The organism is Streptomyces flaveus (assembly GCF_014647675.1).
Classification (GTDB): domain Bacteria; phylum Actinomycetota; class Actinomycetes; order Streptomycetales; family Streptomycetaceae; genus Streptomyces; species Streptomyces flaveus.
In genome coordinates, this window is the sequence record NZ_BMPQ01000044.1 from 1 (window position 1) to 56,647 (window position 56,647).

Consider the following 56,647-nt stretch of genomic DNA (forward strand, 5'->3'; position numbering starts at 1 on the left):
TCAGTAAACCGACGCATCTCTTGTAGAACAAGCCCAAGATTATTGAGAGCGCGAGATTGGACAATTCTATTACCGGCGATTCCTGATTGTTCGACGGCCATTTGAATTACGACAATGGCTTCATTCGGCATTCTCGATTTACGCAGGATTATTCCAAGATTGATCGCAACCTCGGTAGCTGCCGTCACATTTCCCAGCGAGTCAAAAATCTCAAGAGCGCGGACGAAAGCATCACGCGCGACGTCAAGGCGGTTTTCTCTCGTCGCAGCAACACCGAGATTATAGTAAGCGACCCCGGACTCGACCCCTTGTTGAGCGGACTTTACCGCATCCAACAAGGCTCGCATTTTCATTGCGGATGCACCCTCATTGGCTTCCCTGTCTCCACCGCCTCCCACGCTATTCGTCACTCTTCTCACCGCCCTTCGAGTTGCGGAGATTCATCATCCACTCCAGGCCAACTTCAGGAGTCATCACAAATTCGACGTCCCCTGTATTCGGATTAACGCGGGCTATGACAGGGAGTGACTCACTGCGGATATACGAGGGGCTCGATTCGACCGCCATGGCTAGGGTGGGTTCAGAGTCCACGCGGGTACCCGGCACGGGCGGTAGCGGGGCAAGCTCGTCTCGCGCAAGGATCCAGAGACGCTTAAATTCGTGAGCATCTCCTCTGAGCTGCACGACGATCTTCTCTAACACGATCCAGGACGGACAGCTCGCGCCTCTCAATGCCTTGGCAACTGTGGTGTGGCTATAGCCGATCGCCTTGCCAATGACCCGCGTAGTGGGCTCCCCAGCTTCGCGGTGCAGGCGGCGAAGCTTTGCGGAGAGATCGGCCAGGGCCTTCGACACCGCCCCCCCGATCTGACGTCCGCTGGAAAGTTCTGTAAACCTGTTGGAACCCAGCGTAGGCCGTTGGGAAGGATCGGTTGCCTTCTTGGAATGAAACACCAGGTCAACGGTCTGCTGATGCATGCTCGAAGAGTCAACTACGAGCTGCGGAGGGCACGGTGTCTCAAGGAACGACGCGTTGGTCGGTGGGAGAAGAGGTCGGCTTCTGGACCATGATCCTTTCGTTGATCGCTACAGTCGTCATCGCTGTGAGTGGTGCAGTGACCGGCAGCATGGCGCTGCTGGCTTGCACCGCGCCCTGTGGAGCCCTGACCGCTGCTGGGCTGACCGTGTGGTTGCACTTCAGGCGCGAGCGCCGGGAAGCCGGGTCCGCATAGTTGGCGTCCGTCTCAGTTTCCGTCTCGTTCAGCGCCGTTCAGGCAAGGATGAAGGCGGAGGCCGCTCGCACGGCTGGACGGCCATGAACGCAGGTGAACGTCCCTGCCCGCGCCCCAACACATTTGGAAAGCGCGTTGGGGGCACCCCCTCGCGAGTTCGAATCTCGTATCCTCCGCAGTCGCTTGAACAGGCGAACCGAAGAGCCGGGCCGCAGCTGCGGCCCGGCTCTTCGGTGTGTGTCGGTTGCAGTTTTGGATGCGTTTACAAGTGGCATCAACCTGCACTGCGGAGGGCCTACGGGACCTGGCGGTAGATGTCGCGGCGGTTGCCGACGGCCAGGACCCACACGATCAACTGACCGTCCTCAACGGTGTAGACGACGCGGTAGTCGCCGACCCTGAGTCGCCAGCGGGCACTGTGCCCCTGGAGGGCCTTGATGTCGAACGACGCGGTGTCTTCCGCATCCATCGCCTTCTGGAGTTCGGCGAGGCGGTGCAGAATCCGCAGGGCGTCCGGGCGCGGGATCTTGAGCATGCCGCGCTGGGCGTGCGGGGTGAAGCGCGTGACGTGGCCCATGGGGTCAGCCCTGCTGAGCGCGCAGCAAGGCGGCCATCTCTTCGAGCGAGACCGACCCCTCCGTGCCCTCGGACTCGGCTTCGTCGGCCAGCTTGTTGAGCCACGCCTCCTCGGCGTTCTCCGCGATCTCACGCAGGCGCTGGTACTCCTGGATGTCGATCACGACCGCTTCCTGCTTGCCACGCCGAGTGATGATCGTCGGGGTTTCCTCCCGGCGAGCGCGATCGATGACGTCGGCGAGGTGGCTGCGGACATCGGCCATGGATTCGATCACCGGATCACTCATGTCACAAATGTAGCAGATGTACATGAGGTCCGGCGTCTGGAATGCCATGGCGACATCGATCTCCGCGACAGCCCCATCCGGGAGCGGCAGGCGCCGCACCACCTTCAGCGCGCTGGCGAGACAGCAGTACACGCCGTATCAGCGGCCGGGGTTTTCGGTGTGCGCTCGTCTCGACGACGTCAGCACCGGAGCACCAGATGAACGCCGTCAAATGCCGGTTCCCGGCAACAAGAAGGGCGCGGAGAGTGCGCGTATCGCCCGTGTCTTGTTCTGCCGTCAGCATCGAAGAATGCTCGCGTGACTCTGGCGAAGACTGACAGCCCGCTCCCAAGGAACCGTGCGGTGACCCGGGCCGCCGCAGTGATCGGCTCCGTGGGCGTGCTGGTGGCGGCGTGGCTGTTGCTGGTCAGCATGAACGGTGCGCTCGATGACGAGCGGGCCTTCAGGGCCGCGGTCGGCTGTGCGTCCGGCAGTGGCGAGGCGGATCGCCGTGACGGCGACTGTCTGTGGACTGTCGCGGCGCGCATCGAGCGGACCGAGGAGGAAACGGGACGGAAGACGTCCTCGTACTGGCTGTACGTCACCGAGGCCGACGGGACGTCCAGCCGTACCCGTATCACGGGCAGCGCGCAGGAGCACCCGGTCGCGCGGGCGCAAGCGCGCGTGGAGGTCACGTACTGGCGGGGGCAGATCCGGTACGTCGACTTCGATTCCGGGCGGCGGTACACGACCGCGGACCCGCGCGGTGACTACAAGCTCTTCTGCGCCTGGGGCCTCGCTGTCGGTTTCCACGGGCTGCTCTACCTCTGGCTCTGGTATTGGAACGCCCGGCTTTCCGCCGGCCCGCCCAGGACCGCCGGATGGCAGGCCGGTGTCCCGGTCGCGGGTGGGTTCTGCCTCACCGCAGTTGGGGCGTTCGCGCCGTGGCCCACCGACAGTCCCGCGGCGGCATTCCGGCTCGTCGGGGTGTGTGCCCTGGTGGTCGTGGCCGCCTGTTCGGTGGCTGCGCTGGTTCTGTGGTGGCGCCGACGCGGCGACGACACCGTTGCCGTGACGCCGGTTGTGCCTGCCGCGGAGCAGGTCTTCCCGGGCCGGATCCTGGGCGAGATCCCGTATGCATCCGGCACATCTCGCAAGGGATATCTGGTGGCCGGCCCCGCCCGTCTGGCGGCGACCCCTGACCGGACAGGCGCCGCCGACCGCCGGCAGGTGCCGCCCACCCTGACTCCGATCCGCGTCCGCCCGCCCTACTGGACGGATCCGGCACGTACCGGAAACGCCCTGCGGTCCCTGGTCCTGGAGTGTGAGGACGACGGCGTACGGGTGCTCATCGTCACCCGCGGAAAGCACATGCCCTGGGTCCTGGGAGCCCTTCAGCCAGCACCCTGCGCGAACAGTTCCGGACGTCGGAACACGGACGTCCCCTGACCTGGAACAGCAGACCTGCAACAGCTGACCTGGAACAGTCCCCGAACGGGCAGGAGTTCGACGCATCGCACTACGATCACCGCCCATGGACTGGCTGGAGCGCACCGCGAAGCTGAGGCAGTGGAGCAGAAGCGGGGCACGCGCTCCCCACAAGCCATTGCTGTTCCTGTACGCCCTCGGCCGGTTCCAGCAGTCCGGTGACGGTGAGCTGCAGTACAGCGCGGTGGAGAAGGACCTGCGGCAACTGCTGGCCGAGTACGGTCCGCCCAACAAGACGACGCCGGCCTATCCGTTCCACCACCTGGTGAGCGACGGGGTGTGGGAGGTGCGTACCGATCGCGGACCGGGCAGCCCTGGCATCGGGGTGCGGGAGCTGCGAGCCACGGGTGCCGCCGGGCGGCTGGTGCCGGAACTGCGGGTGGCGCTGAGACGGGAGCCGTCGCTGCTCGGCCGGATGGCGCGGGTCCTGCTCGACCTGAACTTCCCGCCCTCGCTCCACGGCGAACTGTGCGAGTCCGTCGGCCTGGAGCTGGAGCCGGCGGAGACCGAACAGCTTGCGACTGTGCGGAGGCGGCGGGATCCGCGTATGCGGGAGTTGGTCCTGACGGCGTACGAGTACCAGTGCGCCTTCTGCGGCTACGACGGCAGGATCGGAGCGGTTCCGGTCGGGCTGGAGGCCGCGCATGTGCGCTGGTGGGCGTTCGACGGCCCGGACGACGTCGACAACGGACTGTGCCTGTGCTCGCTGCACCACAAGCTCTTCGACAAGGGCGTCTTCGGCATAGGCGACGGCCACCACATTCTGGTCTCGCAGCAGTTCGTCGGCCGCAGTCCCGCCGCCCGCGAGCACGTCATCGCGCTCGCGGGCCGCCCGCTCATCGGCCCTCAGCCGGGCGCCCGCCCCATAGCGGCGGCCCACCGTTCCTGGCACACGAGCCAGGTCTTCCACGGCAGCCCGCGGCCCGTCACAGCGGCCTGAGCGTGGTCTGTTGTATGGCGACGACGGAGGTAACGGTGACCTGCCCCTGGCCGTACGCGGCGACCGTGCCCTACGGAATCTGGCGGTAGACGTCGCGGCGGTTGCCGACGGCCAGGACCCAGACGATCAGCTGACCGTCCTCGACGGTGTAGACGACACGGTAGTCGCCGACCCGGAGCCGCCAACGGGAGCTGTGCCCCTGAAGAGCCTTGATGTCGAACGCCGCCGTGTCGCCCCCGTCCATCGCCTTCTGGAGCTCGGTGAGGCGATACATGATCCGCAGGGCGTCCGGACGCGAGATCTTGAGCATGTCCCGCTGTGCGTGTGGCGTGAAGCGCGTGACGTATCCCATGGGGGCATCAGCCCTGATGAGCGCGCAGCAAGGCGGCCATCTCTTCGAGCGAGACCGCCCCCTCCGTGCCCTCGGACTCGGCTTCGTCGGCCAGTTGGTTGAGCCACGCCTCTTCGGCGTTCTCCGCGATCTCGCGCAGGCGCTGGTACTCCTGGATGTCGATCACGACGGCTTCCTGCTTGCCGCGCCGGGTGATGATCGTCGGGGTTTCTTCCCGACGGGCGCGATCGATGACGTCGGCGAGGTGGGCGCGGACATCGGCCATGGATTCGACGACTGGATCACTCATGTCATGAATGTAGCAGATGTACATGAAGGTGGTGGTCCACCGTCTCGCTCGGTCCCAGGCCCGCCGTCCGCGTCCACGGTGATGCGCCCGGTCCGTCGCTCCGCGCGCAGCACGGCGCGGGCGTCCGCGAGGCATTCCTCGTCCGTCTCCACTCCGGAGGCCGTCAGGACCTGGAGCAGCCGGGTCCGCCATACGTCGGGGTCCGTCTCGTAGGCGTCCAGCACCCGTACGCCGTAGCCGCCGCCCACCCCCACGCCGTTGCCGCCGCTCCCGGCCAGCCGTCGGCGGACCGTCTCTCTCAGCGCGGCGTAGAGATCGTGGACGGCTCCGCGCCCGGAGTCCGTGAGTCCGGGCGCCGCCCCTGCGGCCAACGCAGTCGCCACCAGCTCCACTTCGGTCACTGAGACCCCCTTCAGTTGTGCGGGTTGTGCGATGTCGTGTCCGTCACCATGGCCGGGGGTGCTGCAATGCTGATGAATTTCCGGTGATGTACGGGAGCGGAGGCTTCGCGGTGGACGGGGGAACTGGGGGAAATCCTCAGCGGCTTCGGATCGAGGTGCTCGGGCCGTTACGGGCCTGGCGCGGCGTAACGCCCCTGGATCTGGGGCCTCTCAAGCGGCAGGCCGTACTGGCCGCTGTGCTGCTCCGGCAAGGGGCCGTGGCCAGCCATGACCAGCTGCTCGACTCGGTGTGGGGGTCACAGCCGCCCGCATCCGGTCACAAGGTGCTGGCCAGTCACGTCAACCCGCTGCGCAGGGCACTCGACGCCGAGGGCACCCGGCATACGGACTCGGTGATCCGCAGCGGCAAGGGCTGGTACCGCTTCGTCGCCGACGACGTCCGGCTCGATGTGGCGGACCTGACCGAGCGGGGCGACGAGGCGCTGCGTACCAAGGCGTTCGGCGACCTGGCCACGGCGACGGACCAGTTGTCCGGAGCGCTCGCGCTGTTCCGGGGCGAGCCCTTGGCCAACCTGCCGGGACCGTTCGCGCAGGCCGAGCGGGAGCGGCTGCTGGAGCGGCGGCGAACGCTCCGGCTGGAGAGGCTCGAGTCGCTGGTCCTGCTCGGCCGGTTCGCCGACGCCCTGGACGACCTCGCCGCGCGGTCCGCGTCCGATCCGTATGACGAGTCGCTGCTGGCCTTGCGTATGCGGGCTCTGTACGGCTGCGAACGTCAGGCCGAAGCGCTCAACGCCTACCAGGACATGCGCGTACGCCTGCGTGACGAACTCGGAGTCGATCCCGGTGAGGAGCTCCGCCGGGTGTACGAGGCGGTGCTGCGCCAGGACGACGCCGGCCTCCTCGCTCCGGCGGTGCCTTCCGCGCAGACGCTCTCCCAGCTCGTCCTCCGCGATGATCCGGCAGCAGCCGCGCCGTCGACGCGAGCGGGGTCACCGGGGCGGTCCGGCCACCCGCCACGCGACAGCGCGCCGCCCGCACCGCCCCCACCGGCCGAACTGCCCCACGATGCCGCGGGATTCGCCGGTCGTACCGAGGAACTCGCCAGGCTGCACGCGTTGCTCCCGCCCGAGCCCGGCCCAGGACCGGCGAACACGGTGGTCATCTCCGCCATCGGCGGTGCCGCCGGCATCGGCAAGACCGCGCTGGCGGTGCACTGGGCACACCAGGTGCGCGACCGCTTCCCTGACGGCCAGCTGTACGTGAACCTGCACGGCTTCGACCACGACCGGCAGCCGCTCAAGCCCGGCGAAGCCCTCGAGCTGCTGTTGCGCGGCCTGGGACTCGCGGCATCGGAGATCCCCGCGAACGACGAGGCGCAGGCCCGCGTGTACCGGACCATGCTGGCCGAACGGCGCCTGCTCGTCCTGCTCGACAACGCGGCCTCGGCGGAGCAGGTCCGGCCACTGCTCCCGGGCAGTCCGTCCTGCTGCGTCGTCGTCACCAGCCGTAACCGGCTCGGCGATCTCGTCGCCCGCGACGGTGCGCACGCCCTGCCGTTGGACCTCCTCCAGCCGGCCGAGGCCCGCGCCCTGCTGAGCGAGGCCCTCGGCACGGACCGGCTGTCCGCCGAACCGCAGGCGGTCGGCGAACTGACCCGACTGTGCGGCAGCCTTCCGCTGGCGCTGCGCGTGGCCGCGGCCCGGCTGGCGGGCGATCCGGGCCTGCGCCTTGCCGACCTGGTCACCGAGATGACCGAGGGCAACCGGCTTCAGGCGCTGGAGCCGGACGGTGAGGACAACTCCCCCTTGCGTACGGCCTTTTCCGCGTCGTATCGCGTTCTCGCCCCTGCCGCGCGTCGGCTGTTCCGCCTGCTCGGCCTGTTTCCCGGGCCAGAGTTCACCGCCGAGGTCGCGGCGGCCCTCCTGGGCGTACCACTGCCGCAAGCCCGACGGCTGCTCGGTGCGTTGGCCGCCGCCCACCTGGTCGAACCGGTGACGGTGGGCCGTTATCGGTTCCATGATCTTCTTCGGGAGTACGCGCGGGAGTGTGCGGAGGTGGAGGAGACGGCGGCGGATCGTGACGTCGCGTTGGAATGTGTTCTGATCTGGTACTTGCATGCCACTCGGGCCGCCGCGGGGACTTGGCTCTTCCCGGAGTTGCCCCCCAGCCTCCGCCCCGAGGGCTGTCAGCCGGGCATGCCATCCGCCGCCGGAACCGAACAGTGGCTGGAGGCGGAGCGGGCGAATCTGCTCGCCGTCATCAGCCATGCCGGCCACCGTGGTCCTCGCCCTGTCGCCTGGCACCTGACTGCCGCGCTGTTCGGCTACTTCTGGCTCAATCTGCCCCGGGCGACCTGGCAGGCCACCGCACAGACGGCGCTGGACGCGGCCACGGCCGAAGGTGACCTGTTCGGTCAGGCAGCCATGCACAGCAGCCTCGGACTGCTCCAGTCGGACCGGGGGCGCGCCAGGCAGGCGATGGAACATCACACACGCGTACTGGAAATCAGTCGGGAGCTCGGATGGGCGACGGGCAGGGCAGCAGCTCTCGGCGGCCTGGGCCAGGCGGAATGGAGCATGGCGCGCCTCGACAGCGCGCGCGAGCGTGTCATCACCGGCCTGCGGATCACCCGTGAAGCCGGAAATCGCCACCTTGAAGCGTTGGGGTTGGTCGTCCTCGGTGTGACCTGCCGGGATCTGGGCCGACTGCGCGAGGCTGCCGATCAGCTCGAACTGGCCATCAGTCGAAATGAAGAGATCGGCTGGAACGACAACAGCCTGGCTCTGCAGATTCTGGGCGGGGTGTACTGGGAACTCGGCCGTCTGGCTGAAGGCCTTGACGCCCTCGGTCCTCAAGTAACCGCTGACGAGATGGCCAGACACCGCAATGACCGCGCCATGATGCTCGACGCCGTCGCGAAGATCAATATCGAGCTCGGCCTCCACGCCGAGGCGCTGGAACAGGCCGAGCGCGCCTTTGCCATGGTCAGAGACAGGGGACGGCGCTGGATTCAGGCCGGCATCCTCAACACGGTCGCCGCCGCCCACCGAGAACTGGCACATTTCGACCGATCGGTTCGGGCCGGAAGGCAGGCTCTCGCCCTGGCCCGCGAGGCGAGATACAGACGCACCGAGGCGGACAGCATCCTCGGGCTGTCCCGCACGCACCAGCAGTTCGGCCGCCACGAGGATGCCCGCATTCATGCCGAGCAAGCGCTGAGCCTGGCACGCGAGTACCGCTTCCGCGTGGTGGAGGGCCAGGCCCTGACCGTCCTCTGCGGCACAGCGGCGTCCGAATCGGCGTACGCCACAGCCGTCGCCCTCGGCCGTGAAGCACTGGCCATACACCGTGAGACCGGCCACCGGCTCGGCGAAGCCCGCACCCTCGTGGCACTCGCCCGCGCCCTCCACAAGACCGACGAGACCGACGGCGCTGCTGCTGAACTCATGAGGCAGCAGGCGCTGGACATCTTCGCGGACGTGGGCGTTCCGGCGGAGGCGTACAAAGACCTCGATTGGTGACGTTTGCAGACCGGCGCCCGGTGCTCCGGCCCGCTCTCGTAGCATGAGCGCCGTGACAGCCCGTGCACAGCTCCACCGCGCGCCATCGCCACTGAAGTGGTGGCCGACGCTGCTGGTGCTCGGGCTACTGGCCGGGCTGTTCGGCATGCATGGCCTCGCCCCAAGTGGGGCGACTGCCGTTGGCGGCCATCACTCCCGCGCCACTACGCATGCGGACAGGGCGATGGCGACCCCGAGTACCGAATCCGTCTGCCATGGCGACGGCCAAGGCAACGGTCATGCGCAGCATGCCGATCCGACGTGCGCCTCGGGCGCCGTCGGCGCGGGACCGGCTCTTCCCGTACTGATGCCCGACCCGGCCGGTCAGGCTGGGCCGTCAGTCGGCAGCCTTCGGTCAGTGGCTGCCGAACCAGAAGGCGGTCGCGCGCCTCCCTCACTTGCCGAGCTGCAACTTCTGCGGATCTAGGACAAGGCCTGGCCGTATCCGTCGCTGCCGCATGTGTCGCGGCCGTCGGGCGTACGGCCCTCAGCCATGTCCCGCGCCATCGGCGCACTCTTCCTCGCGACACCGCAGGAGTTCACGCATGACCAACACCCGTTCTCGCATGACCAACACCCGTTCCCTCGTCCGTCGTGCCGCGCTCGCCGCGACGGCCGTGGCCGCCGCCTTCGTCCTCGCCGCATGCGGCAGCGACGACGGCTCCGACACCGGCTCCGGCTCCGGCGCGCAGCCGTCGGCCTCGGCAGGGGCCGAGAACACCGCCGGCGCCCCCGCCGACGCCCACAACGACCAGGACGTGTCCTTCGCGCAGGGCATGATCCCTCACCACCAGCAGGCCATTGAGATGGCCGGGATGGCCGCCGATCAGGCGTCCTCCGCCGAGGTCAAGGACCTGGCGTCCCGCATCGAGAAGGCCCAGGACCCGGAGATCAAGACGATGACCGGGTGGCTGAAGTCCTGGGGCGAGGACGTGCCCTCCGCCATGCCCGGCATGGACCACTCGGCCCACGGCGGCATGCCCGGGATGATGGACCAGAAGGACATGGACGAGCTGATGAAGGCGTCCGGCAAGGACTTCGACACGAAGTTCCTAACCCTGATGGTCGAGCATCACGAGGGCGCCGTGGAGATGGCCACCACCGAGAAGGAAAAGGGCCGGTACGGGGCGGCCACGAAGATGGCCGACGACATCATCACCGCTCAGAACGCCGAGATCGATGAGATGAACAAGCTCCTCGGCAAGGGCTAAGGACTGACGACACCCGCGCGGGGGCTCTGGCCTGCGTCATCGCAGGCCAGAGCCCCTGGTGTAGCTGTCCTGAGCAGAACTCGACTCCCAGGAGGCGGGGTGTCCGGTCTTGCCCTGCGCCCGGTTCGACGCCTGGGCCACATACCCCCTAGGGGTATAGCTTGGTGACTGTGAGGACGGCCTTGGTACGGGCCGCACTGGACGGAAATCGGGAATGGGGACGAAGGCCATGGACCACAGCACTCATCACACCGACACCACGCACGACCACGACCACACGGCAACGCACCCCGGCACTCACGCGCGAGCCTCCTGGCCCATGGCAGTGAAGGCCACGCTGCACTGCCTGACCGGATGCGCCATCGGCGAGATCCTCGGCATGGTCATCGGCACCGCGCTGCTGTGGGGCAACGTGCCCACCATGATCCTGGCGATCGCGCTGGCGTTCCTCTTCGGCTACTCGTTCACGCTGTTCGCGGTTCTTCGGGTCGGCCTGGACCTCAAGTCCGCGATCAAGGTCGCGCTGGCCGCCGACACCGTCTCGATCGCGGTGATGGAGTTCGTCGACAACGCCATCATCGCCCTCACGCCGGGCGCGATGGACGCCCACCTGTCCGACGGGCTGTTCTGGTCGGCACTGCTGGGCGGGTTCGGAGTCGCGTTCCTGGTCACCACCCCGATCAACAAGTGGATGATCGGCCGCGGCAAGGGCCACGCCGTCGTACATGCCCACCACTGAGCACCCGCATCGAGTGCTCCGGACCATGCCGCAACAACCCAGTTCGCTGATCTGGGGGTTCGGTATTTCGTGCGTGATGATGGCGATCTGGCGGGTAAGTACCAAAAAGGATTGAATATCGGGGTGTGTGGTGCGCTCTCGAGTGCCGCGGCGACACGTGCCCTGAGCCGTGAGGATCTCAGCGCGGTCGAGAACGCGACGAGAGCGAGATGAGCGACCATGGAGCGGCGTGCCGTCGACGACCAGGAAGCGCGTTCCGTCGGGAAGGTCGTAGGTGAGGCGCTCACCGCACGCGCCAACGTCGACGAACACGGCACCGTGACCGGGTGGAGCGAGGGTGCCGAGTACCTGCTCGGGTATGTGTCGGCGCAGATCCTGGGCCGGCCGGCGGCCTCACTCCTCGCCGAGGAGCCCACGACGAGCGACCTCCCGGCCTTCTCGGAACTGCCGAGGTGGCATGGCACGCTCGGTCTCCGGCACCGCGACGGCCACCGCCTGGAGGCGAGGGTCCTGGCGCATCACAGGACGCCGGACGACGGGACCCGCGACTGGCTCCTGGTCTCCACCGTGACCGGGGCGCAGCCCCATCGTGACGACGAGGCGCTTGTGAGGCGGGGTCTGCTCGACTCCCCGTGCTGCGCGACCTCGGTGTATGACACGGACCTGCGCTTCCGCCGGTCCAGCCGGTCCGGGCAGGACTCCCTGGGCCTGAGCGACGACGACATGCGTGGGCTGCGGATGACGGACGTGCTCGCCGACCCGGTGGGGGAGGAAGTCGAGCGGCGGATGCGGCGGGCTCTGGAAACCGGCGAGACGCAGTACATGGAGAACCACGCGCGCGCCCCCGGCGAGACCCGTGAGCACGCCTGGTCGGTCCACTTCTACCGCCTGGAGGACCCGGACGGCCGCGTCCTGGGCGTGGCGTCCACCGGGCACGACATGACCGAGCAGTACTGGGCCCGCAAGCGCCTCCAGCTGATCGCCGAGGCCAGTACCCGTATCGGCAGCACGCTCGATGTGACGCGGACGGCGGAGGAGCTGGCGGACGTGGCGGTTCCAGGACTCGCCGACTTCATCAGCGTCGATCTCCTGGCGTCCCTCGACGGCCTGCCCGAGCAGCCCCCGGAAGCGCTGATGGCGGGCGGCCGTCTCGCGCTGCGGCGCATCGCCCACCAATCCGTGTATCCGGGAAGCCCCGAGGCGGTCATCGCGCCGGGCGAGGTGGACGAGTACCCGGAGGGCTCCCCTCCGGCGGAGAGTCTGCGGTCGGGACGCGCCGTGCTGTACCAGGTGACCGAGCCGGCGATCGCCGACTGGGTGGCCGAGGATCCGCTCCGGTCCTCCCGGATCCGCGAGTTCGGCTTCCACTCGATGATGACCGTGCCTCTGACGGCACGCGAAGCCACGCTGGGCGTCGTCGTCTTCGCTCGTCACCGGCACCCCGACCCGTTCCAGGAGGACGACCTGGTGCTGGCCGAGGAACTGGCGGCCCGGGCGGCGGTCTGCATCGACAACGCCCGCCGCTATACCCGCGAGCGCAGCACGGCGGTAACCCTGCAGCGCAGCCTGTTGCCGCAGCGGCTGCCGGAGCAGACCGCGGTGGATGTCGCCTTCCGCTACCTCCCGGCCGGTGCCCGGGCAGGGGTGGGCGGAGACTGGTTCGACGTGATTCCGCTGTCCGGAGCCAGGGTGGCGCTGGTCGTGGGCGACGTCGTGGGCCACGGCATCCACGCCGCCGCGACCATGGGACGGCTGCGTACGGCCGTACGGACACTCGCCGACATCGATCTGTCCCCGGACGAACTGCTCACTCACCTCGACGATCTGGTGGGCCGCCTGGCCTTGGAGGCGGAGGGCGTGGAGCGGACCGCCGGGAACGCCCGAGAAGGGGAGACCACGGGAGACGTCGGGGCGACCTGTCTCTACGCTGTGTACGACCCCGTCTCCCGCCGTTGCACACTGGCCCGGGCCGGGCATCCGCTCCCGGTCGTGGTGAGCCCGGACGGCACCGCGGAACTGCTCGCCGTTCCGGCGGGACCCCCGCTGGGCCTGGGCGGACTGCCCTTCGAGGCGATGGAGACGGAACTGCCGGAGGGCAGCCTGCTCACCCTCTACACCGACGGCCTCATCGAGTCCCGCGACTACGACATCGACGACGGTGTCTCCCGGCTGCGGCGGGTCCTCGCCGGTCCCGCGGTCTCCCTGGACGTGCTGTGCGACACGGTGCTCGCCACATTGCTCCCCGATCGGCCCGCCGATGACGTGGCCCTCCTCGTCGCTCGCACCCGGGCACTCAAGGCCGACCGGGTCGCCACCTGGGAGGTGGCCCCGGATCCCGCCACCGTCGCCGACGCCCGCAAGAACGCCGCCGATCAGCTGGCGGTATGGGGCCTGACTGATGCGGCCTTCGTGACCGAGCTGATCGTCAGCGAACTGGTCACCAACGCCATACGGCACGCCGAGCCGCCCATCCAGCTGCGTCTCATCCACGACCGGAGTCTCATCTGTGAGGTCTCGGACGCCAGCAGTACGGCACCCCACATGCGCCGCGCCCGCACCTACGACGAGGGCGGCCGAGGCCTGCTCCTGGTCGCTCAGCTGACCCAGCGCTGGGGCACCCGTCACACCACCAAGGGCAAGACGATCTGGGCGGAACAGAGCGTCGAGTACAGCTGACGCCTGCCTGCGGTAACTCCACGCGACTACGCGATGCGGCACCTACGGGTGAGGAGAACGCCGATGCGAGCCCGCGAGCACTGCCGACGCGAGCCCGCGAGCACTGTGGAAGGCCGCGAGGCCCGCGACGTCCGCGACCGGAAGCGCGACCAGCCACACACAACCCGCACCCGCCAAACGTCACCCCAACCCACCACCCCCGTAGGCAGCCCGCCCACCCGCCGCAGGCAGCCCGTTAGGCTGACCCCGTGAAGCTCCTCGTCATCGGCAGCGGTGCCCGCGAACACGCCCTGTGCCGCTCCCTCTCCCTCGACCCCGACGTCACCGCCCTGCATTGCGCTCCTGGCAATGCGGGTATCGCCGAGGTGGCCGAGCTGCACCAGGTCGACGCGCTCGACGGCAAGGCCGTGGCCGCGCTGGCCACGAAACTCGGCGCCGATCTGGTGGTCGTAGGCCCGGAGGCACCGCTCGTTGCGGGGGTCGCCGACGCCGTGCGCGAGGCGGGCATCCCTGCGTTCGGCCCCTCCAAGGAGGCCGCTCAGCTCGAGGGCTCCAAGGCCTTCGCCAAGGAGGTGATGGCGGCCGCGGGCGTCCCGACCGCCCGCTCCTACGTCTGTACGACTCCCGAGGAGGTCGACGAGGCGCTCGACGCCTTCGGCACCCCGTACGTCGTGAAGGACGACGGCCTCGCGGCCGGCAAGGGCGTCGTCGTGACCGGCGACCTGGAGAAGGCGACGGCACACGCCAACGCCTGCGACCGCGTGGTCATCGAGGAGTTCCTCGACGGTCCCGAGGTCTCCCTCTTCGCGATCACGGACGGCACCACCGTCGTCCCGTTGCAGCCCGCCCAGGACTTCAAGCGGGCCCTGGACGGAGACGAGGGTCCCAACACCGGCGGCATGGGCGCGTACTCCCCCCTCCCGTGGGCGGAAACCGACCTGGTCGAGGAGGTCATGAACACCGTCCTCCAGCCGACCGTCGACGAGCTGCGCCGCCGCGGCACCCCCTTCTCCGGCCTCCTCTATGCGGGCCTGGCGATCACCAGCAGGGGCGTACGGGTCATCGAGTTCAACGCCCGTTTCGGCGACCCCGAGACCCAGGTCGTCCTGGCCCGCCTGAAGACCCCGCTCGCGGGCGTCCTCCTGGCCGCCGCGCAGGGCACCCTCGCCGACTTCCCGGATCTGCGCTGGAGCGAGGACGCGGCCGTCACCGTCGTCATCGCCTCGCACAACTACCCCGCCACCCCGCGCACCGGCGACCCCATCGAGGGCCTCGACGAGGTGGCCGCACAGGACGCCCCGTATGCGTACGTCCTGCATGCCGGCACCAGGCGCGAAGGCGACGCGATCGTCAGCGCGGGGGGCCGCGTGCTCTCCGTCACGGCGAGCGGTACGGACCTGGCCAGGGCCCGCGAACGCGCATACGCGGCCGTCGACCGCATCCGCCTCGACGGCTCGCATCACCGCACGGACATCGCGGCCAAGGCGGCGGCCGGATCGTAACCCTCCTTCACACCCTTCCCGTCAGGCCTTTCTCACCCCTCCCGTCAGCCACCTCTCCCCAAAGCCATTCCATCGAGTGGCCGATCCCTTATCCGGCTGACGTGGGCCGGAGCCCCAACTAGGGTGCGGCGCAAGCGTTCCGGCACTTGGCCCACCGGCATTGCGATGTCAGTCCCGGGTGCCACAGTGGGGGAGTGAGCAACGCCATGGACGTCCGCCGGCAGTGGCTGGGTATGCACGTGCCGGGCGGGCAGTAGGGGGTGACACCGGTCGTGTCCGGTATGGGTGTGGAGGGGGGCGTGCAGAGCGCGCGCTCCCGGGCTCTCGCCGTGCTGCGTATCCGCAGCAGGGCGCTGGCCGTCGCCCTGCTGCCCACGGCCGTCGCCGTCGTCCTGCTCGTCGCCGGTGCCATGGACCATGTCGACGGCGCGGGCTGGCGGCTCGCGAGCTGGATCCTGGCCGCCGTCGCGCTCCTGGCCCTCCTCGCCGCCGCGGGTATCGCCCTGGTCGTCGCCCGCTCCCGGCCCGCCGTGAGCCCCACGGTCCCGATCCCGGAGGAGTCCGCGCCCGATCTGTACCGCATGGTGCGGGATCTGGCCGAGCGTCTGGAGGTGCCCGCGCCCTCCGCGATAGCGCTCACCCCGGACTGCGACAGCTGGCTGGAGGACCGCACCCACCCGGCCCACGGCCCACCCCGGCCGGAGCCCCGGGACGAGATAGCAGACGTACGCGGCCTCCAGCCCCGTACGCCCGCCGCGCCCGTCCTCGTCATCGGCTCGCCCTTCCTGTGGTGGATGCGCGTCGCTGAGCTGCGCGCGGTCCTCGCACCGGTCGTCGCGGGTACGGGACCGTCGGCGCATCCCGACATAGCCGCGGCCCGCCGTTTTGTACGGGGCCTGGACGCGGCGGTGGCGGTGACGTCCGTCCGCACGCGTGGACCCGTCGCCCATGTGGCCCTCGCCGGCGTCGGCTGGGTCGCGCGTCTGCTCCTGCGCAGTTGCCGCGGCCATGCGGCGGAGATGGAGCGGGGCGTGGCGGCGGCGGCAGCCGACCGTGCACAGGCTGTGGACTACGGTCTGCGGATCGTCGCGCAGGAGCAGGTGGGGCTCGCGTATGCGGGCTGGGACCGGCTGCTGACCCGCGTCGCGCTGCCTGCCTGGCGCATGGGCCGCTGGCCGTCCCGCCTGGACGCGGGTGTCGTCGCGGCCCTCACCGAGCTGTCCCGCCGCGACCGCCTCGCCGAAGGTTTCGCCTCCCGACTGGGCGAACGCCCGGCCTGCGACCTCCTCGAAGAGCCCGGCGTGATCGACGAGGCCGCCTCCCTCCTCGCCGCCCGCCTCTTCCACGGCGGCCCCGCCGAGCCCGGCCCCGACTGGGCACCGGTGGACTGGGCCGAGTACCCCGACGAGGTCGTCGACCGCAAATGGCGTACGGACGCGGCGCGGCTCCACCGCGTGCTGGACGCGCAGGGCGTCAGCCACTCCTCCGATCCGACGGCCCTGGCCCCCGGCGGACCGACACTGGCACGGGTGATGGACCACCTCACGGGAGCGAGGGCCTCCGGCGGTTCGGGAGGCGGGGAACGGGACGACGGGGGCGGTGATACGGCACGGGCCCCCCAGGAGACGGCCCCAGCCGAACCGGCCGCCCCGCCGGGCGCTCCGCGCGACGCCCCCGATTCCAACGCAGCCCGAGCCGCCCCCTCGCCGCATACGCCCCCCAAGTCCCCTGACGAGTCCCATGCGGCGCATGCGTACGAGGACGACGACGGAGGCGCCGTCGCCAACGCGCGAACCGCCGCGCTGGCAGCAGGCCTCAGCGCGGAGCTCGCCCGCGAGGAGACAGCCGCGCCGGCGATACGTACCGCGCCGCCGCCGACCGGCGGCCCCGCCGGCCAGGGCGGCCCGGACGCCGCCCTCTGGGACGACGGAACGCTGCCGCTCTTCCCCCTCCAACAGCCGCCGACCGCGCGCGAACTCCTCACCGACCACGTCACGGCGATGGTCTGCTGCGCCGCGATGGACACGGCCGGCGCGACTCCCGGCCTCGACTGGCTGGACGGCCCCTCCCTCCTCATCAACGGCGAACGCTCCGCCGACCTCACCCCCCGAGTCCTCACCCTCATAGAGGAGGGCGACCCCACACCCCTCCGGGACTGGCTCCTCCACGTCGGCATCCGCGCGGAGAAGCCGGTTCGACTGGTCTGAGTTCGTTGTCGACGCGGGTGCCTCCGGCGGTTGGGCGGGGCGCCTACCGGGTGGGTGGGTTCGGTTCACTGGCGAGTGCGGGTTGTTTGTGGCTGGTCGCGCAGTTCCCCGCGCCCCTTAGGTCCGTGGTGGGTGCGGGGCCGCGGGCCGGTGCGTCAGCCCGTCGCAGGGCGGGCATACGGCCCTGGCCTGGTACAAGGCCCTGGTTCTCCGAGACAGAACCTAAGCGACGGGCATACGACGCACCGGCCCACGACCCCTCCCGCCGGAGGGAAGCCGCGGGTCGTTGGGAGTGCGGGCTTTCCCGGGGCCTGGGCTTGTTCGGGGCGCCGGGGTCTTCGGGGCGCGGGTAGCCGCAGGCTTTTCAGGGGCGCGGGGAGCTGCGCGACCAGCCACAACGTACCCGCAGCCGCGACACGACGTGTCACCCCACCCCTCGTGGGGTCTGGGGCACAGCCCCGAGGACAGGAGATAACAACGAAACGTAACCACCCGCCTCCGTAATGTGATGTGCTGATACCGCGTCATTCGCGTAGCAAGGGCTTACGGGGGCACGAGGGAGGGGACAACGCATGGGCTCGGAGCACATCCGTCGCTGGGAATCGGGCGCGCTGGCGCACGCCGTGACGGACCCCTTCGGACAGGGCCCCGTCCCCTGGCTGCGCGGCAGCGAGCACTACTTCGACGACACCGGCCAGGTAGTCCCCTGGTACGTGGACGTGGACCCCACCCCGCCCGCCGCCCCCCACGCCACAACCCGGACAGCGACCCGTACGCCCCGGATCCCCACCCCCCGAACCGCCGGAGGCCCCCGCTCGGCCGACGACGTCCACCGCCAGATCAAGGGCTTCACCTCCACCGGCGCCGCAGCGCCGGGCGAGGCCATCGACTTCCACATCACCGTCGACCCGCCCCAGCAGTTCAGCGTGGACATCTACCGCATCGGCCACTACGCGGGCGTAGGCGCCAGCAAGATCACCACCAGCCCCCGCCTCCCCGGCATCGTCCAGCAACCCCCGCTCACCGCCGACCGCACGGTCTCCTGCCACCACTGGTGGCTCTCCTGGCGCCTCCAGATCCCGAGCTACTGGAGCATCGGCGCATACGTCGCCGTCCTCACCACCGTCGACGGCTACCGCTCCCACGTCCCCTTCACGGTCCGCGACACCCACCCCGCCGACCTGCTGCTTCTGCTCCCGGACGTCACCTGGCAGGCGTACAACCTGTACCCGGAGGACGGCCGCACCGGCGCGAGCCTCTACCACGCCTGGGACGAGAACGGCCGACTGCTCGGCGAGGCGGACGCCGCGACGACGGTCTCGTTCGACCGCCCGTACGCGGGCGCGGGCCTGCCGCTGCACGTCGGCCACGCGTACGACTTCATCCGCTGGGCGGAGCGCTACGGCTACGACCTCGCCTACGCCGACGCCCGTGACCTGCACGCAGGCCGCGTCGACCCCACCCGCTACCGCGGCCTGGTCTTCCCCGGCCACGACGAGTACTGGTCGGTGCCGATGCGCCGCACCACCGAACTCGCCCGCGAACACGGCACCTCGCTCGTCTTCCTCTCCGCCAACACCATGTACTGGCAGGCGGAGCTGAGCCCCTCCCCGTCCGGTGTCCCCGACCGTCTCCTCACCTGCCGAAAACGCCGCGGCCCCGGAAAACCGGTCCTCTGGCGCGACGTCGACCGCCCGGAGCAGGAACTCCTGGGCATTCAGTACGCGGGCCGGGTCCCCGAACCGCACCCCATGGTCGTCCGCAACGCCGACCACTGGCTGTGGGAGGCCACCGGCGCACACGAGGGCGACGAGCTGAAGGGGCTGGTCGCAGGCGAGGCCGACCGCTACTTCCCGCGCACCCCGCTCCCCGAACACCAGCGCCGTATCCTCCTGTCCCACTCCCCGTACCGCGACGCCGAGGGCGCCCTCCGCCACCAGGAGACGTCCCTGTACCGCGCCCCCTCCGGCGCCCTGGTCTTCGCGTCCGGCACCTTCGCCTGGTCCCCGGCCCTGGACCGCCCCGGCCACGTCGACGAGCGCATCCAGCGAGCCACGGCCAACCTCCTGGACCGCATCTGCAAACGCGACTGACCCCTCGCCACAAGTCCCGGCACCCGCTCCCGACGAGCCCCGACGCGAAATGCACCCCCCCGCATACGGGAGAATCGACCCACTTGTACGTCACCGCGGGGAGGAACCGTGTCCGGATTCGTCGAAAAGCCCGAGCCGATCGAGGTCCCGGGCCTGGTGCATCTGCACACCGGCAAGGTGCGCGAGCTGTACCAGAACGAGGCCGGCGACCTCGTGATGGTCGCCAGCGACCGCATCTCCGCCTACGACTGGGTGCTCCCCACCGAGATCCCCGACAAGGGCCGCATCCTCACCCAGCTCTCCCTGTGGTGGTTCGACCAGATCGCCGACCTGGTCCCCCACCACATCCTGAGCACCGACCTTCCGCCCGGCGCCCCCGCCGACTGGCAGGACCGCACCGTCGTCTGCAAGTCCCTGCAGATGATCCCCGTCGAGTGCGTCGCCCGCGGCTATCTCACGGGCTCCGGCCTCGCCGAGTACAACGAGACCCGCACCGTCTGCGGCCTCGCCCTCCCCGAGGGCCTGTCCGACGGCTCGGAACTGCCCGCGCCGATCTTCACACCCGCGACGAAGGCGGAGGTCGGCGAGCACGACGAGAACGTCTCGTACGAGGAGGTCGCCCGCCAGGTCGGCGCGGAGACCGCGGCCCAGCTGCGCCAGGCGACCCTCGCCGTCTACAGCCGAGGCCGCGACATCGCGCGCGACCGCGGGATCATCCTCGCGGACACGAAGTTCGAGTTCGGCTTCGACGGCGAGAGCCTCGTCATCGCCGACGAGGTGCTGACCCCGGACTCCTCCCGCTTCTGGCCCGCCGACCAGTGGCAGCCGGGGCGCCCGCAGCCCTCGTACGACAAGCAGTTCGTGCGCGACTGGCTGACCTCCGCCGAGTCCGGCTGGGACCGCAAGAGCGAGCAGCCCCCGCCGCCCCTGCCCGAGCAGGTCGTGGATGCGACCCGCGCCAAGTACGTGGAGGCGTACGAGCACCTGACCGGCACGAGCTGGTCGTAAAACGAGCCGTAAGAACTAAGAACGAGAAAGCCCCCGGTCGCGATGACCGGGGGCTTTCTCTTTTCCTCTGAGCGGACGACCAGGTTCGAACTGGCGACCTCAACCTTGGCAAGGTTGCGCTCTACCAACTGAGCTACGTCCGCACTGCGCCGTGGCGCGACAGCCACTATACCCAACCTCGCTCACGTGCGAGCCGTACCGCCGTGTGCCGGTTTTCGGCTCCGAGCTTCGAGGCGGCCGACGACAGATAGTTCCGCACCGTCCCCTGCGACAGCGCGGCCCGCTCCGCGATCTCCGCGACGGGCGCCCCGTCGGCCGCGTACTCCAGCACCTCGGCCTCGCGCTCGGTCAACGGCGAATCCCCGGCGGCGATCGCGTCGGCGGCCAACTCCGGATCGACATAACGGTTCCCGGCATGCACCGTACGGATGATCTCCGCGAGCCGCTGCGCACTGACCGTCTTCGGGACGAACCCGCGCGCGCCTGCCCCAAGCGCCCGCTTCAAGTGCCCCGGCCGCCCGTGACTCGTCACGATCAGCACCCGGCACGCGGGCAGCTCGGCCCGCAACGATGTGGCCACCTTCACACCGTCCGCGCCGGGCATCTGAAGATCCAGTACGGCTACGTCGGGCGCGTGAGCCCGAGCCATCGCCAGGGCCTCCGGACCGGTCGCCGCCTCCGCCACCACGAGTAGATCGTCCTCCAGCGCAAGCAGCGCGGCCAGCGCCCCACGGATGAGGTGCTCGTCATCGGCGAGCAGCAGCCGGATGGGGCGTACGGACGTCATGAAGTGACCTCTTCGCTCAAGGGACGCGGAACGGACGACGGCGAGGAAGACGAGGACGGTGAGGAAGACGAGGAAGGCGACGAAGGCAGCGGAATCTCGGCCACGAGCCGGAAGAGATCACCGTCGACCGGCCCCGCCTCCAACGTCCCGCCCACCGCCGACAGCCGCTCCCGCAGCCCGGCAAGACCGGACCCGCCGTCCTTGCGCGGACCCGGCACCCCGCCCGACTCCACCCCGTCGTTCTCCACGGTCAGCACAACGCGAGACCCCACCACGTCCAGCGACACAGAACACCGCCTCGCGTCCCCGTGCCGCAGCACATTCGTGGTCGCCTCCCGTACGACCCAGCCCAGCGCCGCCTGCACCGCCGCGGGCAGCCCCGCCGCGGTACCGGTCACCGCGCACTCGACCCCGGCCGCGGTCAACACACCCTGCGCGCCTGCGAGTTCGGTGCCGAGCTCGGCCTCGCGATACCCGCGCACGACTTCCCGCACCTCCCTCTGCGACTCCTGCGCTATCCGCTGCACCTCGATCATCTGCTCCACGGCTTCGGGCCGTTCGCGTCGCGCGAGTTGCACGGCGAGTTCGCTCTTCAGGGCGATCACCGCGAGGTTGCGGCCCATCACGTCGTGCAGGTCACGCCCGAAACGCAGCCGTTCCTCGGCGACGGCGAGGCGGGTGCGGGTCTCGCGGGCCACGTCGAGCTCGTATACGGCGTTGAGCAGCCACACCGAGAAGATGTAGGTGAGGGTGAGACACACACCGGCGACCAGCACCGCGACAGCCGTCGCCAGCACGGTGGCTCCGGGAGCCCCGATCGCGAACGCCACGACCCCGGCACCCGCGGCGAAGCCGCCCACGAGCGCCGCCACGCGCCGCCGGTCGCGCACCCCGAGCGTCATATTGCAGACCCCGAAGGTCAGCACCACCACAGCTAACGAGTCCGCCAAGATGTGGGTGTCCTCACCACCCGGCCCGTGCTCGGAGACGACGAGCCCGCCAATCCCGAGCAGCGCGCTGACGGCACCGAGCGCCCAGACCAGACGTATGGGCTGCTCACGACGGCCCCGCGTCCAGTCGAGCGCCCGGGACGCGGTCACCGCACCCAGCAGGGCATGCCCGCACACCAGCGGCAGGACCACCCAGAGAGCGTGCGACACCCCCACCTGCCCGAAGGCCGGCAGCCCGACCCCGGCCACCTCCACCAACACGAAGAAGTGGAAGGACCAGCGGGTGTACGTCTCGACCTTCGCCGGCGTGCTCTTCCCGTGCCACCAAGCCCTCGGCCCGCGCATACCCGCCCCCATCTCTCTGCCGTCCCCGTCGCTCAGCGTCGCGGCTCCCAGCGGAACCACCGCCGTACAGCAAACACCGCGAGCGCGGTCCAGGCCACCGCCAACGCGACGGTGCCCAGGGCGTCGTACGCGGAGAGGCTCCCGCTCCAGCCGCCGCGCAGCAGCGTGATCATCGGTGACAGCGGCAGCAGTTCGCAGATGGAGGCGAGGCGGTCGGGCATGAGCTCCAGCGGGACGGAGACGCCCGAGCCCAGCAGCGACACGAACATGAACGGCAGGCTCGTCACCTGGGCGCTCTCGCTGGTCTTGCTGAAGCTCGCGGTGACCGCGCCCGCCGCGGCGCACAACACGATCCCCAACAGCAGCCCGACGACGGCGAGATGAGGCGCTTCGGGCATCCCGACATCGAGGAGCACGGTGCAGCCGATCGCCAGCAGCACACACTGCGCGAGCCCGAGGAACACGGCCGGCAACGCTGCCCCGACGAGAATCTCCTCGTCCCGCAGTTCGCCGGTACGCAGCCGCTTGAGGACGAGCTCCTCACGGCGAGCCACATAGGTCGCGGTCAGGGCCGTGTACACGGCGAAGAGCAGTGAGAAACCGAAAGCGGCGGGCAGCATCACCTCGCCCGCTGTGAGTCCCACCTCCTTCAGTTCCGACTCGTCGAAGGCCGAGCTCACGCTGATCGGCAGCACCAACGGTATGAACGCGGCCGTGAAGAGCGTGCCCTTGCTCCGCCCCAGCAACGTCATCTCGGCCCGCGCGAGCGAGACCATCCGCCCCGCCCTGGTCACGGTCGTACGCCCCGCCGCCGACGTCTCCGCCACAGTCCCCGTACTCATGCCACGCTCTCCTTCTCCGAGTTCTCCGCAGCGGTCCCCGAATCCGTCGCCGACACCTCACGAGCGATCCGCAGAAACGCCTCCTCCAGCGACCCCGACCGCACGTCGAGCCTTCGCAGCTCGACCCCGGTCCGCTCGGCCCACACCAGGAGCCCGGTGGTGGCGCGTTGCAGCTCGTTCGTACGCAGCCGGATCATCCGCCCCTCGATCTCGTGCCCGGTGACGCCAAGTTCGGGAAGCGGCGGCAGATCACCGGGGAAGAAGCCCTCGGGCAGCTCGAAGGAGATCCGGGACGGCTGGGAGGCGGTCACCTCGGCCGGAGTCCCCGAGACCGCGATCCGCCCGGCATGCAGAATCGCGAGCCGGTCGGCGAGCCCCTCCGCCTCCTCCAGATAGTGCGTGGTCAGCAGCACCGTCGTACCCGCCGCGCGCAACTCGCGCACCAACTCCCAGGTCTCCTGGCGCCCCTCGGCATCGAGCCCGGTCGTCGGCTCGTCCAGGAACAGAACCTCGGGCCGGCCCAGCAGCGCGAGCGCCAGGTCCAGGCGCCGCTTCTCACCCCCGGACAACTGCTTCACCCGTACACCGGCCCGCCGCGCCAGGCCGACCAGCGTCAGCGCCTCCCCCTCCGGCCGCGCCCCGCTCGTACAGCCCGCCCACATCCGTACGGTCTCCGCGACGGTCAGCTCGGACGGAAAGCCGCCCTCCTGGAGCATGACGCCGATACGCGGGCGCACCGCGGCGCGCTCCGTGTACGGGTCGTGGCCGAGGACCCGCACCTGTCCACCGGCCGGCGGCGCGAGTCCCTCGAGCAGCTCGACGGTGGAGGTCTTGCCCGCACCGTTGGTACCGAGCAGCGCGAACAGCTCCCCGCGGCCGACGTCGAAGGTCACCCCCCGGACCGCCTCGAACTCTCCCCCGTACACGCGTCGCAGATCAGTGACCTCAATCACGTGCTCGTTCGTCTTCATGAGACCAGCCTCCCCGCCGTCGGCCGACCGCGGCAGTGCACCCTGTCATCGCTGCACATGACAAATGTCAGAAACCCCGAGACGAGCCCACAGGAGGCGGGCGCAACAGATAGGCGCACGAAAAAGACCCCGGTCACGAGGACCAGGGCCTTTCTTCTGGAGCGGACGACCAGGTTCGAACTGGCGACCTCAACCTTGGCAAGGTTGCGCTCTACCAACTGAGCTACGTCCGCATTGCCTCCGACCGGCTCTCACCGATCGGCGCGAACACCACCTTACCTGATCCAAAAGGATGCCCGGTAAGGGATGCAGAGCGGGTGACAGGAATTGCACACTGCGCCTTCCCCCTGGAAGGGGGATGTTCTACTACTGAACTACACCCGCGTAACTCCGGGAGCTGGGACCTTTCGGCCTTGCCCCTCGGCGTGCTCCAGACTCTAACTGACCAGCGGGGGTGCTGCGCAAGTCGGTTGCCTCCAGGGTCCACCGGGGGACCCTGGGCAACGAACCGAACCGAGCTCCCCGGCCGGAGGCCGGACCCTCATTGAGCCGCCGTGAACGCCTCGTACACCTTCTTCGGGATCCGCCCCCGCGCAGGCACGTCCATCTTGTTGGACTGCGCCCAGGCCCGGACGGCCGCCGGGGCCGGGGCCACCGCCGTCTGTGTGTAGGCCTTGCCGGAGCGCGACCGCTTGCGGCCGGCCTCCACGAACGGCTCGAGCGCCTTGCGCAGTTGCTTGGCGTTGGCTTGATTGAGGTCGATCTCGTACGACTTGCCGTCCAGACCGAAGGCGATCGTTTCCGCCGCTTCCGAGCCGTCGATGTCGTCGAAGAGAGTGACTACGACACGCTGCGCCACGAATATCGGTCCCTTCATGCGGCACCTCCACGGCGACGTGCGATGACGTGGGGAGATGCCGACTGGTCGGCTGATTTATAGAGATTGGGGGCGACTGGGCAAAGTATCGGCTATTGCCAATTCATTTGTACAGTGCTTGGCATTGCAATGTGAAGCTCGACTTAATCGGTCCGCGTGTCCCACCGCAATAGGGTTCCGGATGTTGATCCGGATCTTTCCCTGGATTTTCCGTGAAGGAGGCCCGTCGATGCGGAATCGTGATGGCCGTCACGTAGATTCCTACCAATCTACTCGCGTAGAAATCTGAGCCGGGTAGTCTGAAGGAACCTGCTCAGCACCACACACCGGGAGTGCCAGTGGCACGCGTCGTAGTCGACGTCATGCTCAAGCCGGAGATCCTCGACCCCCAGGGCCAGGCGGTGCAGCGTGCACTGCCGCGCCTCGGTTTCCAGGGCATCTCCGACGTACGTCAGGGAAAGCGCTTCGAGCTCGAGGTGGACGGGCCGGTCGACGACACCGCGCTGGCCCGCATCCATGAACTCGCCGAATCCTTCCTCGCCAACACCGTGATCGAGGACTTCACCGTCAAGGTGGAGGAAGTGAAGGCGGAGGCGGGAAAGTGACCGCTCGTATTGGCGTCGTCACCTTTCCTGGCAGCCTCGACGACCGGGACACGCAGCGTGCGATCCGGCTCGCGGGTGCCGAGCCCGTGGCGCTGTGGCACAAGGACAAGGACCTCAAGCAGGTCGACGCCGTGGTGTTGTGCGGTGGTTTCTCCTACGGCGACTATCTGCGTGCCGGTGCCATCGCGCGCTTCTCGCCGGTGATGGAGACGATCATTGAGCAGGCGAAATCGGGAATGCCGGTTCTCGGCATCTGCAACGGTTTCCAGATCCTCACCGAGGCCCATCTCCTCCCCGGCGGGATGCTCGGAAACGATCACCTTCACTTCATCTGCCGTGACCAGAAGCTGCGGGTGGAGAACGCGAACACGGCCTGGACCGTCGACTACGACGCGGGCCAGGAGATCAACATCCCGCTGAAGAACATGGACGGGCGGTACGTCGCCGACGAGCGCACCCTCGACATGCTGGAGGCGGAGGGCCGGGTCGCCTTCCGCTACCTGGACTTCAATCCCAACGGCAGCCTCCGGGACATCGCCGGCATCACGAACGAGGCGGGCAACGTCGTAGGCCTGATGCCGCACCCGGAGCACGCCGTGGAGCCCCTCATCGGGACCGGCCGCACCGACGGCCTCCCCTTCTTCACCTCGATCCTCAAGAAGCTGGTCAACGTATGAGCCGCACTCCTCTGGACACGGTCGAGCACGCGGCCGCGACCCCGGACGTCGAGCTGCCCTGGGCCGAACTGGGCCTGAAGAAGGACGAGTACGAGCGCGTCGTGGAGATCCTCGGCCGCCGGCCCACCGGTGCCGAGCTCGCCATGTACTCGGTCATGTGGTCCGAGCACTGCTCGTACAAGTCCTCCAAGGTCCATCTCCGTCAGTTCGGCGAGAAGGCCCCGCAGAGCGACGCGCTGCTGGTCGGTATCGGCGAGAACGCCGGCGTCGTCGACGTCGGTCAGGGTTACGCGGTCACCTTCAAGGTCGAGTCGCACAACCACCCCTCGTACGTGGAGCCCTATCAGGGTGCGGCCACGGGCGTCGGCGGCATCGTGCGCGACATCATCGCGATGGGTGCGCGGCCGGTCGCCGTGGTCGACCCCCTTCGCTTCGGTGCGGCGGACCACCCCGACACCAAGCGCGTACTGCCCGGTGTCGTCGCCGGCATCGGCGGCTACGGCAACTGCCTGGGCCTGCCGAACATCGGCGGCGAGGTCGTCTTCGACGCCTGTTACCAGGGCAACCCGCTGGTCAACGCCGGTGCCATCGGCGTCATGCGGCACGAGGACATCCACCTTGCGAAGGCGTCCGGCCCGGGCAACAAGGTCATCCTGTACGGGGCCCGTACGGGCGGCGACGGCATCGGCGGCGCATCCATCCTCGCCTCCGAGACCTTCGACGACGCCAAGCCCTCGAAGCGTCCCGCCGTCCAGGTCGGTGACCCCTTCCAGGAGAAGCTCCTCATCGAGTGCACCCTGGAAGCCTTCGCCGAGAAGCTGGTCGTCGGCATCCAGGACCTGGGGGCGGCGGGCCTGTCCTGCGCGACGTCCGAGCTGGCGTCCAACGGTTCCGGCGGCATGCGCGTGACCCTGGATGACGTACCGCTGCGTGACTCGACCCTCTCGCCCGAGGAAATCCTCATGAGCGAGTCGCAGGAACGCATGTGCGCGGTCGTGGAGCCGGAGAAGGTCGACCGGTTCCTGGAGATCTGCGACAAGTGGGACGTCATCGCGACCGTCATCGGTGAGGTGACGGACGGCGACCGGCTCGAGATCTACTGGCACGGCGGCAAGATCGTCGACGTCGACCCGCGCACGGTCGCGCACGAGGGCCCGGTCTATGAGCGCCCGTACGCCCGCCCGTCCTGGCAGGACGCCCTCCAGGCGGACGACGCCAACAAGCTTGCGCGACCGGCCACTTCGGAGGAGCTGAAGGACCAGGTCCTGAAGCTGGTGGCCTCCCCCAACCAGGCCTCCAAGTCCTGGATCACCTCCCAGTACGACCACTTCGTGCAGGGCAACACGGTGCTGGCGCAGCCCGAGGACTCGGGCATGATCCGTATCGACGAGGCGTCGGGGCTCGGCGTCGCGATCGCCACGGACGGCAACGGGCGGTACGCGAAGCTCGACCCGTACGCGGGTGCGCAGTTGGCGCTCTCGGAGGCGTACCGCAATGTCGCCACCACCGGCGCCAAGCCGCTCGCCGTCTCCGACTGCCTGAACTTCGGCTCGCCCGAAGACCCGGCGGTGATGTGGCAGTTCGCGGAGGCCATCCGCGGACTGGCCGACGCCTGCCAGCAGTTGGGCACTCCGGTGACGGGCGGCAACGTCTCGCTCTACAACCAGACGGGCGAGGCGGCCATCCATCCGACGCCGGTCGTGGCCGTGCTCGGTGTGATCGACGATGTCGCCCGCCGCACGCCGGTCGCCTTCCAGGAGGAGGGGCAGCTGCTCTACCTCCTCGGCGACACGCGTGAGGAGTTCGGGGGCTCGGCCTGGTCGCAGGTCGTCCACGACCACCTCGGTGGCCTGCCCCCGAAGGTCGACCTGGAGCGCGAGCGGCTGCTGGCCGAGATCCTGATCTCCGCCTCCCGCGACGGCATGATCGACTCCGCGCACGACCTGTCCGACGGCGGTCTGATCCAGGCGGTCGTCGAGTCGGCGCTGCTGGGCGGTCTCGGCGCGCGCCTGATCGTCCCGGACGGGCTGGACGCGTTCACCTTCCTCCTCTCGGAGTCGGCGGGGCGTGCGGTCGTCGCCGTACCGCGCTCGGAGGAGCTCCGCTTCAACGACATGTGCGGCGCGCGGGGTTTGCCCGTTACCCGCATCGGTGTCGTGGACGGTGACGTGGTCGAGGTCCAGGGCGAGTTCACGCTCACGCTGGCCGAGCTGCGCGAGGCGCACGAGGGCACGATCCCGGCGATTCTGGCCTGATATCCCGTACGCCCCTGAAGGCCCCGCCCGAACTCCACTGAGTCCGGCCGGGGCCTTCGGCATGTGCGGGAACCAGCTTGCACGTAATTACGTAGTTCCGTAATCTCGGGGGAGTGGAACTGGAACAACGCGTTGCCGACCTCGAACGCCGGCTGGCCGCACTGGAAGCCGCGGACCGGCCCGCTCCCCGCCTCGGCGAGGGCGACTTCTGGGCCTTGGAAGGGCTGAAGGAGCAGCTCAGCGAGCTGGGGGCGGCCGATGGCGGCGTCCTGTTCACCGGTGCGGTACGGCTGCCGACCGGGGAGCAGTACGCCTGGCAGCGCGGCACGTTGACCGAGGCGCTGCTCGACGGCGACTGGACCGACACCGCCGAGGCGTTCGCGGCGCTCGGCCACCCGGTCCGGCTGCGGCTGCTCCGCGAGATCCTCGGCGGCCGCCGCACCGCGGCCGAACTCACCGAGCTGGACGAGGTCGGCACGACCGGCCAGATCTACCACCACCTGCGCCAACTGACCGGCGCGGGCTGGCTGCACACCACCGGGCGGGGGCGGTACGAGGTGCCGCCTGGTCGGGTCGTACCGCTGCTGGTGGCGCTGTCGACGGCCCGGCCGTAAGACCGACGACCAAGGGGGAACGATGTCTGCACGCAAGCTCGCCATGCACGCGTTTCGCGGGCTGATCCTGGCCTTCTTCGGCCTGGTTACCGCACACATCCTGTTCGACTTCGGCTATCCGAGGTGGTGGAATTTCCTGCCGCTGGTCCTCGCGTACGTCCTCATCACCGTGGTGAACCGGTCGGGCGGCGGCACCCCGGACGACAAGCGCGTGATCCGGGAACCCGTCGAGGTCGCCCCACCCGTCACCGGCCGCTGGTCCGCGCTGAACAGCCCCGCCGACCGCACCCCGAGCCACGGAATCCACGCCTACGGCCAGACGTTCGCCATCGACATCATCGCCGAGCCCGAGCCGGGCGCCCGCCCCGGCTTCCGCGCCCTGTGGCCGCTCGCCCGCCGCGCCACGGCCTTCCCGGCGTTCAGCGCGCCGATCCTGGCGGTCGCCGACGCCACAGTCGTACGGGCGCACGACCGGCAGCGCGACCACCTGAGCCGTACGTCGTGGCCGGCACTGCTGTACCTGATGCTCGTCGAAGGCTCGGTGCGCGAGCTGTTCGGGGTCCACCGCATCTTCGGCAACCACGTCGTCCTGGACCTGGGCAACGGCACCTACGCCACATACGCCCACCTGAAGCGCGGCTCGCTCACCGTCCGCGAAGGTGACCAGGTGCGTACCGGAGAACTGCTCGCTCGCTGCGGCAACTCAGGCAACTCCAGCGAGCCGCACCTCCACTTCCAGCTGATGGACGGCCCCGACCCGGACACCGCCCGCGGGGTCCCCTTCCGCTGGCACGGCATCGGCGTTCCCCGCAACCGAGAGATCTTCGAGGCACCGGCCGCAGCGGCCTCCCACACCTAGGGTGATCTCCATGCCACCGGCCAAGAAGCGTGCCCGCAGCTACGACCCCGTCAAGATCCGCGCCGCCGTCCTGACCCAGCTCGGGAACGTACGGGAGGCCGTCCGCACCCTCACCCCCGAGCAGCTCGCGCAACCCACCCGCCTCGGCGACTGGACCGTACGAGAACTGGCCGCGCATATCGCCGCGGCCATCGAGAGCGTCAGCCGGACCATCGACCTGGAGCCACCGGCGAAGCCCGAACTCGCCCTGCTGGACTGGCCGTCCGCGACCGTCAACCCCGCGCTCGCCGCCGCCAACGCCGACCGCACCCGCGACTTCGCCCGCGAGCACCCGGACCTCGACGCGCTGTACGCCCGCACCGAGCAGCGGCTGTCCGAGCGGCTGGCCGTCACCCCGGGCGAGCGGCTGCTCGCCACCCGGCCCGGCTTCATGACGCTCGCCGACTACCTGGTCACCCGCACCATCGAACTCGTCGTCCACACCGACGACCTGAACGCCGCCGTGCCGGGCCTCGACATCCTGTACGACCGTCAGGCCCTCGCCGCCTGCACCCGCCTGCTCGCCGACGCGCTCGCCGTGAAGGCGCCCGGGGCCTCCACGGAGGTCCGCGTTCCGCCGTTCGCGGTCGTGCAGTGCGTCGAGGGGCCGCGGCACACCCGCGGAACCCCGCCGAACGTCGTGGAGACCGACCCGCTGACCTGGATCCGGCTCGCGACCGGGCGTACGGAATGGCGTACGGCCCTCGCCGATGCCGAGGTCAGCGCGAGCGGTGAGCGGGCCGACCTGGGCGGGCTGCTCCCCCTGATGGGCTGAGCCAGGGCTGAGCGGCCGGGGAGGGACGAGAAGTCGAGTGAAACTGGAAGGGAACCAACCACCCCACCCGTCCCGTCACAGCGACATGCGAACGCAACGGCTTACTCTCAGCGTCCTGGCGGTCACCGGCCTGCTCGCCACAGCGGCCTGCGGCACGGAGAAGGGTGACGACGGATCCGCGTCCGTCGGCGCCGGGCAGCAGACGAAGATCACCGGCAAGCACTGGCAGGTGGACAGCGTGAACGTCGGTGGCACCACGTACGAGGCCCCGGCCGACGCCCACATCGAGTTCGGCGAGGACGGCAAGGTGGGCGGCAACTACGGCTGCAACCACTTCGGGGCCACCGCCGAGATGCAGGGCGACACGATGAAGGTCGGCTCCGACACCCTGCAGACCAAGATGGCCTGTGGCGAGAAGCCGATGGAGTTCGAGTCCAAGATCGCCGAGACGCTCTCCGAGAGCACGATCACGACCAAGGTCGACGGCGACAAGCTGACGCTCACCACCCAGGACGGGAACACGGTGAAGCTCACGGCCCAGAAGCCGGCCAAGCTCCAGGGCACGAAGTGGAACGTCACCGGCAGCACCAACAAGGGCGGCACAGTCACCTCGCTCGCTTCCGAGGCCGAGGGCAAGGTCCACCTCACCTTCGACGGCAAGGGCACCGTCCACGGTCAGCTCGGCTGCAACAAGGTGTCGGCGAAGGCGACGGTCGGTGACGGACAGATCACCCTGGGATCCCCGTCCACCACCCGCATGATGTGCTCCCCCTCACTCATGGACACCGAAAAAGCCCTGCTGAAGCTCTTCAACGGCAAGGCCACGTACGAGCTCAAGCACCGCACCCTCACCCTGACCAGCGAAAACGGCGGTGGCTTCGAAGCCGTCGCCGCCAAGTGATCCACAACGAGCCCGAATCCTCCATTCGGACCAGTGGCCGACCTCGCCTACACTCGGTGGCGTGCCACGTGGTGACGGTCGACTCAGTCATGATCTGCTCCCCGGCGAGAAAGGACCCCAGGACGCTTGCGGCGTCTTCGGAGTCTGGGCTCCCGGCGAAGAGGTCGCCAAGCTCACTTACTTCGGGCTCTACGCTCTCCAGCATCGGGGCCAGGAATCCGCGGGAATCGCGGTCAGCAACGGCTCCAAGATCCTCGTCTTCAAGGACATGGGCCTGGTCTCCCAGGTCTTCGACGAGGCCTCCCTCGGTTCGCTCCTCGGTCATATCGCGGTCGGTCACGCCCGCTACTCGACCACCGGCGCGTCCACCTGGGAGAACGCCCAGCCCACCTTCCGTGCCACCGCGCACGGTTCCATCGCACTCGGCCACAACGGCAACCTGGTCAACACGGCCCAGCTCGCCGAGATGGTCGCCGACCTGCCCAAGCAGGAGGGCCGCACGCCACGCGTGGCGGCCACCAACGACACCGACCTGCTCACGGCGCTCCTCGCCGCCCAGGTCGACGAATTCGGCAAGCCGCTGACCATCGAGGAGGCCTCGGCCAAGGTCCTCCCGCAGATCAAGGGCGCCTTCAGCCTCACCTTCATGGACGAGCACACGCTGTACGCGGCGCGTGACCCGCAGGGCATCCGCCCACTGGTCCTGGGCCGCCTGGAGCGTGGCTGGGTGGTCGCCTCCGAGTCCGCCGCCCTGGACATCTGCGGCGCCAGCTTCGTACGCGAGATCGAGCCGGGCGAGTTCGTCGCCATCGACGAGAACGGTCTGCGGTCGTCGCGATTCGCGGAAGCGAAGCCCAAGGGCTGTGTCTTCGAGTACGTGTATCTGGCCCGCCCTGACACCGACATAGCCGGCCGGAACGTGTACCTCTCGCGCGTCGAGATGGGCCGCAGGCTCGCCAAGGAAGCCCCCGCCGACGCCGACCTCGTCATAGCGACCCCGGAGTCCGGCACGCCCGCCGCGATCGGTTACGCGGAAGCCTCCGGCATCCCGTTCGGCGCGGGCCTGGTGAAGAACGCGTACGTCGGCCGGACCTTCATCCAGCCTTCACAGACCATCCGCCAGCTGGGCATCCGACTGAAACTGAATCCCCTCAAGGAAGTCATCAAGGGCAAGCGCCTGATCGTCGTGGACGACTCGATCGTGCGCGGCAACACCCAGCGCGCGCTCGTGCGGATGCTGCGCGAGGCGGGCGCGGCCGAGGTCCACATCCGGATCTCGTCGCCTCCCGTGAAGTGGCCCTGCTTCTTCGGCATCGACTTCGCCACCCGTGCCGAGCTGATCGCCAACGGCATGACGGTCGACGAGATCGGCAAGTCCCTGGGCGCCGACTCCCTGGCGTACATCTCCATCGACGGCATGATCGACGCGACCACCATCGCCAAGCCGAACCTCTGCCGCGCCTGCTTCGACGGCGAGTACCCGATGGACCTCCCGGACCCCGAACTGCTCGGCAAGCAGCTCCTGGAGACCGAGCTGGCCTCGGGCCCGGCGGCCACGGCCGCGGCCGACGCGATCCGTCGCCCGTAAGACACCGCAGCACACCCAGCGGTACGACACGAAAGCTCTCAAAGTCATGACTACTGAGACCTCAGGTGCCAGCTACGCGGCTGCCGGCGTCGACATCGAAGCGGGCGACCGCGCCGTGGAGCTCATGAAGGAGTGGGTGAAGAAGACGCAGCGCCCCGAGGTCCTCGGCGGCCTCGGCGGCTTCGCCGGCCTCTTCGACGCCTCCGCCCTCAAGCGCTACGAGCGCCCGCTGCTGGCCTCCGCCACGGACGGCGTCGGTACGAAGGTCGACCTCGCCCGGCAGCTCGGCGTGTACGACAGCATCGGCCACGACCTGGTCGCGATGGTCATGGACGACATCGTGGTGTGCGGCGCCGAACCCCTCTTCATGACCGACTACATCTGCGTCGGCAAGGTCCACCCCGAGCGCGTCGCCGCCATCGTGAAGGGCATCGCCGAGGGCTGTGTGCTCGCGGGCTGCGCTCTGGTCGGCGGTGAGACGGCCGAGCACCCCGGGCTCCTCGGCCCGGACGACTTCGACGTCGCGGGCGCCGGCACCGGGGTGGTCGAAGCAGACCGGCTCCTTGGCGCCGATCGCATCCGTAAGGGGGACGCGGTCATCGCCATGGCGTCCTCCGGCCTTCACTCGAACGGGTACTCGCTCGTCCGCCACGTCCTCTTCGACCGCGCCGGGCTCAGCCTCGACCAGCACATCGAGGACTTCGGCCGCACCCTCGGCGAGGAGCTCCTGGAGCCCACCAAGATCTACTCCCTGGACTGCCTGGCCCTGACCCGCACGACCGAGGTGCACGCCTTCTCACACGTCACGGGCGGCGGCCTCGCGGCCAACCTGGCCCGCGTGATCCCCGACACCCTGCACGCGAGCGTCGACCGCACCACCTGGACCCCGGCCCCGGTCTTCGACCTGGTCGGCACGACCGGTCAGGTCGACCGCCTGGAGCTGGAAAAGACCCTGAACATGGGCGTGGGCATGATCGCGATCGTCCCCGAGGAATCCACGGACGTGGCCCTCGCCACACTGGCCGACCGCGGCGTGGAGGCCTGGGTAGCAGGCGAGATCGCAGACCGCGGCGACCAGAAGACGGGCGCGGAGCTGACGGGGGATTACGCCGCGTAACCGTACTGGCTGAAGTCCGGTGCGGTTAACCGCGCCCCTTTTAGGGGCGCGGGGCTGTTTCGATATGCGGCTCCGCCGCGTGGGCGCGACCAGCCACAACGGACCCGCAGGTCAGGACGAACCCTCAGCTTTAAACCGCCGAACCCAGCGGAGCGCCATGCACAAAACCCGGTCCGGTGCGTTAACCGCTCCGGACCGGGTGAAGCGCTGCTAAGACAGTCAAGCGCCGCGACGCTGCTGTTGCGACGACGGACCGGACTCATCGTCCTCGTCCTCATCGTCGTTGTAGAGATCCGCGTACTGGGCGTACGGGTCATCGTCTTCGTCATCCTCGAACGGCTCGCCATTCGGCGGTTGGTTCGAAGTCGAAGCGCCCAGCTCGCTGGCCAGACGCGACAGGTCAGTCCCGCCGCTGTTGTACTTCAGCTGGCGGGCGACCTTCGTCTGCTTGGCCTTGGCCCGGCCGCGCCCCATGGCTCGACCCCCTCGGTGACGGGGCTCGACGGCCCCAGAGTCTTGACACGCGTTCATGATCTGGAACGGGCTCTCCGTGGAGAGACCGGTCCGTAGGGCTTCCACGGTACCTGAGCCCACGCCCATACGGTACGTCGCCCGCAGGACGTGGCGCCGCCCAGAACCCTCGGGGAGCCCTGTCCCCGCTGGTCAACCGCGATTTTAACCTCTTATCGGCGCACGACCCGCCGACAAAGTGAGAGTTCTCTCCAACACCCCGTCGGCGGGTACCCCACGCCTCAGCGACGCCGCGCCTCCGCCATCCGCTGCTCGGCGATCCGGTCCGCCGCCGCGGCCGGCGGAATCCCGTCTTCCTTCGCACGTGCGAAGATCGCCAACGTGGTGTCGTAGATCTTCGCGGCCTTCGCCTTGCACCGCTCGAAGTCGAAGCCGTGGAGTTCGTCGGCGACCTGGATGACACCGCCGGCGTTCACGACGTAGTCCGGCGCGTACAGGATCGTGCGGTCGGCGAGGTCCTTCTCGACGCCCGGGTGCGCGAGCTGGTTGTTGGCGGCGCCGCACACGATCCTCGCGGTGAGGACCGGCACGGAGTCGTCGTTGAGCGCCCCGCCCAGCGCGCAGGGAGCGTAGATGTCGAGGCCGTCGACGCGGATCAGTTCGGCGGTGTCCTTGACGGCCACCACGTCCGGGTGCTGTTCGGTGATCTGCCGTACGGCCTCCTCGCGCACGTCCGTGACGAAGACCTCGGCGCGCTCCGCCACGAGGTGCTCCACCAGGTGGCGGCCCACCTTGCCGACGCCGGCGATGCCGATCCGGCGGGCCCGCAGCGAGGGATCGCCCCACAGGTGCTGGGCCGAGGCCCGCATGCCCTGGTAGACGCCGTACGCGGTCAGCACGGAGGAGTCGCCGGCCCCGCCCTTCTCGGGCGAGCGGCCGGTGGTCCAGCGGCAGGCGCGGGCGACGACGTCCATGTCGGCCACGTACGTGCCGACGTCGCACGCCGTGACGTACCGCCCGCCGAGCGAGGCCACGAACCGGCCGTACGCGAGCAGCAGCTCCTCGGTCTTGATCTTCTCGGGATCCCCGATGATCACGGCTTTGCCGCCGCCGTGGTCGAGCCCGGCCATGGCGTTCTTGTACGACATCCCGCGCGACAGGTTCAGCGCGTCGGCGACGGCCTCTTCCTCGCTCGCGTACGGGTAGAAGCGCGTGCCGCCGAGGGCGGGGCCCAGGGCGGTCGAGTGGATGGCGATGACGGCCTTGAGGCCACTGGCGCGGTCCTGGCAGAGCACGACTTGCTCATGACCTCCCTGATCCGAGTGGAACAGGGTGTGCAGGACGCCGTCGGTTACGTCGGTCACGGTGGTGACTCCTGGGTAAGTAGCGGCGGTTCCGGGGCGGGGCCCGTAAGGGTGGCGGGTTCCGTGACATTGAGATTAGAGCTTCCGCCCTCCCGCCGTCGGCGCGGTGCTCAGGATCACCTTCTCCCGGAGTACGGTCACGTTGTGGCATCGGACGCCGAGCAGTGTGTCCCCGCGCCCCCGCGCGGGGGTTTCGAGGGTTTTCCGTCAGGTCCGCGGGGGAGGGAGCAAGCGTGCCCAAGGTGTCCTCGGTGATCGTCCCGTACGCGTCCTATCTGCGCGTGTACGAACCGCTGGCCGCCTTCCCGGAACCGGAGCGCGGCCACTGGGCGCGGTACGCGCGCCGCCCCGACCGGCCCTCGTCCCAGGACGAACTGCGACGCTCCCTGGCCGACTTGCTGCCCACACCGCCGATCCCGGTGCCCGTGCACGAGAGCGGCGACGCCTTCGTCGCGGACGTGGACGGCGTGCTGTGCGTGTGTCCCTGGCGCACCCGGCTGCGCGGCTGGCAGGCCCTGGGCGAGCTGGCCGAGGAGCTGCCGGGGCCGGTCCTGGACGCGGTGCTGCCTCCGGTCGTACGCCGCCAGGCCGCCCAGGACTACGAGCGCTGGCTGAGCCGCAACCCCGACGCCCGCCCCTGGATCCGCACCTCGACCTGGCATGTACCGCTGAACTGGTTCGTGCTGGTCGCCGACGAGGAGCGCGAGTACGACAAGGGCTCGGAGAAGGACGCCCCCGTACTGCGCTACCGGACGCCCATGGTGCAGGCGCGGCGGCGGGTGGCGCGAGGGCTGAAGGCGCTCAAGGACGCCATCGACGAGGGGCCGCTGATCGACGGCCTTGTGGACGTGGGGCGCTGGCTGGAGGAGTTCCATCCGCGCTCGCTGGTGGAGCTGGACTACGGCGGCCTGGTGCACGTCCTGCCCGCCGAGCAGCTCGACAGCGACCATTCGGCGGCGGATGTGGCCGAGGGGATCGAGGCGCTGCGTACGGGCGACGGGGTCGGGGCCGGGGAGGCGTACGGTCGGCTGGTCGAACGCTGGCGGGCGGTCCGGGATCGCCGTTCGGCGAACTGACGGGACGTAAGTCACCATCAGGACTTTGCGGGTAAGGGTGACGGACAGCACTAACGCGGACCTTGCACCAGACGCCCCTCCTCATGTCAAAATAGGACAAGGAGTCCGGTGAGGGCTCCATCTATCCATGTATGGGTGGAATCTCAGTATTGCGTGCTATGGGAGGTCTCGTGACTCCCGATCACCCCTGTGACTGATCGTCACAGGGGCGTGACTGTCCGCTATGGCATGGTCCATCGGCTTCCGTCGCTGATGAACACCTGAGAGGGCAATTCCATCGGTTTGGCCGACGCGGCTGGACGGATGGTGTAGTTGTAGTGCCGAGGACAAGCCGTTCGTCCTATAACCGACTCGACCCGCGTCCGCCATTTCGGGCAACGCGGGTCAAGGTGCAGAATTTAGAGGAATGAACCGAGAACGTTCGGTTCCCCCGAGGAGGCCGCTCATGACCGCTCGCACCCCTGATGCCGAGCCGCTGCTGACCCCCGCTGAGGTCGCCACGATGTTCCGCGTTGACCCAAAGACGGTCACGCGGTGGGCGAAGGCAGGCAAGCTCACGTCGATCCGCACGCTCGGCGGGCATCGCCGCTACCGCGAAGCTGAGGTCCGCGCACTGCTCGCGGGCATCCCGCAGCAGCGTACCGAAGCCTGAACAACTGCATAGCAGGGCATTTCGGCAGGTTCCCCCAACGTGCCGGACTGCTCGAACCAAAGCTCCAAGCGACGCGGGTTCTGCCCCAACAGAGCCCACGCCCGAGCCAGAACCTCAAGCAACAAGGGTGCGTCGTCGATCGCGCTGGACTCCGCCGGGTCCAGCGCGATCTTTTTTGTGCGCGCTCTCTGACGGAGTGTGAGCGGTCGCGGGGAGTCCGGGTGGTCCCTGAGCGGTCTGGAGTGCCGCTTGGGGCGGGTTTGGATCCGGTTGTGGGGCTGACCCCAGGGTGGGGTGCAATTGCACATATTAAATTGAGCGGTTGTAAGTGACCGGTAAGTACCGCCGATTTGAAAACCTATGCAGTGACTCCCGTCACAGGGCGGGGGTCTTGCTGAGGGTGTGTTACCTGCGGTAAAGGGGGGAGCTCATGCCGTTGCGGGGCTTTCGTCCTCGGCTACATCCTCGGGGCCGTCCGCGTCGTCCGGAGCCAACTCCATGGCCATGGCCAGGTTCTGGAGACGGTGGCAGATCGGGCAGTGCCGGGTCAGGTGCCGGTACCCGGAGGCGGCCTGCAGATGGGCGCGCAACAGGGCTCGCGTCTCGTGCCGGGCGAACGCGGTCATACGCCACCTCCAACGGGTTGGTTGGCCTTGGTGTTTGAGTACCGGGGGAATGTGACGGCGTCAACACCTGCCTCCGGCGGTTGAGCAGTTGGGTTCGTTTTTGGGTGCGGGTGTGTGGGTGGCTGGTCGCGCCGTTCCCCGCGCCCCTGGGTGGGTGGGGGTGCGGGGTCGTGGGCCGGTGCGTCAGCCCGTCGCAGGCCGGGCGTACAACCCTGGGCTGGTACAGGGTGCGGGTTCTCCGAGACCGGAGCTAAGCGACGGGCATGCGACGCACCGGCCCACGACCCCTCCCGCCGGAGGGCAAGCTGCGGGTCGTTGGGGGTCCGGGCTTTCCCGGGCACGGGCTTGTTCGGGGCCCAGGCTCCTCGGGGCGCCGGGATCTTCGGGCCGCGGGCAGCCGCAGGCTTTTGCTTTTCAGGGGCGCGGGGAACTGCGCGACAAGCCACGACGCACCCGCACCCGCGACACGACTGTCACCCCCACCCCCTGGCGGGGGGTCTGGGGGCGGCAGCCCCCAGTTTCGGGAAGGGGCGGGGCTGGGGAAAAGAACCGCCTGTACGCCGAAGGGGCCCGCATCCTTGGCGGATGCGGGCCCCTTCGATATGTGCTGCGGTCCTGACGGGATTTGAACCCGCGGCCTCCACCTTGACAGGGTGGCGAGCACTCCAAACTGCTCCACAGGACCTGGTTTCGCAGGGCGATTGTCGCGTTGCGCTGCGAGAAGAAACTGTACAGGAGGGGATGCCCGAGGAGCGAACTCACCCAACGTACAGACGCAGTTACGGAACAGCCGCGTCGATCGCCTTCACGATGCGCTTGTCGGAGACGGGATACGCCGTGCCCAACGCGTGGGCGAAGTAGCTGACCCGGAGCTCCTCGATCATCCACCGGATGTCCAGGACCTGTTGGGGAACGGGACGGCCCTGCGGCATCTGCTCAAGGAGCCAGGCGTACTCGTCCTGCATCTCATGGACCTTCGCCATCCGAGTCGTGTCCCGCTGGACGTTCGTCGGCATCTGCTGGAGGCGCCGGTCCGCGGCCACCAGATAGCGCATCAGATCCGGAAGGCGACGAAGGCCCGCCTCCGTGACGAAGCCCGGCTTCACGAGGGCGTCCAGCTGCGCCCGTACGTCCGCGAGGTTCGCGAGGAGCGCCGGGCTCCGTACGGACTTCAGGCGCCGCTCACAGGCCTGCCAGGCGGCAAGGACCTGCTGGACCTGGTCGACCGTACGGACCGTCATGTCCACGATCTCGGCGCGCACCTTGTCGTACAGCTTCCGATACGACTCCTCGTCCCAGGCCGGCCCCCCGAAGTCCCCGATCAGCCTGTCGGCGGCAGCCATCGCGCAGTCGTCGAACAGCGCCTGGATCGATCCGTGCGGGTTCGCAGACAGCGCCAGCTTCTGCGGGTTGGTGAGTTTCTCCGAGGCGAACTTGGCCGGGTTCACCGGGATGCCCAGCAGGATCAGCCGGCGGGTGCCCTTCCACATCGCCTGCTGCTGCTCGGCCTCGGTGTCGAAGAGGCGTACGGAGACGGTGTCGCCGTCGTCGACCAGCGCCGGGTACGCCTTCACCGGCTGGCCGGCGCGACGTGTCTCGAAGACGCGGGTGAGGGAACCGATGGTCCAGTCCGTGAGGCCCTTGCGTTCCAGGGATTCGCCGCCCGTGCGCTCGGCCGTGGCCGCTGCCGCCTGCGAGATCGCCTGCCGCGCCTTCGGCTTCAGGCGCAGCTTGAGCGCCTCCAGGTCCTTGTCCTCGGCCAGCTTGCGGCGCCGCTCGTCGACGATCCGGAAGGTGATGCGGAGATGGTCGGGGACCTTCGTCCAGTCGAAGTCGTCGGGGGTGAGGGGCACGCCGACCATGCGCTTCAGTTCGCGGGCCATGGTCGTCGTCAGCGGCTCCTGGAGGGGTACGGCCCTGTCCAGGAACTTCTGCGCGAAGTTGGGGGCAGGGACGTAGTTCCGGCGAATCGGCTTCGGGAGGGAGCGGATCAGCTCCGTGACGACCTGCTCCCTCAGCCCCGGGATCTGCCAGTCGAAGCCCTCGTCCGTGACCTGGTTGAGGACCTGGAGCGGGATGTGGACGGTCACGCCGTCGGCGTCGGCTCCCGGCTCGAACTGGTACGTCACACGGAACTTGAGCCGTTCCTGACGCCACGCGTCCGGATAGTCGTCCTTGCTGACATCTCCCGCACGCTCGTTGATGAGCATCGACCGCTCGAAATCGAGCAGTTCGGGTTCCTCATGCCGCTTGTGCTTCCACCAGGAGTCGAAGTGCGCGCCCGACACGACGTGTTCGGGCACCCGCTGGTCGTAGAAGTCGAAGAGCGTGTCGTCGTCGACCAGGATGTCCCGGCGTCGGGCGCGATGCTCCAACTCCTCGACCTCGGTGAGGAGTTTGCGGTTGTCGGCGAAGAACTTGTGGTGCGTACGCCAGTCGCCCTCGACGAGCGCGTTGCGAATGAAAAGCTCGCGGGACGTCTCCGGATCGATCCGCCCGTAGTTGACTTTGCGCTGGGCGATGATCGGTACGCCGTACAGCGTGACCTTCTCGTACGCCATCACCGCCGCCTGGTCCTTCTCCCAGTGCGGTTCGCTGTATGTGCGCTTCAGCATGTGCTCGGCGAGGGGCTCGACCCACTCGGGCTCGATCTTGGCGTTGACACGGGCCCAGAGACGGGACGTCTCGACGAGCTCGGCGGACATCACGAAGCGCGGGGGCTTCTTGAAGAGGGCGGAGCCCGGGAAGATCGCGAACTTGGCGTTCCGGGCGCCCAGATACTCGTTCTTCGCGCCCTCCTTCACGTCCTTCATGCCCACGTGGGAGAGGAGCCCGGCGAGGAGCGAGACGTGGACCTGCTGGTCGGGAGCGTCGTCCTCGTTGAGATGGATGCCCATCTGCTTGGCGACCGTGCGGAGTTGGGAGTAGATGTCCTGCCACTCCCGGATCCGCAGGAAGTTCAGGTATTCCTGCTTGCACATCCGGCGGAAGGACGACGAGCCCCGTTCCTTCTGCTGCTCGCGGATGTACCGCCAGAGGTTGAGGAAGGCGAGGAAGTCGCTGGTCTCGTCCTTGAAGCGGGCGTGCTGCTGGTCCGCCTGCGTCTGCTTGTCGGCCGGGCGCTCGCGCGGGTCCTGGATGGAGAGCGCGGCGGCGAGCACCATGACCTCGCGTACGCAGCCGTTCTTGTCGGCCTCCAGGACCATCCGGGCCAGACGGGGGTCGACGGGCAGCTGGGCCAGCTTGCGGCCGGTCTCGGTGAGGCGGTTGCGTACGTCCTTCTGCTTGGGGTCCAGCGCGCCGAGCTCCTGGAGGAGTTGGACGCCGTCACGGATGTTGCGGTGGTCCGGCGGATCGATGAAGGGGAACTTCTCTATGTCCCCAAGACCCGCGGCGGTCATCTGGAGGATGACGGAGGCCAGGTTCGTACGGAGGATCTCGGCGTCCGTGAACTCCGGCCGGGCGGTGAAGTCCTCTTCGCTGTAGAGACGGATACAGATGCCGTCGCTGGTCCGTCCGCAGCGGCCCTTGCGCTGGTTGGCGCTGGCCTGCGAGATCGCCTCGATGGGGAGGCGCTGGACCTTCGTACGGTGGCTGTATCTGGAGATGCGGGCGGTGCCCGGATCGATGACGTACTTGATGCCCGGGACCGTCAGCGACGTCTCGGCGACGTTGGTCGCCAGCACGATCCTGCGGCCGGTGTGGGGCTGGAAGACGCGGTGCTGCTCGGCGTGCGAGAGGCGGGCGTAGAGGGGGAGTACTTCGGTGCCCTGCCCATTAGCGCCTCCGGCGCGGGGGTAGTTCTTCTTGGTGAGGGCATCGGCGGTGTCCCGGATCTCCCTCTCTCCGGAGAGGAAGACGAGAATGTCGCCCTTGCCTTCGGCCTGGAGCTCCTCGACGGCATCGCAGATCGCGGTGATCTGGTCACGGTCGACATCCTCGCTGTCCTCTTCGAGGAGCGGACGATAACGGACCTCGACGGGGTACGTACGACCGCTGACCTCGACGATCGGGGCGTCCCCGAAGTGACGGGAGAAGCGCTGGGGATCGATGGTCGCCGAGGTGATGACGACCTTCAGATCCGGCCGCTTGGGCAGCAGCTGGGCCAGATATCCCAGCAGGAAGTCGATGTTCAGCGAGCGCTCGTGCGCCTCGTCGATGATGATCGTGTCGTACGCGCGCAGCTCACGGTCCGTCTGGATCTCGGCGAGCAGGATGCCGTCCGTCATGAGCTTGATGAACGTCGAGTCCTGGTTCACCTGATCGGTGAACCGGACCTTCCAGCCCACGGCTTCGCCCAGCGGAGTGTCCAGCTCCTCGGCGACCCGCTCGGCGACCGTGCGGGCGGCGATGCGACGGGGCTGTGTATGCCCGATCATGCCGCGGACACCGCGCCCCAGCTCGACACAGATCTTGGGGATCTGTGTCGTCTTCCCTGACCCCGTCTCACCGGCGACGATCACGACCTGGTGATCACGGATGGCCGCCGCGATCTCGTCCTTCTTCTGGCTGACAGGCAGCTGCTCGGGATACGAAACGGCCGGCACACGCGCCGTCCGTTCAGCCATACGTGCCTCGGCCCTGGCCACCTCCGCCTCGATCTCGGCAATGACGGCGGCCCGAGCCTCGGGCTTACGAATTCGGCGCGCCCCTTCGAGCCTGCGCCCAAGCCGATGCGCATCGCGCAGAGACAGCTCGGTCAGACGGGGGGCGAGATCGCCGAGAGCAGGGGCGGGGGCAGGGTGCGTAGACATACGGGGTCCAGGATCGCACCTCGGGAAAAGAGGTGGCCAATGGATTAAGGCCCCGATCCGGAGATCGGGGCCTTGGATGGTGGCTGGGGCCGGGGTCGAACCGGCGACCTATCGCTTTTCAGGCGATCGCTCGTACCAACTGAGCTACCCAGCCGCGCAACCCTTGAGGTTGCAGCGGTCCTGACGGGATTTGAACCCGCGGCCTCCACCTTGACAGGGTGGCGAGCACTCCAAACTGCTCCACAGGACCAAGCTGTTGCGTGCGAACAGTCTCGCACACGGGTTGGCGTGCTCCCAACGGGATTTGTGACCGGGGGTTCACGCTGCGGCGGCTCGATGTCGCTGGATCAGCGTATCAGACCGGGGACGGTGGCCCCGCACGTCTGACCTGCGGGGCCACGGCTTCCCGGCTCTGCGTCTGTTCGTGCTCGTCGCGTACTCGTCCGGCTGGTCGTCGAAGGTGACGGCCGCCTTTTCGGTCGCTCCGAGCATCCGTGTGAGGTCCGGGGCGGCGGGACCCGTACGGAGCCGGCGGCGGCCTGGGAGTTCGTACGGCCCCCGTCGGGTCAGGTGGCGGACCAGCCGTTGTCGACGGGGAGGACGGCGCCGTTGATGTAGCTCGCGGCGTCGGAGGCGAGGAAGACGATGGCGGCGGCCTGTTCCTCGGCGGCGGCGGGCTTGTCGCCGACGCCGACGCCGAGGTAAGGGCCGAGTGCGGCGGGGCCGTGGGCGTCCGGGCGCAGGTCGGGGCGGAGGTTGGTGGCGGTGCCGCCGGGGGCGATGGCGTTGGTCCTGATACCGGACTTGCGGTACATCACGGCGAGGGATTTGGTCAGGCCGACGATGCCGTGCTTGGAGGCGGTGTAGGCGGCTCCGGCGGCGCTGCCGCGGAGGGCGGCTTCGGAGGCGGTGAAGACGATCGCGCCGCTGCCTGCGGCGAGCAGGTGCGGCAGGGCGGCCCGGGTCAGGCGGAAGGGCGCGGTGAGGTTGATCCCGATGACGCTGTCCCACTCGTCGTCTTCGGTTTCGCCGACGGCCGACATGTGGTCCATGATTCCGGCGTTGTTGACGAGGACGTTCAGGCCACCGAAGGCCCGTACGGCGGTGTCGACGATCTCGTCGATGACCTGCTGGTCGCGGCAGTCGCCGACGACCGCCCTGGCTGTGCCGCCCGCTTCTTCGATCGTCTTGACGGTCAGCTCGGCGCCTTCTTGGTCCACGTCCGCGACCAGGACGCTCGCGCCCTCCTCGGCGAACTTCACGGCCGTGGCCCGGCCGATGCCGGAGCCTGCTCCGGTGACGATGACGCTGCGTCCCTGAAGGCCGGTGCTGCTCATGGGTTGCTCCTCTGATGGGTGGAACGTGAGGCGCACCTTACTTGAGTTAGGCAAGCATGCGGGGGTTGCTTGAGGCAGGCAAATTCCAATGGATTCGGCTTGCTTGAGTTAGGCAATTAGCTGTTAAAGTGAAGTGCATGACCCCACGACCCTCGGCTGCAGTCTCCGTCTCGCCAGACGTGATGAAGATCGAGCGCGCCCTCACCCGTGCCACGTACCTGTCCGGCAGGGCCCGGCAGCATGAGCGCCTCATGTCTCTCTCCGGACTGCCGCTGGACCGTGCCGCCGTGGCGGTCCTGCGGCAGCTCGCCGAGAGTGAGCCGCTGCGGCTCGGAGAGCTGGCGGCCCGGTTGTCGGTGGAGGCCTCCCACGTCACGCGCCAGGTGCAGCACCTGGAGAGGACCGGCTATGCGACCCGCATCCCCGACCCCGACGACCGCCGGGCCCAGCGCATCCAGCTCACACCGACCGGCCGGGAAGCGTTCGCCCGTGTCCGTGAGGCCAGCGTCCGGGGTATGCAGGCGGCCCTGGCCGACTGGTCGCCCGAGGATTTGGAGCAGCTCGCCTCGCTCATCGACCGGATGGTCGACGACTTCGTCGAGCGGGCCGAGGCGAAGATTGACGTTCCGCCTGATGCCTGATGCCTGATGCCTGATGGCGGGGGCGCGGCTCGCTGCGGCGACTTGCCCGCCCTTCCGTTCACACGCCGAGCACGCCGAGCGTGAGCTCTGCACGAACTACCCGGATGGTCTGCCATGTACGGGAGCATCAGCGGGAAACCGTCGCCGACTCGTGGGGACGGGCAGCATGTCCTGGTCGTCGTCGACGATCCCGGTACCGCGGAACTCCTCACCACCACCCTGGAGTTGGCAGGCTGTCGGGTCGGTACGGCGGGTACGGGGGCCGAAGCCGCGTTGCTGGTCGCGGAGTACCGGCTGCTGCGGCATCTGCTGGTCAATCCGGAACGTGTGCTGTCGAAGGAGCAGATCAGCCGGCACGTCTGGGGCGGGTTCCGGGCCGGCAACGCGATCGAGCAGCTCGTCTCCCGGCTTCGGCGCAAGGTGGATCAGCAGGAACCCGCGCTTGTCCATACCCGGCGGGGTTTCGGGTACTGGCTGGGGTGCTCGAGCCGTTGACCTGGCCCGGTTGCGGTTCGCTTGCAGTCGCTGGGTGCTCAACCCCTCAGATGGTGCTTTTCTGGGGAGTGTGGCGTGGTTTCGCCGGGCTGCCCCGAGGTACCGCAGCGCGGTGACGAGAGGAGCGATCACGATGGACAAGGAACGACCGCACCCGGAAACCGTCTCTGTGGAACTCAGTGGGTGCAGCAAGGAAGACGCCCGTGTCGTGTTCGACACCCTGTGCGCCTGCTTCAGCTCCGACCGGTGCGCCGAGGACGTACCCCAGGAGCTTTCGGCGACGCGCCCGACGGTGTGGCTCGGCACGTTCGACGTCGCCGACACGCACGAGGGCGCCCGCCCCGCCCGCCTCGCGGCGTCCGTCACGGCCGACGTCCAGGGCGGCTACTGGGCGATCGACCGCTTCCGTTCCACGCTGGATTCGCTGTTCTCCGTGCATGAGGTCAGCACGGCGTCCGGGGACCAGGAGGAGGAGATGCACGTACGGCTGGAGAGCCGGCACCCTCAGATCGCCTGAGTAGCTCTCCGGTGTCTTTGCCTGTTCTTTACAACCCGCTTCCTCGCTGTCTCGTCTCTCCGCTCGATCCGTGACACGCCCGCTGAATCCGTGGGCGGGCGGAGCGACGAAAGAGAGCGACTGATGCGCCGAACTGTCCTTGCCGCCATGGCACTTGTGGGTACGGCAGTGCTGGGGGGTGCGGTGCCCGCGTTCGCCGACGGGGGGACCCCGACACCGGCTCCCTCCGCCCCGGCCACCTCCGTCCCGGCCCCGGCCACCGAGGCCCCGACTTCGGAGGCCTCCGAGGCGCCGACCGAGGCCTCCCCGGTCCCGACGGACCCGGGCGCCGAGCCGACCCGGGCGCCGGAGCCGGGTCAGGTCTCCGTCGTACCGAGCGGGGCGCCCGAGACCGGTGTGACTCAGGAGTCCGAGCAGTCCGGCGGCGAGAGCGCGCTGATCGGCGGCGGCGCTGCCGCGGTGCTCGTCGGGGGCGGTGCGGTGGTCTTCCTCGTACGTCGGCGGAGGGCGACCGGGGCATGACGGCGACGGCGCCGTCCAGGCGTGCGTTCGTCGCGGCGGGGCTGGGCTCGTTGCTCGTGGGGTGCGGCGGCAACGGGGGTGGCGGGACTACGAGCGCCCGCCCCAGCAGCCCGCCTTCGCCGTCCGCCTCGAAGCCGTCCGCCTCGAAGGCGAAGTCAGCGCGGTCGCTTAGGCGTTCGGAGCCGGTCGGTCTGTCGATCCCGGCCATCGAGGTCGACACCCCGGTCATGCGGCTGGGGCTGGCCCGGGACGGCAGCGTGCAGGTGCCGCCGATCACGGCGGACGACCGGGCGGGCTGGTATCGGCACTCGCCGACGCCAGGTCAGGTCGGGCCCTCGGTGATCCTCGGTCATGTCACGGTCGGCAGTCACGGGGACGGGGTGTTCCGTCACCTGGACCGGCTGCGCCGGGGGGACCGGATCGTGGCGCGCCTGGCGGACGGTGCGGCGGCGGAGTTCGCCGTCACCGCCGTACGGAAGGTCGCCAAGGCGGACTTCCCCGCGGACGACGTCTACGGCGACGTGGACCGGCCGGAGCTGCGGCTCATCACGTGCGGTGGGCCGCGCAGCGGGGACTGGTACCGCGACAACGTGATCGTCTTCGCCGTGCTGAGCTCCACGAGCCCCTGACCCCCCGCCCCCTCACCACTCCGGCCCGCTCATGGCGGATCCCGGGCCGATGGAACGTACGCCATCGGTCCGGGCTCTTTCCGTACGAGTGTCCCTCCGACCCTGGAGAGCGTTGAAACGGTCCCGCGACAAGCGCGACAAGGCAGCGTCCGAACTGTTCGCCGCCCTCTACCCACGTCTCGCCGGCTGGTGCCGCCGGCTCGTCGACGACGACGAGACGGCCCACGAGATCGCCTCCGAGGCGTTCACCCGGCTCTGGGCCCGCTGGACCTCCGTGGAGGAGCCCCGCGGCTTCCTCTACGTCACCGCGGCCAACTTGGTCCGGGACCACTGGCGCAAACTGGAGCGAGAGCGAAGAGCCGTACGCCGTGCCACCTCGGAAGCCGCCGTCCGCCCGCAGACCGAGCAGGCCGACCCCACGGTCCGGCTGCTCGTGCAGTCGCTGCCGGAGCGGTTACGCGTACCGATCCTGCTGCACTACTACGCCGACATGCCGATCCGGGAGGTGTCCGTGCTGACCGGGCGCAAGGAAGGAACCGTCAAGGCCGACCTCCACGCGGCCCGAGAACTGCTCCGCGCCCACCTGAGGAGAAGCCTTGACCACACGCTTTGACGACGGCGGCCCGGAGTCCGGCCCCGACGACCCCCTCGCGGTGATCCTCCGGCCCTCCTCCGACCACCTCGCCCCGCCCCCCGGCCGATACGAGTCGATCCGCCGCGGCGCGGCCCGCCGTCGGTTGCTTCGCGCCGCGGCCGGCGCCGGCCTGTCGTGCGCGGTCGCCGCACTCGCCGCCCTGCCGCTGCTGAGGACCTCCGACGCCCCCGCGTCCCCGACGCCCCCGCTCGCCCCGCCTCCCGCGACCAGCCCTTCGACGCCGCCCGCTCCGTCCACTCCGCCCGACTCGGTGAAGCCGCCGGCACCGTCACCCGAGCCCTCCAGCCCTCAGCCCACCGCCGAGACCCCGACGGAAGCCTCCGACGCCCCGTCACGTCCTCCCGCCTCCACTTCCGCTCCCACCGGTGCCCTGTCGGCGCCACCGACTTCGATCTCGTCCTCGACCGCCGACGAGCCGACGGCGGTGCCGAGCGAAGCACGCTGACCGGCGGCCGTCACGGCCTGGACACCCACTGCGTCCCGTGGACGGGAATCGAGCGGGTGTGCGCGGACGGCCTGCTGCTACGAGTCCGCGTCGGCGGAGCGGACCGCGTCGGTGAGCGCTTCGTCGAGGATGGTGACGCCGCGGTCGATCTCGTCGTCGCTCGCCGTCAGCGGGGGTGCGATCCGGAAGGTGCCGCCCATTCCGGGCAGCTGGACGATGTTCATGTGCAGCCCGAGCTCGAAGCAGCGCCGGGTGACGGCCGCGCCGAGCCGGTCGGCGCCACCGGCGCCCAGAACCTGGTCACCGACCAGTTCCAACCCCAGCAGCAGCCCGCGACCGCGGACGTCCCCGATGACGTCGTGGCGGGTGGCGAGTTCGTCGAGACGGCCGCGCAGGGTCGCGCCGAGCCGGCGGGCGCGCTCGTCGAGGCGGTCGCGGACCAGTACATCGAGGACGGTGTTGCCGACGGCGGCCGGCAGCGGGTCGTTGACATGGGTGGTGAAGAACAAGAAGCCCCGGTCGTACGCCTGCTGCTCGATCTCCGCGCTGGTCAGCACCGCGGCCAGCGGCAGTCCCGCGCCGAGCGTCTTGGACAGCGTGAGGATGTCCGGTACGACACCGTCATGCTCGAAGGCGTACCAGTCGCCGGTGCGGCACAGCCCGGTCTGAGCCTCGTCGAGGATCAGCAGCATGTCCCGTTCCCGGCACTTCTGCGCCAGGGCGGCGAGATAGCCCGGCGGGAGTTCGATGACGCCACCCGAGCTGAGGATCGGTTCGACCAGGCACGCGGCGAGACTGCCCACCGACTGGGCGTCGATCAGGTCGAAGCCCAGGTCGAGCTGGCGGCGCCAGTCGAGCGAGCCCTCGGCGTCGACGATGTCGGGGTGGAAGCGGTCCGGCACCGGCAGCGCGAAGTTGCCCGGCGCGGCGGGTCCGTAACCCTTGCGTCCGGCGCTGTAGGTGGCGTTCGCGGCGGCCTGGGTCATCCCGTGCCAGGACCGGGCGAACGAGACGATCTCATGGCGACCGGTGACGAGCTTCGCCATCCGCACCGCGGCCTCGTTCGCCTCCGCCCCTGTGGTCAGGAGCAGCGCCTTCTCCAGCGGCTCGGGCAAGGTGCCGGCGAGCCGGCGGGTGAGCTCGACGACCGGGCGGCTGAGCATGCCGCTGTGGAGGTGATCGAGGACGGCGACCTGCTCGCGCACGGTCGCGACGATCGCCGGGTGGGAGTGCCCGAGGATCGCGCTCATCTGACCGGAGGTGAAATCGAGCAGCTCACGACCGCTCTCGGTGAACACCGACGTGCCCGCGGCGCGAGCGATGAGCTCCGGTGTGAACGCGGCATGGCCGCTGTAGCGGATGAGGTGGCGCTCGGGTTCCGGGGCGGCACGGGTTGTCTCAGCGGCACGGGCTGTCTCAGCGGCACGGGCTGTCTCAGCGGCACGGGCTGTCTCGGGAGGCATGCGACCGACGTTAGGGACGCACCACCGCGCGCGTCCATGGCACCGTCACCATCGCGGTGCGACGCGGCACACCGCAGCGCGCCACGGTGAACGCGGTCGTCGCAGCACTGCGCGACCATCCCGAGATCCCGGCCCCGACCACACCCAGGGGCCGCCGAGCCGGTAGCAGATCCGGAGCCCGCGGGGGACGCTGGTAGCAGCCACCCGCGAGGCAGGGTCCGCCCCGATGCGGGGACGAGCCCGCACGTCGGAGCACGGGAACAGGACGGGGTGACCACGTATGCGCCGCCACGGGGTCGCGTCGCCGGGCGACGGCGGACCTGCAGAGCCCGGGAGTCACCCGCGCGGCCTCGGGCCCCGGTGGAGGGAACTGAGCCGGTTCCTCCATACCAAGTGGGTGCGCGTATGGCGGCGCGGCAGGGAAGTGGAGCTGATGCACCGGGCGATGGGCTTCGCCGCCCTGGGACTGGTGACGATCGCCCCGCTGCTGATCGTGGTCGCGGCGGCCGCCCCGCTCCAGGAACGCGGCTTCGCCCTGTGGGTCGTGGACGGCATGGGGCTGTCCGGGCGCCCCGCCGACGCCGTGCAGGACGTCTTCTCCGCACCTCGCAAGGTCCTGAGTACGACCAGCGTCCTGAGCGTGGTGCTGCTCGCGCTCTTCGGTGTGCCGTTCGCGGGCAGTGTCCAGACCGGATACGAAAAGGTGTGGGACCTGGCGGCCGGGCGCTGGCACACCATATGGCGGCGCGCGGTGTGGCTCGCCGCTCTGACGGTCTACCTCTTCGCCGAAGCGCAGAGCGGGGCGGCCCTGGGCTCGGGGACCCTGCGCTCATCGGTACGGATCGGGCTGAGCGGGCTGTTCGGCGTGCTCTTCTTCTGGTGGGGGCAGCGTTTCCTGCTGGGCGGCCGGGTCCCCTGGCGTGCCCTGCTGCCGGGCGCCGTCGCCACGATGGTGGGCCTGGGAGGCCTGCGCGTGTTCTCCTCCCTGGTCTTCTCCCCGCTCATCGTCACCAACGCGGTCTCCTACGGTGCGGTCGGCACCGTCCTGATCGTGACGTCCTGGCTCGTCGGCGTCGGCTTCGTCGTCTTCGGCGGCGCCCTCGTCGGCCGCTACTGGTACATCCACGAACCGCACCACATCCCGCACCCGCACCTCCCCACACGGAAGTCCTGAAGCGTTGCCCTCTTCGGCCGTTCGTGGCCGTTACGGCCCTGGGATCGGCGTTGATCAACACGGCGACCGGACCGTGGTTGACGGCTAACGTCGTGTAGTGGCAACCGAGTTGGACGACGAAGCGGATGTGGAGGGGCGAGGGATGAAACGGCTACGGGGGATAGGCGTGGCGATGGCCGCCGGGGCGGCGGCGCTGCTGCTCGCGGGATGCAACAACGCACCGACGGACTACAGCGAGATCGTCACATTCACCGATGAGCACGGCCGCGCCTGCACCGCGGCGGTGGTCGTCGACCAGGAGCAGAACGAAGGCGACGACTACGAGCTCTCCACCCTCGACTGCGACTACCCCCCGGAGGGTCAAGTGCCGGGAGACACCCGCTACCTGCCCCTGCCGGATCGGGATGGGGGCGGGGAGTGACCGGCGTCAGCCGTCCAAGTCCAGCCCGAACGAAAAGGACTGCCTGACCTGAGCCTGACCTGCGGGAAACGCGTAAATGATCGTGTGCCCCCAACGGGATTCGAACCCGTGCTACCGCCTTGAAAGGGCGGCGTCCTAGGCCGCTAGACGATGAGGGCTGGGGCCTGCCTGGGCGCCTTACGGCGCGTCGGGGACGTCAGCAGCATATGGGATGCCGGGAGGTATCGGCAAAACGGATTACGAGGAGGGGGAAGGGGAGGGAGAAGGCGGACGGGAGCCCGGAGGCGGGGAGCCAGGCGAAGGGGAGCCCGGAGACGGCGATGGCGACGGCGTGGGGGACGCGCCAGGCTGGTTCTCCTCCGGCAGGTGGCGGCTGACCTCCGCCGTGGTCAGGCCCAGGCCGCCGAGCTTGATCTCGTCCCAGGCCTGGAGGCGGCGGGTGTCCCGGTCCAGGTAGAGGATCGACGTCTCGATCGGGTCGGGGTACTTGCCCTCCAGTGCGCGCAGACCGCTCCCGCCCGTCGAACCCTCGAGCCGCAGGCGCGTGCCGTACTTCATGATCTCCATCTCCGGATGGTGGAGGTGGCCCGCCAGGACGAGCGGTACCGTGCCGTCCACCTCGCGCGCGGCGTCCGGGTTGTGCGCGACGGCGATGTCCACGGGCGTACCCGCCGCCTTCTGGTCGCGGATCGCGGAGGCCAGACGGGCGCCCGCCAGCTCCTCCGAGGCGGTCACCTCCTTGGAGCGGTCGGGGGTGAACTGCGGGTCGCCCATGCCCGCGAACCGCAGGCCCGCGACCGAAACGGCCCGCCCCTCGTCCAGTACGTGCACGTTCTTCATGTCCTCCAGATAGGCCTGCGTATCCCGCGAATCGTGGTTGCCGCGCACCCATACGTACGGAGCGCCCAGGTCGGCGGCCGGGTCCAGGAAGCCGTTCTCCGCCGCGCTGCCGTGGTCCATGGTGTCGCCGGAGTCGACGATCACATCGATCTTGTACTGCTTCACCAGCGAGGCGATGATCTTCCAGCTCGCCGGGTTGAGATGGATGTCGGAGACGTGCAGGACGCGGATGGTGGAGGGGTCGGGGGCATACGTGGGGAGCGTGGACGTGGCGTCGTACAGCTGCGTCACGTTCGTCACCAGGCGCGCCAACTCCTTCTGGTAGACGTCGAATTCGCTGACGATGCTGCGGGCGTTGCCGACCACTGAGGGGGCACTGCTCAGCAGGCCCGAGAACTTTGGCTCCAGGACCGACTTCGGGTTCCAGGTAGCGAAGGCCGTCGCTCCCGAGGCCGCCAGGAGGGCGAGGGCCAACCCGCCGGCCGCCAGGGCGCGGCGCGGGCGGCGGTAGACGGCGAGGCCGAGGGCGGTGGCCCCGGAGACGACGGCGACGCCGGAGCGTACGGCCAGGTCGAGCGTGCCGTCGCCGACGTCGCTGGTGACCTCGTCCTGGAGGCCGGAGAGCCGTTCGGGGTGGTCGACGAGGGCCTGGGAGCGGACGGGGTCGAGCTGGTCCACGTCGACGTCCAGGCGGATCGGCGCAACATGGCTGCGCAGTTCGAGGGCGCCCAGCGGAGAGACGTTGATCTTCGTGCCGCCGGTGAAGGAGGGGCGCAGGGTCATGGTGGTGTCCATGGGGCCGACCGGGGCGCGTACGTTCCCCACGATCAGCAGGCCCAGCCACGCGCCGACCAGCACGACGGTGATCAGGCCGAGGGCGCGCGTATAGGGATGTGGCTGGTGGACGAGTTCGATGGCCGGGTGTGTGCGGCGAGCGCGATAGTGGCGTACGAGCGCATGTGGCGCCTTTCGTACGCGTTGCAGAGCGGCGGCGGGGACGCGGGCCATTGATCCCGTATGCCCAAGTCCGGGGCCGGATATGCCGGGCCCTTCACCCCTCGTACGTGGTCTCCGTACCTGACAATGGCTCTGTGCTGGAGATGACGCGCGAGGAGTTCGAGGAACTGGTCGCCGAAGCCCTGGACCGGATCCCGCCGGAGCTGACACGACTGATGGACAACGTGGCGGTGTTCGTCGAGGACGAACCGCCGAGCAATGATCCCGAGCTGCTCGGGCTGTACGAGGGGACTCCGCTGACGGACCGTGGCGAGTGGTACGCGGGCGTGCTGCCGGACCGGATCACCATCTACCGGGGGCCGACGCTGCGGATGTGCGAGTCGCGGGAGGACGTCGTGGCCGAGACGGAAGTGACGGTGGTTCATGAGATCGCTCACCACTTCGGGATCGACGACGCGCGGCTGCACGCCCTCGGGTACGGGTGAGGTGCGGATCAGGTCCGTACCTACGGCTGTTGAAATACGACTGTTGAAAACTGTCCTTCGGGCGGCGTGTCCTCTTGCGGGCGGCGGGAGTTGGGCAGGGGGACTGCTTGTCCCCGCCCCGGAGGTGGCTGCCCGTGCGCGCCATGTACGTACCTGTCCGTCTGGCCGCCGCGGCCCTGGCCGTCGCGGCGAGTGCCGGATGTATGAGCGTCAGTAATGACGACGACGATGCGAGCGGGGCCAGGCCGTCGCACTCCGCGGAGCGGCGGGGCGGTGAGGCGCCGGACGTCGGCTCGGCGGTGACGGGTGGCGGCGGCGGTGGCTCCGGGCAAGGCGGGGCGGGTGACGAACAACACGGTTCGGCGGGGCCCGGTAGGTCGGGGGACGACCGTCCCCAGGACGGGGACGGGCCGGCCTCGCCGTCGCAGGACGACGGGAGCGGATCCTCGTCGCAGACCAAGCCGGGGAAGAAGAAGCCGAAGCCGCAGGCACCCGGGCCGACCAGGGCGAAGCCCGCCCCGCCCCGTACGACTCCGACTCCCGGGCCCAAGCCGCCGAAGCCGCCGAAGAACTCGCCCACGCCGTCGCCGCCCGCCCCGACCACCGCCGAACCGTCGTCCTCGGCGCACCCGGAGCCCACGCCGCAGCTCGCGGAGCGGGAGCCGGCGCCGCATGCGGGTGTGAGCGGCTGACCAGGGCTGACGTGGGGCCGGCTGACGAGGGCCGATCCATGGCTGACCTGGGGTTATCGGCTCAATGCGCCTCTCGATTTGCCTTGAGGGTCGGAGGGTGCGTATCTTGGTAGATCGTTTGATCCCATTTGCCCGGCGCCAATGCAGAGCGCGCCGTGTGGCGCGTACTCTCCCTTGCCGTGGCTGGACCGCATTGAGGCGGTCGATTTGCGAACACGGAGTTGACGGGCGCGTGCCGACGAGACTCCGGAAGGTTTCGCATTCGCATGTCCATTTCCAGTACTGATCACATCGTCGTGCCCGAGAACGAGGCCGTCGAAGTGCCCGAGGCCGCCGCGGCCGAGGCCCCCACGACCCCCGAGGTCACCTTCGGCGACCTGGGTCTGCCCGACGGCATCGTGCGCAAGCTCGCGCAGAACGGCGTGACCTCCCCCTTCCCGATCCAGGCCGCGACCATCCCGGACGCCCTGGCCGGCAAGGACATCCTCGGCCGTGGCCGCACCGGCTCCGGCAAGACCCTCTCCTTCGGTCTGCCGCTGCTCGCGCAGCTGTCCGGCGGTCACACCGAGAAGAAGAAGCCCCGCGGCGTCATCCTCACCCCGACCCGTGAGCTCGCGATGCAGGTCGCGGACGCCCTCCAGCCGTACGGCGACGTACTCGGCCTGAAGATGAAGGTCGTCTGCGGCGGTACGTCGATGGGCAACCAGATCTACGCCCTCGAGCGCGGCGTCGACATCCTCGTCGCCACCCCGGGCCGCCTGCGCGACATCATCAGCCGCGGCGCCTGCTCCCTCGAGAACGTCCAGGTCGCCGTGATCGACGAGGCCGACCAGATGTCCGACCTGGGCTTCCTGCCCGAGGTCACCGAACTCCTCGACCAGGTCCCGCCCGGCGGCCAGCGCATGCTGTTCTCGGCCACGATGGAGAACGAGATCTCCACGCTGGTCAAGCGCTACCTGAGCAACCCGGTCACGCACGAGGTCGACAGCGCCCAGGGCAACGTCACGACGATGTCCCACCACATCTTCGTCGTGAAGCCCAAGGACAAGGCGCCGGTCACCGCCGCGATCGCCTCCCGCAAGGGCCGCACGATCATCTTCGTACGTACGCAGCTGGGCGCCGACCGTATCGCCGAGCAGCTCCGTGACGCGGGCGTGAAGGCCGACGCGCTGCACGGCGGTATGACGCAGGGCGCGCGGACGCGGACGCTGGCCGACTTCAAGGACGGTTACGTCAACGCGCTCGTCGCCACCGACGTCGCCGCCCGCGGTATCCACGTCGACGGCATCGACCTGGTCCTGAACGTGGACCCGGCCGGTGACCACAAGGACTACCTGCACCGCTCCGGCCGTACGGCCCGCGCGGGCCGCTCCGGCACTGTCGTGTCGCTGTCCCTGCCGCACCAGCGCCGGCAGATCTTCCGCCAGATGGAGGACGCGGGCGTCGACGCCTCGCGTCACATCATCCAGGGCGGTGCCGCCTTCGACGCGGAGGTCGCGGAGATCACCGGCGCCCGGTCGATGACCGAGGTGCAGGCCGAGTCCGCGGGCAACGCCGCGCAGCAGGCCGAGCGCGAGGTCGCCCAGCTCACCAAGCAGCTGGAGCGCGCGCAGCGACGTGCGCTGGAGCTGCGCGAGGAGGCCGAGCGCCTGCTCGCCCGCGCCGCGCGCGAGCGGGGCGAGGACCCGG

At 69.2% G+C, this 56,647-nt stretch carries 53 protein-coding genes and 7 tRNA genes; 34 read left to right on the plus strand and 26 right to left on the minus strand.

Translation table 11 applies throughout. The features are described from left to right. From IEZ21_RS42680 to IEZ21_RS42695, 4 genes are all read right to left on the minus strand, one after another. A partial coding sequence (locus IEZ21_RS42680; RefSeq protein WP_213089424.1) for a tetratricopeptide repeat protein occupies window positions 1–353 on the minus strand: 353 nt, incomplete at its 3' end. Window positions 354–399: 46 nt separating this feature from the next. Next, window positions 400–978 carry a hypothetical protein gene (locus IEZ21_RS42685; protein ID WP_189327197.1) on the minus strand — a complete coding sequence of 193 codons (579 nt, stop codon included), beginning with the start codon at window positions 976–978 and terminating at the stop codon, window positions 400–402. A gap of 549 nt (window positions 979–1,527) precedes the next feature. Then, complete coding sequence (locus IEZ21_RS42690; RefSeq protein WP_189327198.1) at window positions 1,528–1,809, minus strand: type II toxin-antitoxin system RelE family toxin; 282 nt, start codon at window positions 1,807–1,809, stop codon at window positions 1,528–1,530. A gap of 4 nt (window positions 1,810–1,813) precedes the next feature. Next, window positions 1,814–2,095 carry a type II toxin-antitoxin system Phd/YefM family antitoxin gene (locus IEZ21_RS42695; protein WP_246568776.1) on the minus strand — a complete coding sequence of 94 codons (282 nt, stop codon included), beginning with the start codon at window positions 2,093–2,095 and terminating at the stop codon, window positions 1,814–1,816. A 342-nt stretch (window positions 2,096–2,437) separates the two neighbouring features. Between IEZ21_RS42695 and IEZ21_RS42700 the strand changes: the two genes are divergently transcribed. Further along, window positions 2,438–3,523, plus strand: coding sequence for a hypothetical protein (locus IEZ21_RS42700; RefSeq protein WP_189327199.1), 1,086 nt, complete (start codon window positions 2,438–2,440; stop codon window positions 3,521–3,523). 85 nt (window positions 3,524–3,608) lie between these two features. Beyond that, window positions 3,609–4,502: a phosphorothioated DNA-binding restriction endonuclease gene (locus IEZ21_RS42705; protein WP_189327200.1), complete on the plus strand. Its 894-nt coding sequence runs from the start codon at window positions 3,609–3,611 to the stop codon at window positions 4,500–4,502. A 70-nt stretch (window positions 4,503–4,572) separates the two neighbouring features. Here IEZ21_RS42705 and IEZ21_RS42710 read toward each other — a convergent pair whose 3' ends face one another. Genes IEZ21_RS42710 through IEZ21_RS42720 form a run of 3 tightly spaced genes read right to left on the minus strand, consistent with a single transcriptional unit; the run spans window position 4,573 to window position 5,544 of the window. Next, window positions 4,573–4,854 carry a type II toxin-antitoxin system RelE family toxin gene (locus tag IEZ21_RS42710; protein WP_189327201.1) on the minus strand — a complete coding sequence of 94 codons (282 nt, stop codon included), beginning with the start codon at window positions 4,852–4,854 and terminating at the stop codon, window positions 4,573–4,575. Window positions 4,855–4,861: 7 nt separating this feature from the next. Next, on the minus strand, window positions 4,862–5,143 hold the full coding sequence (locus IEZ21_RS42715; RefSeq protein ID WP_246568778.1) for a type II toxin-antitoxin system Phd/YefM family antitoxin: 282 nt from the start codon (window positions 5,141–5,143) through the stop codon (window positions 4,862–4,864). Beyond that, window positions 5,140–5,544 carry a hypothetical protein gene (locus IEZ21_RS42720; RefSeq protein ID WP_189327202.1) on the minus strand — a complete coding sequence of 135 codons (405 nt, stop codon included), beginning with the start codon at window positions 5,542–5,544 and terminating at the stop codon, window positions 5,140–5,142. The genes IEZ21_RS42715 and IEZ21_RS42720 overlap by 4 nt, the downstream gene beginning before the upstream one ends. 86 nt (window positions 5,545–5,630) lie before the next feature. Here IEZ21_RS42720 and IEZ21_RS42725 point away from each other — a divergent pair, with 86 nt between their 5' ends. From IEZ21_RS42725 to IEZ21_RS42760, 9 genes are all read left to right on the plus strand, one after another. Next, complete coding sequence (locus tag IEZ21_RS42725) at window positions 5,631–9,065, plus strand: AfsR/SARP family transcriptional regulator (RefSeq protein WP_189327203.1); 3,435 nt, start codon at window positions 5,631–5,633, stop codon at window positions 9,063–9,065. Between the two features lie 43 nt (window positions 9,066–9,108). After that, the gene (locus tag IEZ21_RS47250) at window positions 9,109–9,531 is read left to right on the plus strand and encodes a DUF6153 family protein (protein ID WP_220450470.1); all 423 of its coding nucleotides are present in this window, start codon (window positions 9,109–9,111) and stop codon (window positions 9,529–9,531) included. Between the two features lie 139 nt (window positions 9,532–9,670). After that, on the plus strand, window positions 9,671–10,315 hold the full coding sequence (locus IEZ21_RS42730; protein WP_189327238.1) for a DUF305 domain-containing protein: 645 nt from the start codon (window positions 9,671–9,673) through the stop codon (window positions 10,313–10,315). Window positions 10,316–10,544: 229 nt separating this feature from the next. Next, window positions 10,545–11,054 (plus strand): DUF4396 domain-containing protein, encoded by a 510-nt coding sequence (locus IEZ21_RS42735; RefSeq protein ID WP_189327204.1) that lies wholly within the window; start codon window positions 10,545–10,547, stop codon window positions 11,052–11,054. A 219-nt stretch (window positions 11,055–11,273) separates the two neighbouring features. After that, entirely contained in the window at window positions 11,274–13,730 is a 2,457-nt protein-coding gene (locus IEZ21_RS42740) for a SpoIIE family protein phosphatase (RefSeq protein WP_189327205.1), read from the plus strand. Between the two features lie 248 nt (window positions 13,731–13,978). Then, window positions 13,979–15,232, plus strand: coding sequence for a phosphoribosylamine--glycine ligase (purD, locus tag IEZ21_RS42745; protein WP_189327206.1), 1,254 nt, complete (start codon window positions 13,979–13,981; stop codon window positions 15,230–15,232). Window positions 15,233–15,513: 281 nt separating this feature from the next. After that, window positions 15,514–17,439: a hypothetical protein gene (locus IEZ21_RS42750; RefSeq protein WP_189327239.1), complete on the plus strand. Its 1,926-nt coding sequence runs from the start codon at window positions 15,514–15,516 to the stop codon at window positions 17,437–17,439. Window positions 17,440–18,011: 572 nt separating this feature from the next. Beyond that, window positions 18,012–19,532, plus strand: a complete 1,521-nt coding sequence (locus IEZ21_RS42755; protein WP_189327207.1) for a N,N-dimethylformamidase beta subunit family domain-containing protein — start codon at window positions 18,012–18,014, stop codon at window positions 19,530–19,532. A 108-nt stretch (window positions 19,533–19,640) separates the two neighbouring features. Beyond that, window positions 19,641–20,540 carry a phosphoribosylaminoimidazolesuccinocarboxamide synthase gene (locus IEZ21_RS42760; RefSeq protein WP_189327208.1) on the plus strand — a complete coding sequence of 300 codons (900 nt, stop codon included), beginning with the start codon at window positions 19,641–19,643 and terminating at the stop codon, window positions 20,538–20,540. A gap of 70 nt (window positions 20,541–20,610) precedes the next feature. On the opposite strand, the gene IEZ21_RS42765 is transcribed toward IEZ21_RS42760, so the two are convergent. The 8 genes from IEZ21_RS42765 to IEZ21_RS42800 all read right to left on the minus strand — a co-directional run bounded on the left by IEZ21_RS42765 (window position 20,611) and on the right by IEZ21_RS42800 (window position 25,294). After that, window positions 20,611–20,683, minus strand: a tRNA-Gly gene (locus IEZ21_RS42765). 23 nt (window positions 20,684–20,706) lie between these two features. Continuing rightward, the gene (locus IEZ21_RS42770; RefSeq protein WP_189327209.1) at window positions 20,707–21,327 is read right to left on the minus strand and encodes a response regulator transcription factor; all 621 of its coding nucleotides are present in this window, start codon (window positions 21,325–21,327) and stop codon (window positions 20,707–20,709) included. Beyond that, entirely contained in the window at window positions 21,324–22,622 is a 1,299-nt protein-coding gene (locus IEZ21_RS42775; protein ID WP_189327240.1) for a sensor histidine kinase, read from the minus strand. Before IEZ21_RS42775 ends, IEZ21_RS42770 begins: the two co-directional genes overlap by 4 nt. A 32-nt stretch (window positions 22,623–22,654) precedes the next feature. Further along, window positions 22,655–23,464 carry an ABC transporter permease gene (locus IEZ21_RS42780; RefSeq protein ID WP_189327210.1) on the minus strand — a complete coding sequence of 270 codons (810 nt, stop codon included), beginning with the start codon at window positions 23,462–23,464 and terminating at the stop codon, window positions 22,655–22,657. Then, window positions 23,461–24,435, minus strand: a complete 975-nt coding sequence (locus IEZ21_RS42785; protein WP_189327211.1) for an ABC transporter ATP-binding protein — start codon at window positions 24,433–24,435, stop codon at window positions 23,461–23,463. The genes IEZ21_RS42780 and IEZ21_RS42785 overlap by 4 nt, the downstream gene beginning before the upstream one ends. A 157-nt stretch (window positions 24,436–24,592) precedes the next feature. Then, a tRNA-Gly gene (locus tag IEZ21_RS42790) sits at window positions 24,593–24,668 on the minus strand. Between the two features lie 79 nt (window positions 24,669–24,747). Next, a tRNA-Gly gene (locus tag IEZ21_RS42795) sits at window positions 24,748–24,819 on the minus strand. A 157-nt stretch (window positions 24,820–24,976) separates the two neighbouring features. Further along, window positions 24,977–25,294 carry a histone-like nucleoid-structuring protein Lsr2 gene (locus tag IEZ21_RS42800; RefSeq protein WP_033321492.1) on the minus strand — a complete coding sequence of 106 codons (318 nt, stop codon included), beginning with the start codon at window positions 25,292–25,294 and terminating at the stop codon, window positions 24,977–24,979. Between the two features lie 356 nt (window positions 25,295–25,650). Between IEZ21_RS42800 and purS the strand changes: the two genes are divergently transcribed. The 9 genes from purS to purM all read left to right on the plus strand — a co-directional run bounded on the left by purS (window position 25,651) and on the right by purM (window position 34,742). Further along, a complete protein-coding gene (gene purS, locus IEZ21_RS42805; RefSeq protein ID WP_033321423.1) occupies window positions 25,651–25,917 on the plus strand; it encodes a phosphoribosylformylglycinamidine synthase subunit PurS in 267 nt (88 codons plus the stop codon). Further along, window positions 25,914–26,594 carry a phosphoribosylformylglycinamidine synthase subunit PurQ gene (gene purQ, locus IEZ21_RS42810; RefSeq protein ID WP_033321422.1) on the plus strand — a complete coding sequence of 227 codons (681 nt, stop codon included), beginning with the start codon at window positions 25,914–25,916 and terminating at the stop codon, window positions 26,592–26,594. The genes purS and purQ overlap by 4 nt, the downstream gene beginning before the upstream one ends. Continuing rightward, a complete protein-coding gene (purL, locus tag IEZ21_RS42815; protein WP_189327212.1) occupies window positions 26,591–28,849 on the plus strand; it encodes a phosphoribosylformylglycinamidine synthase subunit PurL in 2,259 nt (752 codons plus the stop codon). Before purQ ends, purL begins: the two co-directional genes overlap by 4 nt. 113 nt (window positions 28,850–28,962) lie before the next feature. After that, complete coding sequence (locus IEZ21_RS42820; protein ID WP_189327213.1) at window positions 28,963–29,463, plus strand: ArsR/SmtB family transcription factor; 501 nt, start codon at window positions 28,963–28,965, stop codon at window positions 29,461–29,463. Window positions 29,464–29,485: 22 nt separating this feature from the next. Beyond that, entirely contained in the window at window positions 29,486–30,322 is an 837-nt protein-coding gene (locus tag IEZ21_RS42825) for a M23 family metallopeptidase (protein ID WP_189327214.1), read from the plus strand. Window positions 30,323–30,332: 10 nt separating this feature from the next. Continuing rightward, window positions 30,333–31,136, plus strand: a complete 804-nt coding sequence (locus IEZ21_RS42830) for a maleylpyruvate isomerase family mycothiol-dependent enzyme (RefSeq protein WP_189327215.1) — start codon at window positions 30,333–30,335, stop codon at window positions 31,134–31,136. Between the two features lie 85 nt (window positions 31,137–31,221). Continuing rightward, window positions 31,222–32,037, plus strand: a complete 816-nt coding sequence (locus IEZ21_RS42835; protein WP_189327216.1) for an META domain-containing protein — start codon at window positions 31,222–31,224, stop codon at window positions 32,035–32,037. Window positions 32,038–32,098: 61 nt separating this feature from the next. Further along, the gene (purF, locus tag IEZ21_RS42840; RefSeq protein ID WP_189327217.1) at window positions 32,099–33,625 is read left to right on the plus strand and encodes an amidophosphoribosyltransferase; all 1,527 of its coding nucleotides are present in this window, start codon (window positions 32,099–32,101) and stop codon (window positions 33,623–33,625) included. 46 nt (window positions 33,626–33,671) lie between these two features. Continuing rightward, window positions 33,672–34,742 (plus strand): phosphoribosylformylglycinamidine cyclo-ligase, encoded by a 1,071-nt coding sequence (gene purM / locus IEZ21_RS42845; protein ID WP_189327218.1) that lies wholly within the window; start codon window positions 33,672–33,674, stop codon window positions 34,740–34,742. 219 nt (window positions 34,743–34,961) lie between these two features. Here the strand turns inward: purM and IEZ21_RS42850 are convergent, their stop codons facing one another. Then, the gene (locus tag IEZ21_RS42850) at window positions 34,962–35,216 is read right to left on the minus strand and encodes a DUF3073 domain-containing protein (protein WP_189327219.1); all 255 of its coding nucleotides are present in this window, start codon (window positions 35,214–35,216) and stop codon (window positions 34,962–34,964) included. 278 nt (window positions 35,217–35,494) lie between these two features. Next, entirely contained in the window at window positions 35,495–36,577 is a 1,083-nt protein-coding gene (locus tag IEZ21_RS42855) for a Leu/Phe/Val dehydrogenase (protein ID WP_189327220.1), read from the minus strand. 233 nt (window positions 36,578–36,810) lie between these two features. Between IEZ21_RS42855 and IEZ21_RS42860 the strand changes: the two genes are divergently transcribed. Next, window positions 36,811–37,653: a DUF8083 family protein gene (locus IEZ21_RS42860; protein WP_189327221.1), complete on the plus strand. Its 843-nt coding sequence runs from the start codon at window positions 36,811–36,813 to the stop codon at window positions 37,651–37,653. A gap of 445 nt (window positions 37,654–38,098) precedes the next feature. Further along, the gene (gene bldC, locus IEZ21_RS42865; protein ID WP_033321412.1) at window positions 38,099–38,305 is read left to right on the plus strand and encodes a developmental transcriptional regulator BldC; all 207 of its coding nucleotides are present in this window, start codon (window positions 38,099–38,101) and stop codon (window positions 38,303–38,305) included. Window positions 38,306–38,733: 428 nt separating this feature from the next. Here the strand turns inward: bldC and IEZ21_RS42870 are convergent, their stop codons facing one another. The 6 genes from IEZ21_RS42870 to IEZ21_RS42895 form a co-directional block, all read right to left on the minus strand. Then, on the minus strand, window positions 38,734–38,931 hold the full coding sequence (locus IEZ21_RS42870; protein WP_189327222.1) for a DUF6274 family protein: 198 nt from the start codon (window positions 38,929–38,931) through the stop codon (window positions 38,734–38,736). A gap of 610 nt (window positions 38,932–39,541) precedes the next feature. Next, window positions 39,542–39,616: transfer RNA gene (locus tag IEZ21_RS42875), tRNA-Asp, on the minus strand. A gap of 94 nt (window positions 39,617–39,710) precedes the next feature. Next, entirely contained in the window at window positions 39,711–43,685 is a 3,975-nt protein-coding gene (gene hrpA, locus IEZ21_RS42880; protein ID WP_189327223.1) for an ATP-dependent RNA helicase HrpA, read from the minus strand. Between the two features lie 77 nt (window positions 43,686–43,762). Continuing rightward, window positions 43,763–43,839: transfer RNA gene (locus tag IEZ21_RS42885), tRNA-Phe, on the minus strand. Between the two features lie 21 nt (window positions 43,840–43,860). After that, window positions 43,861–43,935: transfer RNA gene (locus IEZ21_RS42890), tRNA-Asp, on the minus strand. A 316-nt stretch (window positions 43,936–44,251) separates the two neighbouring features. Next, entirely contained in the window at window positions 44,252–45,022 is a 771-nt protein-coding gene (locus IEZ21_RS42895; RefSeq protein ID WP_189327224.1) for an SDR family NAD(P)-dependent oxidoreductase, read from the minus strand. Window positions 45,023–45,159: 137 nt separating this feature from the next. Here IEZ21_RS42895 and IEZ21_RS42900 point away from each other — a divergent pair, with 137 nt between their 5' ends. From IEZ21_RS42900 to IEZ21_RS42930, 7 genes are all read left to right on the plus strand, one after another. Continuing rightward, a complete protein-coding gene (locus IEZ21_RS42900) occupies window positions 45,160–45,663 on the plus strand; it encodes a MarR family winged helix-turn-helix transcriptional regulator (protein WP_189327225.1) in 504 nt (167 codons plus the stop codon). A gap of 114 nt (window positions 45,664–45,777) precedes the next feature. Continuing rightward, complete coding sequence (locus tag IEZ21_RS42905) at window positions 45,778–46,158, plus strand: DNA-binding response regulator (RefSeq protein ID WP_189327226.1); 381 nt, start codon at window positions 45,778–45,780, stop codon at window positions 46,156–46,158. 133 nt (window positions 46,159–46,291) lie between these two features. Then, the gene (locus tag IEZ21_RS42910) at window positions 46,292–46,675 is read left to right on the plus strand and encodes a hypothetical protein (RefSeq protein WP_189327227.1); all 384 of its coding nucleotides are present in this window, start codon (window positions 46,292–46,294) and stop codon (window positions 46,673–46,675) included. 123 nt (window positions 46,676–46,798) lie between these two features. Next, a complete protein-coding gene (locus IEZ21_RS42915) occupies window positions 46,799–47,197 on the plus strand; it encodes a Tat pathway signal sequence domain protein (protein ID WP_189327228.1) in 399 nt (132 codons plus the stop codon). After that, entirely contained in the window at window positions 47,194–47,826 is a 633-nt protein-coding gene (locus IEZ21_RS42920) for a class F sortase (RefSeq protein ID WP_189327229.1), read from the plus strand. The genes IEZ21_RS42915 and IEZ21_RS42920 overlap by 4 nt, the downstream gene beginning before the upstream one ends. A gap of 112 nt (window positions 47,827–47,938) precedes the next feature. Continuing rightward, a complete protein-coding gene (locus IEZ21_RS42925; RefSeq protein WP_033321404.1) occupies window positions 47,939–48,439 on the plus strand; it encodes an RNA polymerase sigma factor in 501 nt (166 codons plus the stop codon). After that, the gene (locus tag IEZ21_RS42930) at window positions 48,423–48,926 is read left to right on the plus strand and encodes a hypothetical protein (protein ID WP_189327230.1); all 504 of its coding nucleotides are present in this window, start codon (window positions 48,423–48,425) and stop codon (window positions 48,924–48,926) included. Before IEZ21_RS42925 ends, IEZ21_RS42930 begins: the two co-directional genes overlap by 17 nt. A gap of 77 nt (window positions 48,927–49,003) precedes the next feature. Here the strand turns inward: IEZ21_RS42930 and IEZ21_RS42935 are convergent, their stop codons facing one another. After that, window positions 49,004–50,389, minus strand: a complete 1,386-nt coding sequence (locus IEZ21_RS42935) for an aspartate aminotransferase family protein (protein WP_189327231.1) — start codon at window positions 50,387–50,389, stop codon at window positions 49,004–49,006. Between the two features lie 433 nt (window positions 50,390–50,822). Between IEZ21_RS42935 and IEZ21_RS42940 the strand changes: the two genes are divergently transcribed. Both IEZ21_RS42940 and IEZ21_RS42945 read left to right on the plus strand, forming a co-directional pair. Next, the gene (locus IEZ21_RS42940; RefSeq protein WP_308429710.1) at window positions 50,823–51,563 is read left to right on the plus strand and encodes a YhjD/YihY/BrkB family envelope integrity protein; all 741 of its coding nucleotides are present in this window, start codon (window positions 50,823–50,825) and stop codon (window positions 51,561–51,563) included. Between the two features lie 97 nt (window positions 51,564–51,660). Continuing rightward, the gene (locus IEZ21_RS42945; RefSeq protein ID WP_246568784.1) at window positions 51,661–51,984 is read left to right on the plus strand and encodes a hypothetical protein; all 324 of its coding nucleotides are present in this window, start codon (window positions 51,661–51,663) and stop codon (window positions 51,982–51,984) included. An 85-nt stretch (window positions 51,985–52,069) separates the two neighbouring features. On the opposite strand, the gene IEZ21_RS42950 is transcribed toward IEZ21_RS42945, so the two are convergent. Together IEZ21_RS42950 and IEZ21_RS42955 are read right to left on the minus strand one after the other, a co-directional pair. Further along, window positions 52,070–52,142 (minus strand) — tRNA-Glu (locus tag IEZ21_RS42950). 79 nt (window positions 52,143–52,221) lie between these two features. Beyond that, window positions 52,222–53,832: a metallophosphoesterase family protein gene (locus IEZ21_RS42955; protein ID WP_189327233.1), complete on the minus strand. Its 1,611-nt coding sequence runs from the start codon at window positions 53,830–53,832 to the stop codon at window positions 52,222–52,224. Between the two features lie 83 nt (window positions 53,833–53,915). Between IEZ21_RS42955 and IEZ21_RS42960 the strand changes: the two genes are divergently transcribed. The 3 genes from IEZ21_RS42960 to IEZ21_RS42970 form a co-directional block, all read left to right on the plus strand. Then, complete coding sequence (locus IEZ21_RS42960) at window positions 53,916–54,266, plus strand: metallopeptidase family protein (protein ID WP_033321391.1); 351 nt, start codon at window positions 53,916–53,918, stop codon at window positions 54,264–54,266. A 203-nt stretch (window positions 54,267–54,469) separates the two neighbouring features. Beyond that, the gene (locus IEZ21_RS42965) at window positions 54,470–54,958 is read left to right on the plus strand and encodes a hypothetical protein (RefSeq protein WP_308429709.1); all 489 of its coding nucleotides are present in this window, start codon (window positions 54,470–54,472) and stop codon (window positions 54,956–54,958) included. 266 nt (window positions 54,959–55,224) lie between these two features. Next, window positions 55,225–56,647 (plus strand): DEAD/DEAH box helicase (locus IEZ21_RS42970; RefSeq protein WP_189327235.1); only part of this gene is annotated, 1,423 nt, incomplete at its 3' end.

Coding starts and splice junctions, on each gene's coding strand:
- IEZ21_RS42685 (WP_189327197.1), bottom strand. CDS start 978: ATGCATCAGCAGACCGTTGACCTGGTGTTTCATTCCAAGAAGGCAACC.
- IEZ21_RS42690 (WP_189327198.1), bottom strand. CDS start 1,809: ATGGGCCACGTCACGCGCTTCACCCCGCACGCCCAGCGCGGCATGCTC.
- IEZ21_RS42695 (WP_246568776.1), bottom strand. CDS start 2,095: ATGAGTGATCCGGTGATCGAATCCATGGCCGATGTCCGCAGCCACCTC.
- IEZ21_RS42705 (WP_189327200.1), top strand. CDS start 3,609: ATGGACTGGCTGGAGCGCACCGCGAAGCTGAGGCAGTGGAGCAGAAGC.
- IEZ21_RS42710 (WP_189327201.1), bottom strand. CDS start 4,854: ATGGGATACGTCACGCGCTTCACGCCACACGCACAGCGGGACATGCTC.
- IEZ21_RS42715 (WP_246568778.1), bottom strand. CDS start 5,143: ATGAGTGATCCAGTCGTCGAATCCATGGCCGATGTCCGCGCCCACCTC.
- IEZ21_RS42725 (WP_189327203.1), top strand. CDS start 5,631: ATGTACGGGAGCGGAGGCTTCGCGGTGGACGGGGGAACTGGGGGAAAT.
- IEZ21_RS47250 (WP_220450470.1), top strand. CDS start 9,109: ATGAGCGCCGTGACAGCCCGTGCACAGCTCCACCGCGCGCCATCGCCA.
- IEZ21_RS42730 (WP_189327238.1), top strand. CDS start 9,671: ATGACCAACACCCGTTCCCTCGTCCGTCGTGCCGCGCTCGCCGCGACG.
- IEZ21_RS42735 (WP_189327204.1), top strand. CDS start 10,545: ATGGACCACAGCACTCATCACACCGACACCACGCACGACCACGACCAC.
- IEZ21_RS42740 (WP_189327205.1), top strand. CDS start 11,274: ATGGAGCGGCGTGCCGTCGACGACCAGGAAGCGCGTTCCGTCGGGAAG.
- IEZ21_RS42750 (WP_189327239.1), top strand. CDS start 15,514: ATGGGTGTGGAGGGGGGCGTGCAGAGCGCGCGCTCCCGGGCTCTCGCC.
- IEZ21_RS42755 (WP_189327207.1), top strand. CDS start 18,012: ATGGGCTCGGAGCACATCCGTCGCTGGGAATCGGGCGCGCTGGCGCAC.
- IEZ21_RS42770 (WP_189327209.1), bottom strand. CDS start 21,327: ATGACGTCCGTACGCCCCATCCGGCTGCTGCTCGCCGATGACGAGCAC.
- IEZ21_RS42775 (WP_189327240.1), bottom strand. CDS start 22,622: ATGCGCGGGCCGAGGGCTTGGTGGCACGGGAAGAGCACGCCGGCGAAG.
- IEZ21_RS42780 (WP_189327210.1), bottom strand. CDS start 23,464: ATGAGTACGGGGACTGTGGCGGAGACGTCGGCGGCGGGGCGTACGACC.
- IEZ21_RS42785 (WP_189327211.1), bottom strand. CDS start 24,435: ATGAAGACGAACGAGCACGTGATTGAGGTCACTGATCTGCGACGCGTG.
- purL (WP_189327212.1), top strand. CDS start 26,591: ATGAGCCGCACTCCTCTGGACACGGTCGAGCACGCGGCCGCGACCCCG.
- IEZ21_RS42825 (WP_189327214.1), top strand. CDS start 29,486: ATGTCTGCACGCAAGCTCGCCATGCACGCGTTTCGCGGGCTGATCCTG.
- IEZ21_RS42830 (WP_189327215.1), top strand. CDS start 30,333: ATGCCACCGGCCAAGAAGCGTGCCCGCAGCTACGACCCCGTCAAGATC.
- IEZ21_RS42835 (WP_189327216.1), top strand. CDS start 31,222: ATGCGAACGCAACGGCTTACTCTCAGCGTCCTGGCGGTCACCGGCCTG.
- purM (WP_189327218.1), top strand. CDS start 33,672: ATGACTACTGAGACCTCAGGTGCCAGCTACGCGGCTGCCGGCGTCGAC.
- IEZ21_RS42850 (WP_189327219.1), bottom strand. CDS start 35,216: ATGGGGCGCGGCCGGGCCAAGGCCAAGCAGACGAAGGTCGCCCGCCAG.
- bldC (WP_033321412.1), top strand. CDS start 38,099: ATGACCGCTCGCACCCCTGATGCCGAGCCGCTGCTGACCCCCGCTGAG.
- IEZ21_RS42870 (WP_189327222.1), bottom strand. CDS start 38,931: ATGACCGCGTTCGCCCGGCACGAGACGCGAGCCCTGTTGCGCGCCCAT.
- hrpA (WP_189327223.1), bottom strand. CDS start 43,685: ATGTCTACGCACCCTGCCCCCGCCCCTGCTCTCGGCGATCTCGCCCCC.
- IEZ21_RS42895 (WP_189327224.1), bottom strand. CDS start 45,022: ATGAGCAGCACCGGCCTTCAGGGACGCAGCGTCATCGTCACCGGAGCA.
- IEZ21_RS42900 (WP_189327225.1), top strand. CDS start 45,160: ATGACCCCACGACCCTCGGCTGCAGTCTCCGTCTCGCCAGACGTGATG.
- IEZ21_RS42905 (WP_189327226.1), top strand. CDS start 45,778: ATGTACGGGAGCATCAGCGGGAAACCGTCGCCGACTCGTGGGGACGGG.
- IEZ21_RS42910 (WP_189327227.1), top strand. CDS start 46,292: ATGGACAAGGAACGACCGCACCCGGAAACCGTCTCTGTGGAACTCAGT.
- IEZ21_RS42915 (WP_189327228.1), top strand. CDS start 46,799: ATGCGCCGAACTGTCCTTGCCGCCATGGCACTTGTGGGTACGGCAGTG.
- IEZ21_RS42920 (WP_189327229.1), top strand. CDS start 47,194: ATGACGGCGACGGCGCCGTCCAGGCGTGCGTTCGTCGCGGCGGGGCTG.
- IEZ21_RS42935 (WP_189327231.1), bottom strand. CDS start 50,389: ATGCCTCCCGAGACAGCCCGTGCCGCTGAGACAGCCCGTGCCGCTGAG.
- IEZ21_RS42940 (WP_308429710.1), top strand. CDS start 50,823: ATGCACCGGGCGATGGGCTTCGCCGCCCTGGGACTGGTGACGATCGCC.
- IEZ21_RS42955 (WP_189327233.1), bottom strand. CDS start 53,832: ATGGCCCGCGTCCCCGCCGCCGCTCTGCAACGCGTACGAAAGGCGCCA.
- IEZ21_RS42965 (WP_308429709.1), top strand. CDS start 54,470: ATGAGCGTCAGTAATGACGACGACGATGCGAGCGGGGCCAGGCCGTCG.